At 64.4% G+C, this 56,750-nt stretch carries 48 protein-coding genes and 3 tRNA genes (2 of these 51 running past the window's edge); 15 read left to right on the forward strand and 36 right to left on the reverse strand.

The features are described from left to right. From IB229_RS15760 to IB229_RS15795, 8 genes are all read right to left on the reverse strand, one after another. Positions 1-153 carry the 5' portion of an HU family DNA-binding protein gene (locus tag IB229_RS15760; protein WP_192330637.1) on the reverse strand. Its footprint begins 120 nt before the window's first position, so 153 of the gene's 273 nt are visible here — the first part of the coding sequence; the start codon lies at positions 151-153; its stop codon lies beyond the left edge, outside the window. Between the two features lie 135 nt (positions 154-288). Then, entirely contained in the window at positions 289-2,685 is a 2,397-nt protein-coding gene (lon, locus tag IB229_RS15765) for an endopeptidase La (protein ID WP_192330639.1), read from the reverse strand. 145 nt (positions 2,686-2,830) lie between these two features. Next, the gene (clpX, locus tag IB229_RS15770; protein ID WP_192330641.1) at positions 2,831-4,111 is read right to left on the reverse strand and encodes an ATP-dependent Clp protease ATP-binding subunit ClpX; all 1,281 of its coding nucleotides are present in this window, start codon (positions 4,109-4,111) and stop codon (positions 2,831-2,833) included. A gap of 112 nt (positions 4,112-4,223) precedes the next feature. Continuing rightward, on the reverse strand, positions 4,224-4,862 hold the full coding sequence (clpP, locus tag IB229_RS15775; protein ID WP_192330642.1) for an ATP-dependent Clp endopeptidase proteolytic subunit ClpP: 639 nt from the start codon (positions 4,860-4,862) through the stop codon (positions 4,224-4,226). Positions 4,863-4,955: 93 nt separating this feature from the next. Further along, positions 4,956-6,266, reverse strand: a complete 1,311-nt coding sequence (tig, locus tag IB229_RS15780; RefSeq protein ID WP_192330644.1) for a trigger factor — start codon at positions 6,264-6,266, stop codon at positions 4,956-4,958. Between the two features lie 274 nt (positions 6,267-6,540). Then, positions 6,541-6,625: transfer RNA gene (locus IB229_RS15785), tRNA-Leu, on the reverse strand. Between the two features lie 57 nt (positions 6,626-6,682). Next, positions 6,683-6,758 (reverse strand) — tRNA-His (locus tag IB229_RS15790). 31 nt (positions 6,759-6,789) lie between these two features. Next, positions 6,790-6,866: transfer RNA gene (locus IB229_RS15795), tRNA-Arg, on the reverse strand. Positions 6,867-7,131: 265 nt separating this feature from the next. Here IB229_RS15795 and folD point away from each other — a divergent pair. Next, positions 7,132-7,986 carry a bifunctional methylenetetrahydrofolate dehydrogenase/methenyltetrahydrofolate cyclohydrolase FolD gene (gene folD, locus IB229_RS15800; RefSeq protein WP_192330646.1) on the forward strand — a complete coding sequence of 285 codons (855 nt, stop codon included), beginning with the start codon at positions 7,132-7,134 and terminating at the stop codon, positions 7,984-7,986. 59 nt (positions 7,987-8,045) lie between these two features. Here folD and IB229_RS15805 read toward each other — a convergent pair whose 3' ends face one another. Genes IB229_RS15805 through IB229_RS15830 form a run of 6 tightly spaced genes read right to left on the reverse strand, consistent with a single transcriptional unit; the run spans position 8,046 to position 13,990 of the window. Continuing rightward, positions 8,046-9,785 (reverse strand): extracellular solute-binding protein, encoded by a 1,740-nt coding sequence (locus IB229_RS15805; protein WP_192330648.1) that lies wholly within the window; start codon positions 9,783-9,785, stop codon positions 8,046-8,048. A gap of 57 nt (positions 9,786-9,842) precedes the next feature. Continuing rightward, positions 9,843-10,115 carry a DUF2160 domain-containing protein gene (locus tag IB229_RS15810; RefSeq protein ID WP_192330650.1) on the reverse strand — a complete coding sequence of 91 codons (273 nt, stop codon included), beginning with the start codon at positions 10,113-10,115 and terminating at the stop codon, positions 9,843-9,845. Positions 10,116-10,127: 12 nt separating this feature from the next. Further along, positions 10,128-10,928: a carbohydrate ABC transporter permease gene (locus tag IB229_RS15815; RefSeq protein ID WP_192330652.1), complete on the reverse strand. Its 801-nt coding sequence runs from the start codon at positions 10,926-10,928 to the stop codon at positions 10,128-10,130. Between the two features lie 8 nt (positions 10,929-10,936). After that, a complete protein-coding gene (locus IB229_RS15820) occupies positions 10,937-11,803 on the reverse strand; it encodes a carbohydrate ABC transporter permease (RefSeq protein ID WP_192330654.1) in 867 nt (288 codons plus the stop codon). Next, positions 11,800-12,897 (reverse strand): ABC transporter ATP-binding protein, encoded by a 1,098-nt coding sequence (locus IB229_RS15825; protein ID WP_192330656.1) that lies wholly within the window; start codon positions 12,895-12,897, stop codon positions 11,800-11,802. Before IB229_RS15825 ends, IB229_RS15820 begins: the two co-directional genes overlap by 4 nt. Before the next feature lie 10 nt (positions 12,898-12,907). After that, positions 12,908-13,990 carry an ABC transporter ATP-binding protein gene (locus IB229_RS15830; protein WP_192330658.1) on the reverse strand — a complete coding sequence of 361 codons (1,083 nt, stop codon included), beginning with the start codon at positions 13,988-13,990 and terminating at the stop codon, positions 12,908-12,910. A gap of 281 nt (positions 13,991-14,271) precedes the next feature. Between IB229_RS15830 and IB229_RS15835 the strand changes: the two genes are divergently transcribed. Continuing rightward, positions 14,272-16,134, forward strand: coding sequence for a sigma-54-dependent Fis family transcriptional regulator (locus IB229_RS15835; RefSeq protein WP_192330660.1), 1,863 nt, complete (start codon positions 14,272-14,274; stop codon positions 16,132-16,134). Here IB229_RS15835 and IB229_RS15840 read toward each other — a convergent pair. After that, complete coding sequence (locus IB229_RS15840; RefSeq protein WP_192330662.1) at positions 16,131-18,035, reverse strand: putative bifunctional diguanylate cyclase/phosphodiesterase; 1,905 nt, start codon at positions 18,033-18,035, stop codon at positions 16,131-16,133. The two genes, IB229_RS15835 and IB229_RS15840, sit on opposite strands and share 4 nt — an antisense overlap. Positions 18,036-18,293: 258 nt before the next feature. Beyond that, the gene (locus IB229_RS15845) at positions 18,294-19,199 is read right to left on the reverse strand and encodes a LysR family transcriptional regulator (RefSeq protein WP_192330664.1); all 906 of its coding nucleotides are present in this window, start codon (positions 19,197-19,199) and stop codon (positions 18,294-18,296) included. Positions 19,200-19,325: 126 nt separating this feature from the next. Between IB229_RS15845 and IB229_RS15850 the strand changes: the two genes are divergently transcribed. Both IB229_RS15850 and IB229_RS15855 read left to right on the forward strand, forming a co-directional pair. After that, positions 19,326-20,087 carry an SDR family oxidoreductase gene (locus IB229_RS15850; RefSeq protein ID WP_192330666.1) on the forward strand — a complete coding sequence of 254 codons (762 nt, stop codon included), beginning with the start codon at positions 19,326-19,328 and terminating at the stop codon, positions 20,085-20,087. Positions 20,088-20,115: 28 nt separating this feature from the next. Beyond that, positions 20,116-20,952, forward strand: a complete 837-nt coding sequence (locus tag IB229_RS15855; RefSeq protein WP_192330668.1) for an enoyl-CoA hydratase/isomerase family protein — start codon at positions 20,116-20,118, stop codon at positions 20,950-20,952. Between the two features lie 264 nt (positions 20,953-21,216). Here IB229_RS15855 and IB229_RS15860 read toward each other — a convergent pair whose 3' ends face one another. The 4 genes from IB229_RS15860 to IB229_RS15875 form a co-directional block, all read right to left on the reverse strand. Further along, positions 21,217-21,447 carry a DUF2798 domain-containing protein gene (locus tag IB229_RS15860; RefSeq protein WP_192330670.1) on the reverse strand — a complete coding sequence of 77 codons (231 nt, stop codon included), beginning with the start codon at positions 21,445-21,447 and terminating at the stop codon, positions 21,217-21,219. After that, positions 21,444-22,043 carry a flavodoxin family protein gene (locus tag IB229_RS15865; protein WP_192330672.1) on the reverse strand — a complete coding sequence of 200 codons (600 nt, stop codon included), beginning with the start codon at positions 22,041-22,043 and terminating at the stop codon, positions 21,444-21,446. The genes IB229_RS15860 and IB229_RS15865 overlap by 4 nt, the downstream gene beginning before the upstream one ends. A 300-nt stretch (positions 22,044-22,343) precedes the next feature. After that, positions 22,344-23,726 (reverse strand): cysteine--tRNA ligase, encoded by a 1,383-nt coding sequence (cysS, locus tag IB229_RS15870; RefSeq protein WP_192330674.1) that lies wholly within the window; start codon positions 23,724-23,726, stop codon positions 22,344-22,346. A gap of 99 nt (positions 23,727-23,825) precedes the next feature. Further along, entirely contained in the window at positions 23,826-25,508 is a 1,683-nt protein-coding gene (locus tag IB229_RS15875; protein WP_192330676.1) for a glutamine--tRNA ligase/YqeY domain fusion protein, read from the reverse strand. A 324-nt stretch (positions 25,509-25,832) separates the two neighbouring features. On the opposite strand from IB229_RS15875, the gene IB229_RS15880 reads away from it, so the two are divergent. From IB229_RS15880 to IB229_RS15895, 4 genes are all read left to right on the forward strand, one after another. Then, positions 25,833-26,324: a peptidylprolyl isomerase gene (locus tag IB229_RS15880; RefSeq protein WP_192330678.1), complete on the forward strand. Its 492-nt coding sequence runs from the start codon at positions 25,833-25,835 to the stop codon at positions 26,322-26,324. Between the two features lie 145 nt (positions 26,325-26,469). Then, positions 26,470-27,189, forward strand: a complete 720-nt coding sequence (gene lpxH / locus IB229_RS15885) for a UDP-2,3-diacylglucosamine diphosphatase (protein WP_192330680.1) — start codon at positions 26,470-26,472, stop codon at positions 27,187-27,189. A 96-nt stretch (positions 27,190-27,285) separates the two neighbouring features. Further along, a complete protein-coding gene (locus tag IB229_RS15890) occupies positions 27,286-28,059 on the forward strand; it encodes an MOSC domain-containing protein (protein WP_192330682.1) in 774 nt (257 codons plus the stop codon). A gap of 125 nt (positions 28,060-28,184) precedes the next feature. Continuing rightward, positions 28,185-29,522, forward strand: coding sequence for an SPFH domain-containing protein (locus tag IB229_RS15895; protein WP_192330684.1), 1,338 nt, complete (start codon positions 28,185-28,187; stop codon positions 29,520-29,522). Between the two features lie 314 nt (positions 29,523-29,836). Here the strand turns inward: IB229_RS15895 and IB229_RS15900 are convergent, their stop codons facing one another. From IB229_RS15900 to IB229_RS15945, 10 genes are all read right to left on the reverse strand, one after another. Continuing rightward, positions 29,837-30,304, reverse strand: coding sequence for a PA2169 family four-helix-bundle protein (locus IB229_RS15900; protein WP_192330686.1), 468 nt, complete (start codon positions 30,302-30,304; stop codon positions 29,837-29,839). A gap of 201 nt (positions 30,305-30,505) precedes the next feature. Further along, entirely contained in the window at positions 30,506-32,320 is a 1,815-nt protein-coding gene (locus IB229_RS15905) for a glycoside hydrolase family 15 protein (RefSeq protein ID WP_192330688.1), read from the reverse strand. After that, the gene (locus tag IB229_RS15910; RefSeq protein ID WP_192330690.1) at positions 32,313-33,113 is read right to left on the reverse strand and encodes a glucose 1-dehydrogenase; all 801 of its coding nucleotides are present in this window, start codon (positions 33,111-33,113) and stop codon (positions 32,313-32,315) included. The genes IB229_RS15905 and IB229_RS15910 overlap by 8 nt, the downstream gene beginning before the upstream one ends. Positions 33,114-33,457: 344 nt before the next feature. Beyond that, positions 33,458-34,948 carry a sodium/proline symporter PutP gene (gene putP, locus IB229_RS15915; RefSeq protein WP_192330692.1) on the reverse strand — a complete coding sequence of 497 codons (1,491 nt, stop codon included), beginning with the start codon at positions 34,946-34,948 and terminating at the stop codon, positions 33,458-33,460. A gap of 248 nt (positions 34,949-35,196) precedes the next feature. Beyond that, entirely contained in the window at positions 35,197-38,376 is a 3,180-nt protein-coding gene (gene putA / locus IB229_RS15920) for a bifunctional proline dehydrogenase/L-glutamate gamma-semialdehyde dehydrogenase PutA (protein WP_192330694.1), read from the reverse strand. A 415-nt stretch (positions 38,377-38,791) separates the two neighbouring features. Beyond that, positions 38,792-39,211: a group I truncated hemoglobin gene (locus IB229_RS15925; protein WP_192330696.1), complete on the reverse strand. Its 420-nt coding sequence runs from the start codon at positions 39,209-39,211 to the stop codon at positions 38,792-38,794. Between the two features lies 1 nt (position 39,212). Beyond that, positions 39,213-40,076, reverse strand: a complete 864-nt coding sequence (locus IB229_RS15930; RefSeq protein ID WP_192330698.1) for a DUF3034 family protein — start codon at positions 40,074-40,076, stop codon at positions 39,213-39,215. Between the two features lie 17 nt (positions 40,077-40,093). Beyond that, positions 40,094-42,439: a putative bifunctional diguanylate cyclase/phosphodiesterase gene (locus IB229_RS15935; RefSeq protein WP_192330700.1), complete on the reverse strand. Its 2,346-nt coding sequence runs from the start codon at positions 42,437-42,439 to the stop codon at positions 40,094-40,096. Continuing rightward, the gene (locus IB229_RS15940) at positions 42,423-43,103 is read right to left on the reverse strand and encodes a methylamine utilization protein (RefSeq protein ID WP_225579158.1); all 681 of its coding nucleotides are present in this window, start codon (positions 43,101-43,103) and stop codon (positions 42,423-42,425) included. The genes IB229_RS15935 and IB229_RS15940 overlap by 17 nt, the downstream gene beginning before the upstream one ends. A gap of 151 nt (positions 43,104-43,254) precedes the next feature. After that, positions 43,255-43,944 carry an NUDIX domain-containing protein gene (locus IB229_RS15945; protein WP_192330702.1) on the reverse strand — a complete coding sequence of 230 codons (690 nt, stop codon included), beginning with the start codon at positions 43,942-43,944 and terminating at the stop codon, positions 43,255-43,257. 142 nt (positions 43,945-44,086) lie between these two features. Here IB229_RS15945 and IB229_RS15950 point away from each other — a divergent pair, with 142 nt between their 5' ends. The 3 genes from IB229_RS15950 to nadE are packed head-to-tail and all read left to right on the forward strand — an operon-like array spanning position 44,087 to position 46,780. Further along, entirely contained in the window at positions 44,087-44,734 is a 648-nt protein-coding gene (locus tag IB229_RS15950) for a nicotinamidase (protein WP_192330703.1), read from the forward strand. 2 nt (positions 44,735-44,736) lie between these two features. Continuing rightward, on the forward strand, positions 44,737-45,942 hold the full coding sequence (gene pncB / locus IB229_RS15955; RefSeq protein WP_192330705.1) for a nicotinate phosphoribosyltransferase: 1,206 nt from the start codon (positions 44,737-44,739) through the stop codon (positions 45,940-45,942). 10 nt (positions 45,943-45,952) lie between these two features. Further along, a complete protein-coding gene (gene nadE / locus IB229_RS15960) occupies positions 45,953-46,780 on the forward strand; it encodes an ammonia-dependent NAD(+) synthetase (protein ID WP_192330713.1) in 828 nt (275 codons plus the stop codon). 155 nt (positions 46,781-46,935) lie between these two features. On the opposite strand, the gene IB229_RS15965 is transcribed toward nadE, so the two are convergent. From IB229_RS15965 to fabG, 5 genes are all read right to left on the reverse strand, one after another. Then, positions 46,936-47,133 (reverse strand): hypothetical protein, encoded by a 198-nt coding sequence (locus IB229_RS15965; RefSeq protein WP_192330715.1) that lies wholly within the window; start codon positions 47,131-47,133, stop codon positions 46,936-46,938. A 103-nt stretch (positions 47,134-47,236) separates the two neighbouring features. Continuing rightward, positions 47,237-47,791 carry a hypothetical protein gene (locus tag IB229_RS15970; protein ID WP_225579159.1) on the reverse strand — a complete coding sequence of 185 codons (555 nt, stop codon included), beginning with the start codon at positions 47,789-47,791 and terminating at the stop codon, positions 47,237-47,239. Between the two features lie 80 nt (positions 47,792-47,871). After that, entirely contained in the window at positions 47,872-48,438 is a 567-nt protein-coding gene (gene dcd, locus IB229_RS15975) for a dCTP deaminase (protein WP_192330717.1), read from the reverse strand. A 115-nt stretch (positions 48,439-48,553) separates the two neighbouring features. Beyond that, positions 48,554-49,867, reverse strand: coding sequence for an aspartate aminotransferase family protein (locus tag IB229_RS15980; protein ID WP_192330719.1), 1,314 nt, complete (start codon positions 49,865-49,867; stop codon positions 48,554-48,556). Next, on the reverse strand, positions 49,867-50,640 hold the full coding sequence (gene fabG, locus IB229_RS15985) for a 3-oxoacyl-ACP reductase FabG (protein WP_192330721.1): 774 nt from the start codon (positions 50,638-50,640) through the stop codon (positions 49,867-49,869). Before fabG ends, IB229_RS15980 begins: the two co-directional genes overlap by 1 nt. A 216-nt stretch (positions 50,641-50,856) precedes the next feature. Between fabG and IB229_RS15990 the strand changes: the two genes are divergently transcribed. Both IB229_RS15990 and IB229_RS15995 read left to right on the forward strand, forming a co-directional pair. Continuing rightward, complete coding sequence (locus tag IB229_RS15990; RefSeq protein WP_192330723.1) at positions 50,857-51,873, forward strand: phosphotransferase enzyme family protein; 1,017 nt, start codon at positions 50,857-50,859, stop codon at positions 51,871-51,873. 148 nt (positions 51,874-52,021) lie between these two features. Then, a complete protein-coding gene (locus IB229_RS15995) occupies positions 52,022-53,080 on the forward strand; it encodes an AraC family transcriptional regulator (protein ID WP_318652117.1) in 1,059 nt (352 codons plus the stop codon). On the opposite strand, the gene apbC is transcribed toward IB229_RS15995, so the two are convergent. Beyond that, the gene (apbC, locus tag IB229_RS16000; protein ID WP_192330725.1) at positions 53,067-54,161 is read right to left on the reverse strand and encodes an iron-sulfur cluster carrier protein ApbC; all 1,095 of its coding nucleotides are present in this window, start codon (positions 54,159-54,161) and stop codon (positions 53,067-53,069) included. The two genes, IB229_RS15995 and apbC, sit on opposite strands and share 14 nt — an antisense overlap. Positions 54,162-54,449: 288 nt before the next feature. Here apbC and metG point away from each other — a divergent pair, with 288 nt between their 5' ends. Both metG and IB229_RS16010 read left to right on the forward strand, forming a co-directional pair. After that, on the forward strand, positions 54,450-56,501 hold the full coding sequence (gene metG / locus IB229_RS16005; protein WP_192330734.1) for a methionine--tRNA ligase: 2,052 nt from the start codon (positions 54,450-54,452) through the stop codon (positions 56,499-56,501). Between the two features lie 48 nt (positions 56,502-56,549). After that, positions 56,550-56,750, forward strand: the start of a protein-coding gene (locus IB229_RS16010; protein WP_192330736.1) for an Rnf-Nqr domain containing protein. Its footprint extends 339 nt past the window's final position; the window shows 201 of its 540 coding nt (coding positions 1-201); it begins with the start codon at positions 56,550-56,552; its stop codon lies off the right edge, out of view.

Consider the following 56,750-nt stretch of genomic DNA (forward strand, 5'->3'; position numbering starts at 1 on the left):
AGCAAAAGTGCCAAAACCAACCAGCACCACGGAATCACCAGCCTTCAGAGCGCCAGTGACGGATTCAATCACTGCATCCAGCGCGCGGCCGGCAACAGCTTTCGGGATATCAGCAGATGCGGCGATGGCATCGATCAGTTCCGACTTGTTCACTCTAAGTCCCCTTATTTCTGTTGAGTTGTTTCTTAATTGTTTGGTGTAAGCAAAAGCAGGTGCTGAAGGGTCTGCCAACACATAAGAGCCGCTTTATAACAAGGGCTCGAAAAATGTGTCAAGGAACCCCTTCGGCTAATGCGTGCTGATTCGCTCCTTGGAATCAGGCTCGCGCTTGTCATCCTTTGCAACCATCTCGGGAGCCGCATCGGGCAAGGGCTCCGGGGCGTATTGCAGCGCAATTTGCAGGACCTCGTCAATCCATTTAACCGGCTTAATGGTCAGGTCCTGCTTAATATTTTCCGGAATTTCCTTCAGATCGCGCACATTTTCTTCCGGAATGATCACGGTCTTAATTCCACCACGATGGGCCGCCAGCAATTTCTCTTTCAGCCCACCGATGGCCAGCACTTGACCACGCAGGGTGATCTCGCCGGTCATGGCGACATCGGCCCGCACCGGAATCTGCGTCAGGGCCGATACCAGTGCCGTGCACAGACCGATGCCCGCACTCGGACCATCCTTGGGTGTGGCGCCTTCCGGCATATGGATGTGTACGTCGCGTTTTTCGTGGAAATCCGGGGCAATACCCAGGCTTTTCGCCCGACTGCGCACAACGGTCAGTGCAGCCGTCATGGACTCGGCCATGACATCGCCCAGCGAGCCCGTCTTGATCAGCTGCCCTTTGCCAGGCACGACAGCGGTCTCGATGGTAAGCAACTCACCACCCACCTGCGTCCACGCCAGGCCGGTAACCTGGCCGATCTGGTCCTGCTGCTCGGCGAGGCCGTAGCGGTAACGACGCACACCCAGGAAGTGCTCCAGCGAGTCGGCTGTGACCAACACTTTGAAACGCTTTTCCTTGGCATGCTCCTTCACTGCCTTGCGACAAACCTTGGCGATCTGCCGCTCCAGGCTGCGCACACCCGCTTCACGGGTATAGAAACGGATGATGTCACGAATGGCATCCGCCTCGAATTCCAGCTCGCCCTTCTTCAAGCCATTGGCCTGCACCTGCTTGGGCGTGAGGTACTTGATGGCGATGTTGACCTTCTCGTCCTCGGTATAACCGGGCAGGCGAATGACCTCCATGCGGTCAAGCAACGGACCGGGGATATTCATCGAGTTGGCGGTGCAGATGAACATCACATCGGACAGATCGTAATCGACCTCCAGATAGTGATCATTGAAATTGTGGTTTTGCTCGGGATCGAGCACTTCGAGCAGCGCGGATGCCGGGTCGCCACGCATGTCGCTGCCCATCTTGTCGATTTCATCGAGCAGGAACAGCGGGTTGCGCACGCCAACCTTGGTCATTTTCTGAATCAGACGACCGGGCATCGAACCGATGTAGGTACGGCGGTGACCGCGAATCTCGGCCTCGTCCCGCACGCCGCCGAGGGCCATGCGAATGAACTTGCGATTGGTCGCACGGGCGATGGACTCGGCCAGCGACGTCTTGCCCACACCAGGCGGACCGACCAGGCAGAGCACAGGCCCCTTGAGCTTCTTCACGCGCTTCTGCACCGCGAGGTACTCGAGGATGCGCTCCTTGACCTCCTCCAGCCCGTAATGGTCGGCATCGAGGATGTCTTCGGCGCGGGTCAGGTCCAGGCGCACCTTGCTCTCGGCCTTCCACGGCACGTTCACCAGCCAGTCGATATAGGAGCGCACGACCGTCGCCTCGGCCGACATCGGCGACATCTGCTTGAGCTTGTTCAGCTCGGCATTGGCCTTGGTCAGCGCTTCCTTGGGCAGCCCCGCGTTATCAATGCGCTTTTTCAGCTCGTCGATTTCGTTGTGGCCTTCATCGATGTCGCCCAGCTCCTTCTGAATGGCTTTCATCTGCTCATTCAGGTAGTACTCGCGCTGACTGCGCTCCATCTGCTTCTTCACGCGGCCACGGATGCGCTTCTCGACCTGCAGCAGATCGATCTCGGCATCGAGCAACGCCAGCACATGCTCGACACGTGCCGACAGCTCGGTGATTTCAAGAATTTCCTGTTTCTGCTCGATCTTCAGCACCATGTGCGCCGCCATGGTGTCAACCAGACGGCTTGGCTCATCGATGCTGTTGAGCGAAGACAGCACCTCGGCAGGCACCTTCTTGCCGAGCTGGACATACTGCTCGAACTGACTCAGCAGGCTGCGCGAAAAGACTTCCGACTCGCGCTCGGCAACCTCGGCCTCGTCGATCAGCTGCACTTCGGCGCGGCAATGATTCTCGACTTCGATGAAGCGCTCGATGGCGCCACGCTGCTCGCCCTCCACCAGCACCTTGACGGTACCATCTGGCAGCTTCAGCAGCTGCAATACGGTGGCGACGGTGCCCACGCGGTAGAGCGCATCCTCACCCGGGTCGTCATCGGCAGGATTGCGCTGTGCCAGCAGCAGGATCTGTTTGTCGCCTGTCATCGCAGCCTCAAGGGCCTCGATGGACTTCTCACGCCCCACGAACAGCGGGATAACCATATGTGGGTAGACCACGACATCGCGCAGCGGCAGGAGAGGCAATTCGATGGTTGTCTTCATGATTTCAGCTCTACGGCGGCCATCTGGCCGTAATCGGACGGGGTACCCTTGAAACTAAGATGGGGCCACCCCCCAGAAAAAACAAGCGAGCCTCGCAGGAAAAACAAAGGGCCCCGCAGGGCCCTTGTTCAAACGGCGTGACGCATCAAGCGTCAGGTGCTGCCTTGGCAGGCGGCTCGCTGTTTTCGTAGATCAGCAACGGTTTGGAAGTCCCTTCGATCACGCTTTCGTCGATAACCACCTTGCTCACTTCGCTCTGCGAAGGGATCTCGTACATGGTATCGAGCAGCACGCCCTCGAGGATCGAACGCAGACCACGCGCACCGGTCTTGCGCTCCAGCGCACGGTGAGCAACAGCCTTGAGTGCGTCCGGACGGAACTCCAGGTCCACACCCTCCATCTCGAACAGCTTGCCGTACTGCTTGGTCAAGGCATTCTTCGGTTCGGTGAGGATCTGCATCAACGCGGCCTCGTCCAGCTCGTCGAGCGTAGCGATGACCGGCAGACGCCCGACGAACTCGGGGATCAGGCCGAACTTGACCAGATCGTCCGGCTCAACCCCACGCAGGGCCTCGCCCACTTTCTTGCCGAGTTCCTGACTGCGAACTTCAGCCGTGAAGCCGATGCCACCCTTGGTCGAACGACCATGGATGACTTTTTCCAAGCCAGAGAATGCACCACCACAGATGAACAGGATGTTGCGCGTGTCCACCTGCAGGAACTCCTGCTGCGGATGCTTGCGGCCACCCTGCGGCGGAACGGAGGCGACAGTGCCCTCGATCAGCTTCAGCAGTGCCTGCTGTACGCCCTCGCCCGATACATCACGGGTAATGGACGGGTTGTCGGACTTGCGCGAGATCTTGTCGATTTCGTCGATGTAGACAATACCCATCTGGGCCTTCTCGACATCGTAATCGCACTTCTGCAGCAGTTTCTGAATGATGTTCTCGACGTCCTCCCCCACATAACCGGCTTCGGTCAGGGTGGTGGCATCGGCGATGGTGAAGGGTACATTGAGCAGGCGAGCCAGAGTCTCGGCCAGCAGCGTCTTGCCGGAACCGGTCGGACCGATCAGCAGGATGTTGCTCTTGCCCAGCTCGACATCATCTTTCTTGTCGCGCTGGTTGAGACGCTTGTAATGGTTGTACACGGCAACGGAAAGAACCTTCTTGGCTCGCTCCTGACCGATGACGTACTGATCCAGAATGCCGCTGATTTCTTTCGGGGCAGGCAACTTGTGAGCGCTGCTCTCGGCCTGGGCTTCCTGCACCTCCTCGCGGATGATGTCGTTGCACAGGTCGACGCACTCGTCGCAGATAAAGACCGAGGGACCGGCAATCAGTTTGCGTACTTCATGCTGGCTTTTGCCGCAGAAGGAGCAATAAAGCAGCTTGCCGTTGTCCTCGCCATTGCGGGTGTCAGTCATTCGATCGATCCAATCCGGTAGGCATGAAACACAAGATGAAGGCAATTGCAGGCATTTTCAACCCTGCAGGACAGCCGGACGCATGCGCCCGGCCGTTTTATAGGACTACAGGTTAGCCAGCCAGCGGACGCTTGCTGAGCACCTGGTCGATCAGGCCGTATTTGACCGCATCGTCACCGCTCATGAAGTTGTCACGGTCGGTGTCGCGAGCGATCACGTCGATCGGCTGACCGGTATGGTCGGCGAGGATCTTGTTCAGGCGCTCGCGGATGGTGAGGATTTCACGGGCGTGAATCTCGATATCCGAAGCCTGGCCCTGGAAGCCACCCAGCGGCTGGTGAATCATCATGCGCGAGTGAGGCAGGCACGAACGCTTGCCGGCCGCACCGCCCGCCAGCAGCAGCGCACCCATGCTGCAGGCCTGGCCAATGCAGTAGGTGGCCACGTCAGGCTTGATGAACTGCATGGTGTCGTAGATCGACATGCCGGCAGTCACCGAGCCACCCGGCGAGTTGATGTACAGGTGAATGTCCTTGTCCGGGTTTTCTGCTTCGAGGAACAGCAGCTGGGCCACGACCAGGTTGGCCATATAGTCTTCGACTTGGCCGACCAGGAAGATCACCCGCTCTTTCAGCAGGCGGGAATAGATGTCATAGGCACGCTCGCCGCGAGCAGATTGCTCGATAACCATTGGCACCAGGCCGCCGGCAGCTTGAATGTCAGGCATTTGCATAAATGGATTACGCGACATGTCCAGCGATCACTCCCTAATAAATCATGTCTCAAAAGACGCATAAGCCAGCACGAAGGCTGGCTTATGGTGTGCTCGAACGAGGCGAGGAGATCAGGCTGCTTGCGGGGCTTCCGCAGGCTTGACCGCTTCTTCGTAGGAGACCGCTTTATCGGTCACTTTGGCCTTCTGCAGAACAGTATCTACAACTTGTTCTTCCAGTACAACCGAACGCACTTCGTTGAGCTGCTGGTCGTTCTTGTAGTACCAGGCCACGACTTGCTCAGGCTCTTGGTAAGCCGAAGCCATTTCCTCGATCACTTCGCGAACGCGAGCATCGTCAGGCTTGAGCTCGAACTGCTTGACCACCTCAGCAACGATCAGGCCCAGCACGACGCGGCGCTTGGCTTGCTCGGTGAACAGGTCGGCCGGCAGCTGGTCAGGCTTGATGTTGCCGCCAAACTGCTGCACGGCTTGAGTGCGCAGGCGATCAACTTCATTGCTGATCAGAGCCTTAGGCACTTCGACCGGGTTGGCAGCCAGCAGACCTTCCATTACCTGGTTCTTGACCTTGGACTTGATGGCCTGGCGCAGTTCGCGCTCCATGTTCTTGCGAACTTCGGCACGGAAACCTTCCAGACCACCTTCCTTCACGCCGAACTGGGCGAAGAATTCGTCATTCAGCTCCGGCAGTTGCGGGGCCTCGACGCTGTTGACGGTGATGGTGAACTCGGCGGTTTTTCCAGCCAGGTCCAGATTCTGGTAATCCTCCGGGAAGGTCGGATTGATCACGCGCTCTTCACCAGCCTTGACGCCGACCAGAGCCTCTTCGAAGCCCGGGATCATGCGGCCGGAACCCAGCACCAGCTGAGTACCCTTGGCAGAACCGCCAGCGAAGACTTCGCCGTCGATCTTGCCAACGAAATCGATATTCAGCTGGTCGCCGTTCTCGGCAGCGCGGTCGGCGGCAGCGAAACGGGTGTTCTGCTTGCGCAGGATTTCCAGCATGTTGTCGACATCGCTGTCGCCAACTTCAGCCTGCAGACGCTCGATGGCGATGCTGTCCAGGCCAGCCACTTCGAATTCCGGGAACACTTCGAAGGTAGCAACGTATTCCAGATCCTTGCCCTTCTCGAAGGACTTCGGCTCTACAGCCGGAGCGCCAGCGGGATTCAGCTTCTGCTCGACGATGGCTTCATAGAAGGAAGACTGAATCAGATCACCCAGGGCCTCTTGGCGAGCGGTGTCTTCGTAACGCTGACGGATCACGCTCATCGGCACCTTGCCTGGGCGGAAACCTGGGACCTTGGCACGACGGGCAGTCTGCTGCAGACGCTTGGTCACTTCGGTCTCGATGCGCTCGGCCGGGACACCGATGGTCATGCGGCGCTCAAGAGCGGAGGTGCTTTCAACAGAAACTTGCATGGATATTCCTCGTTGCACAGACGTAAGCCGGGCGTTCCGGCCCAGAATCAAGGGCATGCATTCTAGTGGGTGAAATAGCAGAAGTCACCCAGCAGAAACAGCCGGCAAATATACGCAGGGAAATGACCGCGGAGCACCGCGCGCAGCTGCGCAAATCCACACCCCGGAAACGACGAAAGGCAGTCCTTGCGGAACTGCCTTTCGTACTGCGCCGCCCGACTACCGTCAGAACCCCGGTTTAGGGACACTGAAACGGCCATCAGCGACAGAAACATGGTGCGGACGGAGAGACTCGAACTCTCACACCTTGCGGCGCCAGAACCTAAATCTGGTGTGTCTACCAATTTCACCACGTCCGCGTGGTTTGAAACCTGAAACAAAAACGCCAGGCACGTGGCCTGGCGTTTTCTCGAATATGGGGTGGACGATGGGAATCGAACCCACGACACCAGGAGCCACAATCCTGTGCTCTACCAACTGAGCTACGCCCACCATATTGCGATGCTTGTGCCTGGATGCCAGATGGCACGCCCGGCAGGACTCGAACCTGCGACCATCCGCTTAGAAGGCGGATGCTCTATCCAGCTGAGCTACGGGCGCCTTTCATCTGCAATCGCAGATTTAAAGCTCTGACTCGACAAGACTCAAGAGCCCTGCTTCGTCATCTTACCCAGCGACTGGCTGTGCTCGACAAGCGGGGCGAATCTTATAGACGCGCTTCGATAGCGTCAACAGCAAAAACCAAAAAAATTCAGCGAGATAAAGGAGTTACAGGAAATTCGCCGGGCGGCGCCTTTGCCCCACCGCCCCACCGTGCGAGAATGCGCACCCTTTTTCAATCCTTTCCGATGGTTAACCACGCGTCATGACCGCACAACTGATCGACGGCAAAGCCATAGCCGCCAGCCTGCGCCAGCAGATCGCCCAACGTGTCGCCGAGCGCCGCCAGCAAGGCCAGCGCGCCCCCGGCCTGGCGGTGATCCTGGTTGGCAGCGACCCGGCTTCCGAGGTTTATGTCTCGCACAAGCGCAAGGACTGCGAGGAAGTCGGCTTCGTTTCCGTGGCCCATGACCTGCCCGCAAGCACCACCCAGGGCGAGCTGCTGGGGCTGATCGACCAGCTCAACCGCGACAGTGCGATCGACGGCATCCTCGTACAGCTGCCCCTGCCCGCCCATCTGGACGCCTCGCAGTTGCTCGAACGCATCAGCCCGGACAAGGACGTGGACGGTTTCCACCCGTTCAACGTCGGCCGCCTGTCCCAGCGCATGCCGCTGCTGCGCTCCTGCACACCGAAAGGCATCATGACCCTGCTGGCGAGCACCGGCACCGACCTGCACGGCCAGCACGCGGTGATCGTCGGCGCCTCCAACATCGTCGGCCGCCCGATGGCCCTCGAGCTGCTGCTGGCCGGTTGCACCGTCACCGTCACCCACCGTTTCACCAAGGACCTGCAAGGCCACGTGGCCCAGGCCGACATCGTGGTCGCGGCCGCCGGCAAGCCGGGCCTGGTCAAGGGTGAGTGGATCAAGCCAGGCGCGATCGTCATCGACGTCGGCATCAACCGCCAGGCCGACGGCAAGCTGGTCGGCGACGTCGAGTTCGCTGTCGCCGCCGAGCGCGCCGGCTGGATCACCCCGGTTCCCGGTGGCGTCGGCCCGATGACCCGCGCCTGCTTGCTGGAGAACACGCTGTACGCCGCGGAACACCTGCACGCGTAAGCGGCTGCGGCAATGAAAAACGGCACCCTCGGGTGCCGTTTTCGTTTATAGCGCAGTGCTTACTGGTTTTTCTGCCAGGATTTCACCAGCTCGTCATAGCTCACGGTCTCGCCCTTGGGCTTCTCGTTGGCCAGTTTCGGCTTCGGCGCGCCGGGCTGGTCGAACCAGTACTGCGGGTCTTTCTCCTCGTTGAGTTTCGGCCCGCACTCACCCTGCACGCCGGAGCGTTCGATGCGCGCCATCATGGTGTCCTGCGCGGCGGCAAGGCCGTCCAGGGCTTCCTGCGGGGTCTTGTCACCACTGGCCGCTTCGGCGATGAACTGCCACCACAGCTGCGCCAGGCGCGGATAGTCCGGCACGTTGGTGCCGGTCGGCGACCACTGCAGGCGCGCGGGGCTGCGGTAGAACTCCACCAGGCCACCGAGTTTCGGCGCCAGCTCGGTCATCGCCTGCGAGTTGATGTCCGACTCGCGGATCGGCGTCAGGCCGACGATGGTTTTCTTCAGCGACACGGTTTTCGAGGTGACGAACTGCGCGTACAGCCAGGCGGCCAGGCGCTGTTTCTCCGGGGTCGACTTGAGGAAGGTCCAGGAACCGGTGTCCTGGTAGCCGAGCTTCATGCCCTCCTCCCAATACGGTCCTTTCGGTGACGGCGCCATGCGCCACTTCGGCGTGCCGTCCTCATTCATCACCGGCAGACCGGGCTTGGTCATGTCGGCGGTGAAGGCGGTGTACCAGAAGATCTGCTGGGCGATGTTGCCCTGCGCCGGCACCGGGCCGGCCTCGGAGAAGGTCATGCCCTGGGCCTCCGGCGGCGCGTAGTCACGCAGCCAGTCGACGTACTTCTGCGTGGCGTAGACCGCTGCCGGGCCGTTGGTGTCGCCGCCGCGGGCGACGCTGGAGCCCACCGGGCGGCAGCCTTCGACGCGAATGCCCCACTCGTCCACCGGCAGGCCGTTGGGCAGGCCCTTGTCGCCGCCGCCCGCCATGGAGAACCAGGCGTCAGTGAAGCGCCAGCCCAGCGACGGGTCCTTCTTGCCGTAGTCCATGTGGCCGTAGACGCGCTTGCCGTCGATTTCCTTGACGTCTTCGCTGAAGAACTTGGCGATGTCCTCGTAAGCCGACCAGTTCACCGGCACGCCCAGCTCGTAGCCGTACTTCTCCTTGAACTTGGCTTTCAGCTCCGGCTTCTCGAACCAGTCGGCGCGGAACCAGTAGAGGTTGGCGAACTGCTGGTCGGGCAACTGGTAGATCTTCTTGTCCGGCCCGGTGGTGAAGGAGATGCCGATGAAGTCTTCCAGGTCGAGGGTCGGCGAGGTCACCGCCTTGCCTTCGTTGGCCATCATGTCAGTGATCGACACGGCCTTGCCGTAGCGAAAGTGGGTGCCGATCAGGTCGGAGTCGTTGACCCAGCCGTCGTAGATGTTCTTGCCGGACTGCATCTGCGTCTGCAGTTTCTCGACCACGTCGCCTTCCTGCATCAGGTCGTGGGTCAGCTTGATCCCGGTGATCTCGCTGAAGGCCTTGGCCAGCACCTTGGCCTCGTACTCGTGGGTGGCGATGGTTTCCGAGGCGACGTTGATTTCCATGCCGCGGAACGGCTCGGCCGCCTTGATGAACCACTTCAATTCTTCGAGCTGCTGCTCGGGCGTGAGGGTGGACGGGCTGAACTCGGCGCCGATCCATTTCTTCGCCGCATCCTCATAAGCATCGGCCCAGGCCGCGCCACTCAGTCCGGACAACGTCAGCAAGGCCATCAACGCCATGCCATGTCGGGTCTTGTTGTTATTGTCGAACATAGACACCTCCTTTCGGGTTAAGAGAAACCAATCGGGTCACGACTCAAGGCAGGCCGATCAGCCCCAGCGCATCACCAGCAACAACCACACGACGGACAGCAGCGAGGCTATCCAGGTGTTCCAGTCGGTCACGCCGATCACCAGCAAATGCAGGTAGGCGCTACCGAGCAACGCGATGAACAACCGGTCGCCACGGGTGGTGGCGAGCGGCAAGAAGCCCTTGCGTGCAACGCAGGGCGAACGCAGTTCCCAGATGCTCATGGTCACCAGCAGCAAGGCGATGCCGCCGAAAAACGCCGCAGTGGGCAGGGTCCAGGCCATCCATTCCATCGTCGTGTCTCCTCAAACCCGGCCCAGGGCGAAGCCCTTGGCCACGTGGTTGCGCACGAACCAGATCACCAGCATGCCTGGCAGGATGGTCAGCACCCCCGCCGCCGCCAGCACGCCCCAGTCGATGCCCGAGGCCGACACGGTGCGGGTCATCACCGCGACGATCGGCTTGGCGTTCACCGAGGTCAGCGTGCGCGCCAGCAACAGTTCGACCCAGGAGAACATGAAGCAGAAGAACGCCGTGACCCCGATGCCGGGGCCGATCAGCGGGATGAAGATCTTGGCGAAGAACTTGGGAAAGCTGTACCCGTCGATGTAGGCGGTTTCGTCGATTTCCTTCGGCACACCGGACATGAAGCCCTCGAGGATCCACACCGCCAGCGGCACGTTGAACAGGCAGTGCGCCAGCGCCACGGCGATGTGCGTGTCGAACAGGCCGATGGAAGAATACAGCTGGAAGAACGGCAGGAGGAATACCGCCGGCGGCGCCATGCGGTTGGTCAGCAGCCAGAAGAACAGGTGCTTGTCACCGAGGAAGCGGTAGCGCGAAAACGCATAGGCCGCCGGCAGCGCCACCAGCAGCGAAATCACCGTGTTCAGGCACACGTAGTACAGCGAGTTGAGGTAGCCGTTGTACCAGCTGGGGTCGGTGAAGATCACCTGGTAGTTGTGCAGGGTGAAGGTCTGCGGCCAGAAGGTCAGGCCGCCGAGGATTTCCGTGTTGCTCTTGAACGACATGTTCAGCAGCCAGTAGATCGGCACCAGCAGGAACAGGATGTAGAGCGCCAGGACGATGGATTTGCGCAGGGTCATGGGCGGCCTCAGTTCTTCTCGTCGTTGTGGGTCATGGCGGTGTAGAACAGCCACGACACCAGCAGGATGATCAGGAAATACACCAGCGAAAATGCCGCCGCCGGGCCCAGGTCGAACTGGCCCACGGCCATCTTGGTCAGCGTCTGGCTGAGGAAGGTGGTGGCGTTGCCCGGCCCGCCACCGGTGAGCACGAACGGCTCGGTGTAGATCATGAAGCTGTCCATGAAGCGCAGCATCACGGCGATCAGCAACACGCTCTTCATCTTCGGCAGCTGGATGTGGCGGAACACTGCCCAGGCCGAAGCGCGGTCGATGCGTGCGGCCTGGTAGTACACGTCGGGGATGGCGCGCAGCCCCGAGTAACACAACAGCGCCACCAGCGAGGTCCAGTGCCAGACGTCCATCACCAGCACCGTGACCCAGGCGTCCATGGTGTTGGAGGCATAGTTGTAGCTGATGCCCAGCTTGCTCAGCGTCCAGCCAAGGAGGCCGATGTCGGCGCGGCCGAAGATCTGCCAGATGGTGCCGATCACGTTCCACGGAATCAGCAGCGGGATCGCCATGACGATCAGGCAGGCCGACGCCCAGCGCCCCCTGGTCGGCATGCACAGGGCGATGGCGATGCCCAGCGGGATCTCGATCAGCAGCACGCAGGCGGAGAAGACGAACTGGCGCAGCAGCGAGTCGTGCAGGCGCTCGTCCTGCAGCACCTGCTTGTACCACTCGAAGCCGACGAAGGTGCGCGTGCTGGCATCGAAGATGTCCTGCACCGAGTAGTTGACCACCGTCATCATCGGCAGGATGGCGCTGAAGGCCACCAGCAGGAACACCGGCAGCACCAGCCACCAGGCCTTGTTGTTGATCACCTTGTTCATGCCTGCACCTCCACCAGCACGTCGTTGGCGTAGAGCATCAGCCACTGCGACGGAAAGCCGATGTAGGCGACCTTCTGCGGCACGGTCTGGTCCTCGTGCAGGCGCGCTTTGAGCAGCTGGCCGTCGAGGCGCAGGGTGACGATCTTGTAGGTGCCCAGGTCCTCGACATGCACCACCTCGCCCTGCAGTGCATCGACGAAAGGCTCGTCGCTGACATGCACGAACTCGGGGCGAATGCCGACCTTGAGGCTCTGCCAGCCCTGCTCCGCCACGCGCTGGTTGAGCGCCGGCGACAGCGGCAGGCGCGTCTCGCCGAAACGCACGCCACCTGCGTATGGCGAAACCTCGATCAGGTTCATCCCCGGACTGCCGATGAAGAAGCCGACGAAGGTGTGTCTGGGTCGCTCGAACAGCTCGCGCGGGGTGCCGAACTGGACGATCTGGCCGCCGTACATCACCGCAATCTTGTCGGCGAAGGTCGAGGCCTCCAGCTGGTCGTGGGTGACGTAGATCATTGTGATGTTGAACTGCTCGTGGATCTGCTTGAGCTTGCGCCGCAGCTTCCACTTCAGGTGCGGGTCGATCACCGTCAGCGGCTCGTCGAAGAGAATCGCCGACACGTCGTCACGCACCAGGCCGCGGCCCATGGAGACCTTCTGCTTCTCGTCGGCGGTGAGGTTGCGCGCCTTGCGCTTGAGCAATGGGTGCAGGTCGAGCACCTCGGCGATCTCGTTGACCTTGCTCAGCACCCGCGCCTCGGGCAGGCCCTGGTTGCGCAGCGGGAAGGCCAGGTTGTCGAACACCGTCATGGTGTCGTAGACCACCGGAAACTGGAAAACCTGGGCGATGTTGCGCTCCTGCGGCGGCAGGTCGTTGACCTCACGCGCATCGAACAACACTTGCCCTTCGGACGGGCTGAGCAGCCCGGAAATGATGTTGAGCAAGGTCGACTTACCGCAGCCGGACGGACCAAGCAGCGCGTAGGCGCCGCCCTGCTCCCACACGTGGCTCATCTCCAGAATCGCGTAATCCTCCGGGCCGCCGGGCTGGCTGCTGTAGCTGTGGGCCAGGTTGTGCAAGCGTATCTCTGCCATCACGCGCTCCTCATGGCCGCCGGCTCGGCGCCAGAACCAGGCGGTCCCGGGTGTCGAACACGAACAGTTTGTGGGTCGGGATATAGATGCGGATCGGCGCATCCACGTCGTACTCGTGCACGCCCTGCAGGTGCAGGACCAGGGCGAAATGCTCGCTGCGCACATGCAGGAAGGTTTCCGAGCCGCTGATCTCGGCCAGCTCGACGCTCACCGACAACTCCAGGTCGTCGTCGTTGGACGGCACCAGGCCGATGTGCCCGGGGCGCACGCCGAAGCGGTAGTCGCCCTCGCCCAGACCGCGCAGCTCGGCGGTCAGCGGGAAGTGCACGAAATCCTCGAAGCTCACCTCGCCCACGCGGATGCGCCCATGCATCAGGTTGATCGGCGGCTCGGAGAACAGCTCGGCAGCCAGCACCTGCTGCGGCCGCTGGTAGACCTCGGTGGTCTTGCCGCTCTGGATCACTCGCCCCTGATGAAGGATGGTCGTGGTGCCGCCCAGCGCCAGCGCCTCGTTGGGCTCGGTGGTGGCATAGATGGCGATGGTGCGGCGGGTGCGGAACAGCTCGCGCATTTCCTGGCGCAGCTCCTCACGCAGCTTGTAGTCGAGGTTGACCAGCGGCTCGTCGAACAGCACCAGGTCGGCGTCCTTGACCAGCGCGCGGGCCATCGCCGTACGCTGCTGCTGGCCGCCGGACAGCTCCAGCGGGTGGCGCGTGAGGAATTTCTCGATGCGCAGCATCTGCGCCGTCTCGTTGACCCGGCGCTCGATCTCGGCCTTGGCCATGCCAGCCTGGCGCAGCGGCGAGGCGATGTTCTCGAACACCGTCAGGGTCGGGTAGTTGATGAACTGCTGGTAGACCATCGACACGTTGCGCTGACGCACCGGCACGCCGGTGACATCCGCGCCGTTCATCAGGATGCGCCCGCTGCTCGGCTTGTCGAGGCCGGCCATCAGGCGCATCAGCGAGGTCTTGCCGGCGAGCGTGCGCCCCACCAGTACGTTGAAAGAGCCCGGCTCGAAGCTCAGGCAGGCGTCGTCGATGTAGACCTGCTGGTCGACCACGCGGCAGACATGTTCCAGCGTTAACGACATGGCGCGTCCTTATGGTTGTTTTCGCCCGGCGCGGCGCTAGGCCGGCCATCCCCATAAGGCGATATGCGTGCCAGCCCACTGCACGAATTGCCAAGTCGTTGATTCACAAGGCTCTGCGTGCCCGATGCGGCACTTACACAATCGCTCGCTAAACACGTTTGAACAGCTGGAAGTGAACAGGTGAACAGTCCGACCGTTGACTTTGCACAGCCATGAACAACACTCAACTGGCTGCCAAAAGCGGCGAACGCAGATAAAAACAAGAAGATGACGGTACGCACATGGCCACCCCTGCCCCGGCGCCACACACGGCGCCCAGCCACGACACGATCGTGCGCGACTCCTGGACCCGCTGCCGCGAGTTCGGCCTTACCCACCAGAGCCAGCCCGAGTTCGGCCACGCCGCGCCGGGCGAGGTTTCGGCCCTGCTCGAAGGCCAGCACTTCCTGGTGCAGACCACCCATCGCGAGGTACTGCCCTACTACGAGAACATCCTCGCCAATTCCAACTGCCTGATCAATTTGGCCGACAATCAGGGCCAGCTGCTGCAGTCCTGGGGCGACCGCCGCTTCGTCGAACCGGCCCGGGCGCCGGGGTTCGTCGCCGGCGCGTTGTGGCAGGAACGCCACACCGGCACCAACGCCATCGGCACCGCGCTGGCCTGCGGGCAGGCGGTGCACATCCAGCGCGACGAACACTTCCTCAAGGCCAACCGCTACATGACCGGCTCGGCCTCGCCAATCTTCGATGCGAGCCGGCAGATGATCGGCGTGCTCGACGTCTCCAGTGACAGCTACCTGCCGCCCTCCCACACCCTGGGTATGGTCAAGATGATGAGCCAGTCGGTGGAAAACCGGCTGATCCTCAACCTGTTCAAAGACGACTACTTCCAGCTCAGTTTCAACACCAACCTCGACAACCTCGACAGCCAGTGGGCCGGCCTGCTGGTGTTCGACGAAAGCGGCCAGGTGGTCTCGGCCAACCGCCGCGCCGACACTCTGCTCGGCGTCGGCCTGTCGCGGGTCAACCTGGGCAGCCTGTTCGACATCCCGCTGCAGCAGCTGCTCGACCAGCCGGAGAACCTGCCCTTCGCCCTGCGCGCCGCCGGGCGCTACCGCTTCCACGGGCTGATCAAGCGCCCGCGCAAGCCGCGCGTCCAGCCGCGTGATTTCCGTCAGCAGGCGCCACAGGCCGATGCCGTTCCCGGCGACGTCACCCTGGCCGCCATCAGCCTCGGCGACCCGCGCGTGGAAAAGGCCGTGCGCCAGGCCGAACGCCTGGTGGAGAAGAACATCCCGATCCTCCTCCAGGGCGAGACCGGCGCCGGCAAGGAGGTGTTCGTCAAGGCGCTGCACAACGCCAGCTCGCGCGCCAGCCAGCCGCTGATCGCGGTGAACTGCGCGGCGATTCCCGCCGAGCTGGTGGAGTCGGAACTGTTCGGCTACGAGAAAGGCGCCTTCACCGGCGCCAGCCAGAAAGGCAGCGTCGGCCTGATCCGCAAGGCGCACCAGGGCACGCTGTTCCTCGACGAAATCGGCGACATGCCGCTCAACGTGCAGGCCCGCTTGCTGCGCGTGCTGCAGGAGCGCAGCGTGCAGCCGCTCGGTGGCGGCGAGCCGTACCCGGTGGACATCCGCCTGGTGTCGGCGACCAACCGCCCGCTGCGCCAGGACGTGGACGCCGGGCTGTTCCGCCAGGACCTCTACTACCGCATCAGCGGCCTCAACCTGGAGCTGCCGCCGCTGCGCGAACGCAGCGACAAGGCCGCGCTGTTCCAGCGCCTGTGGCAACACCACCGCGAACCCAGCCAGTGGGCCGGGCTGAGTGACGAGGTACTTGAGCTGTTCCAGCGCCACCCCTGGCCCGGCAACCTGCGCCAGCTGAGCAGCGTGATGCAGATTGCCCTGGCCATGGCCGAGGACCAGCCGATCCGCGCTGAACACCTGCCGGACGACTTCTTCGTCGACCTGCAGCAGGCGCCGCCCGTATCCACCAGGGAAGGCACACAGGACGCGGCGAGCGCGGACGACCTGGCCAGCCAGTATCACGCCTGCGGCGGTAACATCTCGCACCTGGCGCGCCACCTGGGCCTGAGCCGCAACACCCTGTACAAGCGCCTGCGCCAGCAGGGCCTGAAGGTCTAGCGCGGCCCCGCCACGCGCTGCACGAATGCCGGCAGCTCATCGCCCGGCATCGGACGGGCGAACAGGTAACCCTGGCCCTGGTCGCAACCCAACTCGGCCAGCAGTTGCCGGGTCGACTCATCCTCCACGCCCTCGGCGGTGGTCAGCAACTTGAAGCTGCGGGCCATCTGGATGATTGCGGTGACGATGGCCTGGTCCTGGGCGTTGCCCTGCAACTGGCGGACGAACGACTGATCGATCTTCAGCTTGTCGACCTGGAAACGCTGCAGGTACGACAGGTTGGAATAGCCGGTGCCGAAATCGTCGATGGACAGCCGCACGCCGAGGCTCTTCAGGCGCTGCAACAGGCCGATCAGGGCATCGCTGTCCTGCACCAGGATCGACTCGGTCAACTCCAGCTCCAGGCAACCGGGATGCAGGCCGAAACGCGCCAGCGTGGCCTCGACCAGTTGTTCCAGATTGCCGCGGCGAAACTGCACCGCCGAGAGGTTCACCGAGACCACGAAGCGCGGCAGCCCGGCCGCCTGCCAGACCATCATCTGCCGGCACGCTTCGCTCAGCACCCACTCGCCGATCTCGACGATCAGCCCGGACTGCTCGGCCGCATCGATGAACCGCCCCGGATAGATCATCCCTTCCTGCGGGTGCTGCCAGCGGATCAGCGCCTCCACCGCCAGCACCTGGCCACTGTGCAGGTCGACGATCGGCTGGTAGTGCAGCACGAACTCCTCGCGGTGCAGTGCCTCGCGCAGGCCCAACTCCAGGCTCAGGCGCTCGCGGGCATCGGCGTTGGTCTGTGCATCGAAGAAACAGAAGCCGTTACGCCCCGCCGCCTTGGCCTGGTACATGGCCATGTCGGCGTGGCTCAGCAGCGTGTCGAAGTCCTCGCCATCCTCGGGAAACAGAGCGATGCCGATGGAGATCGAGGTCACCAGCTGCATGCCGCGCAGGGTGATCGGCTGCGCCAGGCGCTGCTGGATATCCACCGCCACGGCGGACACCGCCGCCAGGTCGTCGACATCCGCCAGGGCCACGAGGAACTCGTCGCCACTCTGCCGGCTGATGGTGTCCTCGGCGCCGACCGCCAGCTGCAGGCGCACCGCGACCTCCTGCAGCAGCTCGTCGCCGGCGGCGTGGCCGAGGGAATCGTTGATGGTCTTGAAGTTGTCCAGGTCGAGCAGCAGCAGCGCCACGCGCTTCTGATAACGCCGCGCCTGGCCGATGGCCTGCTCGGTGCGATCGCCGATCAGCAGACGCTTGGGCAAGCCGGTCAGCGCATCGTGCTGGGTCAGATGATTGAGGCTCGCCTCGGAGCTTTCCGCGCGCTGAATCACCTGCTGCAAACGCAGCAGCGTGCGGCGCAGGTCATCCACCAGCAGCCACACCGCCACCGCGCACATCACCAGGATGCAGCCGAGGTTGAACATGCGCCCCAGGCCCAGCGGCGTCGGCTCGAAACTGTGCAAGCCGCTCATCGCCGCGTAAGTCAGAAAGCCCACCACCGCGAGCATCGACAGCAGCAACCCGATGAACAGACGCAACGACGCCGCCATGCTGGCGACGATGAGAATACCGGGGAACGCCACCACCGCCCCGCTGTACAGCCCCTGGCTGAACCACAGCGACACACAGACCAGCCCCATGATCGCGAGCAGCACCACCGCGACCGACAGCTCGACCTGCCCGCGCCGGTTGAGCGCCCGCCCGCCCAGGGTGAACACCAGCGCCGACAGCGTAAGGCCGGCATTCAGCCAGTCGCGGGACAGCACCATCTGCACACCGATACACACCAGCACCACACACAACACATTGGCGATCTGCAACAACCGCCGCGCCTGCAGACGCCGCCCTACCGGATCGTCTTGCTGGCCATCAATCCGAGCGAACTGCGCACGCGTCATACCGACACTTCCATGAGACGACTACTGTAAAAGCGGCCAAAACCTGACCAAGGGGTCGAAAGCTAACGAAAAGAGGGAGGTGGGGGCAAGGGGATGAAGGTAGGGGGTGGGGTTTGGGTGGTGAAAAAGGGCCGCTATCGGCCAAGAGCGGCCAGTCGTTGACAGGACTATCCGGCTCATCCTCGTAAGCTTTATGGAGGATAGGAGAGCTCTAGGAAACTTGGGGCGATTCACAGCCACCCAGAGCACACTTTGCCACTACTGCATGGCGTCGAGCAGAGTATTGCGCAACCAGGTATTGGCCGGATCCGCCTCGCGCTCTCGGTGCCAGAACAGGTGCAGCTCCACCCCCGGCACGCTCACCGGCAGCGGGTGGATATGGTTGCCCAGGTAGGCGTTGCTGGACATCGCCAGGCTGTGGGGCATGGTTAGCAGCAGGTCGCTGCCCGCCACCAAACGGCAGGCCGATTCGTAGTGCTGGCAGCGCGCGGCGATCTGCCGTTGGTAGCCTTGGCGGGCCAGTTCGAAATCCACCACCCCGTAACCCATGCGCCGCGACGACACGGTGATGTGCTGCGCGACGAAGTAGTGGTCGCGGTCGATTGCGGCGCTTGAGCGGCTGACCACGACAAACTCGTCACGGCTCAGAAAGCTATGCGACAGCTCGCCATCGGCGGCCTGGGCCACGTCGATGGCGCAGTCAATACGCCCGCTCGCCAGGTCGGCCTTGAGCGTTGAGCGTTTGATCCGCGCACTGGTCACGCAAATGCCCGGCACTGCGCTATGCAGCGCCTTGACCAGGGTCGGCAATACCGCAGGCTCTATCACCTCGAGCATGGCCAGGGTCACCGCGGTGATATCGCGGATGGGCTCGAAGCTGTGGCTGTGGGCTGCGGCCCGCTGTAGAAACCCCAGCCCCTCCTGCACGTCCGGCCAGATGCGCAGGGCCAGCGGCGTGGGCACCACCCCCTGCGCCTCACGAATAAACAACGGGTCGTCGAGTTGCTGCCGCATACGCGCCAGCGCATGGCTAACGGCCGACTGACTGACGCACAGCTGCTCGGCAGCGCGGGTCAGGTTGCGTTCGCGATAGATCACGGCGAAGACCCGAAACAGGTTCAGGTCCAGGCGTGCGATGGGGGCCGAGTAATTATCTTTGCTCATGTCTATAAATGAAAAACCATCATTTTTCTAATTATAGGCAGACACCTAGCATGGCGACATCCACGCCTCTGCTGGCCTGGCCAATAAGCCTGCGCCCAGAGGCGGTGCTGAATACGAGGAAGTGATATGAACGAGACAATCGCAGGACGAGTCGCGCTGGTAACTGGCGCGGCGAACGGCATCGGCCGCGCCACCGCGTTGGCCTTCGCCAGCAGTGGCTACAAGGTGGTGGTGTCCGATATCGACAGCCAAGCCGGACAAGCGACCGTGGCCTTGATCGAGGCGGCTGGCGGCGAGGCAGTGTTTATCCGCTGCGATGTGTCTTGCGATGCTGAGGTGCGCCGCTTGATTGAGCAAACCGTTGCGACCTACGGCCGGCTGGATTGCGCCTTCAACAATGCCGGAATCGAGATCGAGAAGTGCAAGCTCGCCGACGGCAACGAAGAAGTTTTCGACGCCATCATGGGCGTCAACGTCAAGGGCGTGTGGCTATGCATGAAGTACCAGATAGCCGTGATGCTCGCTCAAGGCGGCGGCTCCATCGTTAACACCGCCTCGGTCGCCGGTTTGATCGCCGCGCCCAAGCAAAGCATCTATTCGGCCTCCAAGCATGCGGTGATCGGCCTGACCAAGACTGCGGCGGTTGAATACGCACGCAAGAATATCCGGGTGAATGCCGTTTGCCCCGCGGTTATCGACACCGAAATGTATCGCCGCGCCAGCACCGACGACCCCAAGCATGTGGCCCTGGTCGTGGCCGCGCACCCCATAGGGCGAATCGGCACTGTCGAGGAAATTGCGGCAGCCGTGCTCTATCTATCCGGCGATGCGGCGGGTTTCACCACCGGCATAGCCCTACCCGTCGATGGCGGCCTTACGGCGCTGTGAGACACTCAGCCACTCCAGAGAGATAACCATGAGCGAATACCAGAGCTTTACCCGCGACGATCATGAAGGGGTCGCCGTGGTGCGCTTCAACCACCCGCCAATCAATCTGGTCGACCGCACTATGGTGATCGACCTGCTCCGTTTGGCGCAAAAGCTGGAGGGCGACACGCAGACCAAAGTCGTTATCTTTCGCAGCGACCATGCGGATTTCTTCCTCGCCCACTATGACCTGGGCAGCCAACTCGACGCACCGCCCGTCGCCCTGGCGCCCGGCACGCCAAGCCTGCTGAGTGCACTGTTCACCCGTTTCAGCCGCCTGTCCCAGGTCACCATTGGCGAGCTGAGCGGGCGCGCCCGCGGCGCAGGAAGCGAGTTTCTCCTAGCCTTGGACATGCGTTTTGCCTCCCGCGAAACCGCCGTGCTGTGCCAACCGGAAATTGGCGTGGGGCTGCTGCCGGGCGCAGGCGGCACTGTGCGCTTGACCCAACTGCTGGGCAGAGGCCGGGCCTTGGAGATATGCCTGGGCGGCGAGGATTTCGATGCCACTACTGCAGAGCTTTACGGCTGGATCAACCGCGCACTGCCAGGCGAGCAACTCAGCAGCTTCTGCGACGCCCTGGCCCGCCGTATCGCCGGCTTCCCGGCCGGCGGCATAGGCAATGTCAAAGCTGTGGTGGAGCGTGTCAGCACGCTCGATGAAGAGACCCTGGCGGACGAGTCGCAGCGCTTCGTGGCCGATATGCATGCGCCAGAAACCCTCGACCGGGTGGAGTGGATGCTCGCCCAGGGCGGACAACACCAGGGTGCCATGGAACTCGACCTGGGCGAGCTGCTGGCGCGGTATCCGCAGCCGATAACCCCATAGTCGCGAGGATGGCTGGCGCGGCTGGCCCTTTGCTTGGTGGTGGGCAATACAACGCAGCAGCGAACTCGCCCCAAACAATGCTTCGCGGCCAGGGGCCGCTCCTACGGAGTCAGTGAAAACTGTGGCGCTTTGTAGGCTGGACAAGAGGCAGCTTGTCAAAGGGAAAGGAGACGGATTATTTACAAGACGAACCGGCCGCTTCTGGCCGGTAGCAGCCACCCAAATTAGATGCAACAAGTCATAAGCAGGAACTAAATCTGCTGCCTATCTAGTCCCCACCAGAAACTTCTCCACCACCCTCCTCGCCACCGGCGCCACCACCAACACCGCGGGAAACGCAAACAGCCACGCCGTCAGCCAGGCACTCATCCACAGGCTGGCGAAGCCTGGCAGCGAGCCGGCGACGCGGTAGGTGGAGATGCCGGAAACCATCAGCGACATCAGCCCGGAGAGGATCAGGGCGAACAGCAGTGGCGCGTACTTTCTCGGGATCATCGGGCGGCCTCCGGGCTGTGCGCTCTGGCACCGCGGCTACCGAGGCGCTGCAGGGTTTCGGCGAAGTGACGGCCGAACAGGGTAGCCGTCCTGATATCGCCGGGCACGAAGAAGTCCGGCGTCGAGGCTTTCTCGGCCTGGGCCATCAGGCCCGACCAGGAGCCGAGGCGGTTGGCAGCTTCGTCGTACGGCACGCCCAGGTGCTGTTCCGGCAGGATCGGATTACCGATCCAGAGCATGCCGTGCTGCATGCAGAAGACGAACATCGATAGCAGCGTCGATTGCTTGTCACCGGCCGGCAAGGCGGACACGGTGAAACCGGCAGCCAGCCGGCCGCGCAACTGCTGGCTGCGCCACAACGGCCCGGTGGCATCCATGAAGGCCTTGACCGGGGCGGACACACCACCGAGGTAGGTCGGCGAGCCGAGGATATAACCGTCGAACGGCAGCAGGCGTTCCGGCGCCGTGGCCAGTTCTTCTGCCTGCAGCAGCTGTACGTCGGTATGGGCCACGCTGCGGGCGCTGGCGGCGATGGTACGGGCGATGTGTTCGGTGTGCCCGTGGGCACTGTGGTAGATGACGGCGATGTTCTGCATGGCTAGGCTCCGGGATCAGCGAAAGCACAGCGGCGACAGGTGCCGGTGTGCGGTGCCGAGCGACTCTACGAATTCAAGTCGACTTGAGGTCAAGAGCCGAACGCTCAGCTCTTTCAGTGATGATCGGAGGCCAATTGCGCATGAGCAGCCATCGGGTGCGCCGTGCCCACCAGAACACCCGCACCGGCATCGTTGCGCATGGCGCACCCTACGGGAAGCGGCGCCGATGCAACGGGGGAACAATTGAGAGCCCATAAAAAAGGCCGCTCGGTGAGCGGCCTTTTTCGTTGCAGCAACCGATTACTCGGCCAGGCGCCAGGTGGTGCCGCCCTTGCCGTCTTCCAGGACCACGCCCATGGCGGTGATCTGGTCGCGGATGCGGTCGGACTCGGCCCAGTTCTTCTCGGCACGCGCCTGCAGGCGCGCGGCGATCAGCGCTTCGACTTCGGCGGCGTCGACCTTGCCGGCGGCGCCGGCCTGCAGGAACGCATCCGGCTGCAGCTGCAGCACGCCGAGCACGCCGGCCAGTTGCTTGAGCTGCGCGGCCAGGCCGGCGGCGGCCTGTACGTCTGATTCACGCAGGCGGTTGACCTCGCGAATCATATCGAACAGCACAGCGCAGGCTTCCGGCGAGTTGAAGTCGTCGTCCATCGCCGCGCCAAAGCGCTCGACAAAAACCTCGCCACCCACAGGTGCCACTTCCGGCAGGCCTTTGAGGCCATTGTAGAAGCGCTCCAGGGCGCCCTTGGCTTCCTTGAGGCTGTCTTCGGAGTAGTTGATCGGGCTGCGGTAGTGGCTGGACACCAGCAGGTAGCGCACCACCTCCGGGTGGTACTTCTCCAGCACCTCGCGGATGGTGAAGAAGTTGCCCAGGGACTTGGACATTTTCTCGCCGTCCACGCGCACCGCGCCAGCGTGCATCCAGGCCTTGGCGTAGAGCTTGCCGGTGGCCGCCTCACTCTGCGCGATCTCGTTCTCGTGGTGGGGGAACACCAGGTCCGGGCCGCCGCCGTGGATGTCGAAGGTCTCGCCCAGGCAGCAGGTGGACATCACCGAGCACTCGATGTGCCAGCCCGGACGGCCCGCGCCCCAGGGCGACTGCCAGCTCGGCTCGCCCGGTTTCACGCCCTTCCACAGGACGAAGTCGAGCGGATCTTCCTTGATTTCGTCGACCTCGATGCGTGCACCGATCTTCAGGTCTTCGATCTTCTTGCGCGACAGCTTGCCGTAGCCGACGAACTTGCCGACGCGGTAGTACACGTCGCCATTGCCGGGGGCGTAGGCGTAACCCTTGTCGATCAGGGTCTGGATCATCTGGTACATGCCGTCGATGTGCTCGGTGGCACGCGGCTCGATATCCGGACGTAACACGCAGAGGCGCGCCTCGTCCTCGTGCATGGCAGCGATCATGCGCTCGACCAGTGCCTCGAACGGCTCACCGTTGTCGTTGGCGCGCTTGATGATCTTGTCGTCGATGTCGGTGATGTTGCGCACGTAGGTCACGTCATAGCCGCGATGACGCAGCCAGCGGGTGACCACGTCGAATGCCACCATCACGCGGGCGTGGCCGATGTGACAGAAGTCGTACACGGTCATGCCGCACACGTACATGCGCACCTGGTTGGCCACCAGCGGCGTGAACGGCTCTTTGACCTTGCTCAGGGTGTTGTAGATCGACAGCATTTCTAAATCCCTCAAGAACGGCTTTCAACGCAGCGCGCGACGATCAGGCGAAGCGGATCGCGCTTCAACGCCTGATCGAGCGCCGCCCTCTGACAGTCGTTATTGCCCCCAGGAGTCGCGCAGGGTGACGGTGCGGTTGAACACCGGCTTGCCTGGCTTGGAGTCCTTCAGGTCGGCGACGAAATAGCCTTCGCGCTCGAACTGGAAGCGTTCTTCCGGCGCGGCGTTAGCCAGCGATGGCTCGGCGCGACAGCCCTGCAGCACCACCAGCGACTGCGGGTTGATATTGTCGAGGAAGCTGCCGCCCTCTTCGTCCTTCTCCGGGTTGGCGGAGCGGAACAGGCGGTCGTACAGGCGCACTTCGCACTCCACGCTCTCGGCGGCCGGCACCCAGTGAATCACGCCCTTGACCTTGCGGCCTTCGGGGTTCTTGCCCAGGGTGTTCTCGTCATAGCTGCAGCGCAGTTCGACGATGTTGCCGGCAGCGTCCTTGATGGCTTCGTCGGCGCGGATCACGTAGCTGCCGCGCAGGCGCACTTCGCCACCGGGGATCAGGCGCTTGAAGCCGTCCGGCGGGGTTTCCTCGAAGTCGCTGGCGTCGATGAAGATCTCACGGCTGAACGGCAGCACGCGCACGCCGAGGTCCTGCTTGGGATGGCGCGGCAGTTCGAGGTGCTCGACCTTGCCTTCCGGGTAGTTGGTGATGACTACCTTCAGCGGCTTGAGCACGCACATGGCGCGCGAGGCGTTGGCGTCGAGGTCTTCACGGATGGCGAATTCGAGCATGCCGACATCGACCACGCCGCCGGCGCGGTTGACGCCGATCATGTCGCAGAAGGCGCGGATCGACGCCGGCGTATAGCCACGGCGGCGGAAGCCCGAGAGGGTCGACATGCGCGGGTCATCCCACCCGTTGACGTGGTTCTCGTCGACCAGTTGCTTGAGCTTGCGCTTGCTGGTGATGGTGTAGTTCAGGTTGAGGCGGGCGAACTCGTACTGGCGCGGTTTCGCCGGCACCGGCAGTTGCTCGAGGAACCACTCGTACAATGGGCGATGGTCTTCGAACTCCAGGGTGCAGATGGAGTGGGTCACGCCTTCGATGGCATCCGACTGACCGTGGGTGTAGTCGTAGCTCGGGTAGATGCACCACTTGTCGCCGGTCTGGTGGTGATGAGCGTGGCGGATGCGGTAGAGGATCGGGTCGCGCAGGTTCATGTTCGGCGAGGCCATGTCGATCTTCGCGCGCAGGGCACGGGCGCCGTCCGGGAACTCGCCGGCTTTCATGCGGGCGAACAGGTCGAGGTTCTCGTCCACCGGGCGATCACGGAACGGGCTGTTCTTGCCCGGCTCGGTGAGGCTGCCGCGGTATTCGCGGGCCTGCTCCGGCGAAAGGTCGTCGACGTAGGCCTTGCCGGCCTTGATCAGCTCGACGGCCCAGTCGTGCAGCTGGTCGAAATAGTTGGAGGCGTAGCGCTCCTCCCCTGCCCACTTGAAGCCCAGCCACTCGACATCGGCCTTGATCGCGTCGATGTATTCCTGGTCTTCCTTGGCGGGGTTGGTGTCGTCGAAACGCAGGTTGCAGGCGCCACCGAATTCCTCGGCCAGACCGAAGTTCAGGCAGATGGATTTGGCGTGGCCGATGTGCAGGTAGCCGTTGGGTTCCGGCGGGAAGCGCGTGATGATCGTGGCGTGCTTGCCGCTGTCCAGGTCGGCTTGGACGATCGGACGCAGGAAGTTGGCGGCTGCGGTGCTGGCTTTGGGATCGACGGTGGGCTTGCTCATGATGTCCTTAGGTACGAATACGCGGCGTAGAGCTGACTTCGGGTCTCGCGAGCTAGAGCCAGGCAAGGCGAAATCGGCTGAAGACGCGCAGTTTACGATGTGTAACTGAGCAGTCTGAGGCCGATTTCAACGCGGCATGGCCGATGCGCAGCAGACCCGAGAAGGGTAGGCCGGTCAAATCAAAGCCCGTATGATAGCGAACCCGTCAATCCCCTGACAGCCGCAAAGCGACCAGGCGTGACGATAAGGCACGAAAGCGCGGCCCCCGCCGCTGCCGTGCCGTTCCATGCCACCCGCCTTGCCCGAACCTCGAGAGTGAATCCCATGATCAAGCTGCACACCAACCACGGCGTCATCACCCTGGAACTGTTCGACGATAAGGCCCCGGAAACCGTGGCCAACTTCAAGGAATACGTGAAAAACGGTCATTACGACGGCACCGTGTTCCACCGCGTGATCAGCAACTTCATGATCCAGGGCGGCGGTTTCGAGCCGGGCATGAAGCAGAAGCCGACCCGCGCGCCGATCAAGAACGAAGCCAACAACGGCGTGGCCAACAAGGTCGGCACCGTGGCCATGGCCCGTACCATGGAGCCGCACTCGGCCTCCGCACAGTTCTTCATCAACGTCTCCGACAACAGCTTCCTCAACCACAGCGCGCCGACCGTGCAGGGCTGGGGCTACGCGGTGTTCGGTGAAGTGGTCGAAGGCATGGACGTGGTCAACAAGATCAAGGCTGTAGCCACCACCATGAAGTCGGGCCACCAGGACGTGCCGGTGGACGACGTGATCATCGAGAAGGCCGAGATCGTCTGACAGACCGACGAAAAAACTACTGCGCTAGGCTATGCAGCGTTGCGGCCGCTCTCGGAATGCTCATTTACCGCTCGTAAACTGCGCTTCCTCGAGCAGCCGCGCCTTGCCTAGCCGTCGCTCGCTACCTTTTTCATCGGTCTGCTGAATGATCCTGCTGATCTCAGATCTGCACCTGGAAGAACAACGCCCGGACATCAGCCGGGCGTTTGTGCATTTCCTCGCCGAACGGGCGCCCCAGGCGGAGGCCCTGTACATCCTCGGCGACTTTTTCGAAGTGTGGATCGGTGACGACGCGATGTCGCCGTTCCAGCACGACATCGCCCGCGCCCTGCGCCAGTTGAGCGACAGCGGCACGCGCGTGTACCTGATGCACGGCAACCGCGATTTCCTCATCGGCCAGGCGTTCTGCCGCGAAGCCGGGTGCACCCTGCTCAAGGACCCCAGCCTGATCCAGGTCGGCGGCGAGCCGGTGCTGCTGATGCACGGCGACAGCCTGTGCACCCTGGACGTCGGCTACATGAAGCTGCGCCGCGTGCTGCGCAACCCGCTGACGCTGTTCATTCTGCGCCACCTGCCGCTGGCCACGCGGCACAAGCTGGCGCGCAAGCTGCGCAACGAAAGCCGCGCGCAGACACGGATGAAGGCCAGCGAGATCGTCGACGTGACGCCCGAGGAAGTGCCGAAGGTGATGGCTGCCTTTGGCGTGCGCACGCTGATCCACGGCCATACCCACCGCCCGGCGACCCACACGCTGGACGTCGACGGCCAGCCGGCGCAGCGCATCGTCCTCGGCGACTGGGACAAGCAGGCCTGGGCTCTGCAGATCGACGACAACGGCTACCGGCAAGCGCCCTTCGCCCTTTGAGCGCCGCACTGTACGTACTCTGACGTAGTGCCTGCGCGGCCCACTCGGACCATGATGAGCGCGCATCCTTCCGGGCAGCACGGAGCCGAGCACGCCATGTACCCCATCGAAAGCCTGTATCGCTACCCCGTCAAAGGGCTCTCCGCTGAAGCACTGCAGGCGGTGACGCTGCAGGCCGGCCAGGCCTTCCCGCTGGACCGCCAGTTTGCCATCACCAACGGCGCCTGGGAGTTCCAGGCCGAGGGCTACAGCCCGCGACCGAAGACCGACTTCCTGGTGCTGGTGAATCTGGAACAGCTGGCCGAATACCACAGCGACTACGACGCCGCGCGCAACGTACTGACCCTGCGCAGCCCGGACGGCATCGAACACCCGTTCAACCTCGGCCTGGAAGCCGACCGGCAGGCACTGGCGGGCATCTTCCAGCGCCGCTTCAGTGAACGCCTCAAGGGCACCCCGCAGGTGGTCGAGGCCGAAGGCATCCGCTTCACCGATGTCAGCGTGATCTCGGAACCGATGATGAATGCCATCTCGCTGATCAACCTGGCCTCGGTCGAGGCCTTCGCCGCGGACATCGGCGCCGAGGTCGACCCGATGCGCTTTCGCGCCAACGTCTACTTCCGCACGCAAACGCCGTGGGAGGAGCTGGACTGGGTCGGCCGCGAGGTGCGCATCGGCGAGGCCGTGGGCACGGTGGTGCTGCGCACGCGGCGCTGCGTGGCGACCAACGTCAACCCGGGCACTGCGGTGCGCGACCTGAGCATTCCCAAGTCGCTGATGCAGCTCTACGGGCACCCGGACATGGGCGTGTACATCGAGCTGCAGCGTGGCGGCCAGGTGCGCGTCGGCGACCCGCTGCAGCTGCTCTGAATCCAGCCGGAACCCGCCGAACGCGGCGCCGCGAGAGGCGCTGCACACGGCGGCACAGTGCCACTTGACGGGCCTTGCGGCCATCCGCAGCATGCGCGCACCTTTTTTGCAGTCAAGGAGCGATCATGCCATTCACCAAGGAACAACTCTTCAAGTACCTGGGCGCGCCCGCCCTCCTCGCCGCCATCGGCTTCGTCCTGTTCAACGGCGTGTTCTTCTACAACGAAGCCGGTTTCGCCACTCACGTGCGGACCATCTTCGGCGAGGAAAAGGTGGTCGATGACGTCGGCTACGCGACCAAGTGGTTCGGCCGCGCAACCCCGTGGAAAAAAGCCCTGAGCGTGCAATCGGTGCTCACCGAGGCGCTAGCCATCGACGATACCAGCGACAACGACTCGCTCGGCGCCACCATCGAAGCCTTCCCCATCGTGTTTCTCGGCAACGTCGACGCCAAGGTCGAGTCCTCGGCGCGCTTCCGCCTGCCAGCCGGCGAGCAGTTCCTGAAGATCGCTCAGGAGTACCGCAACCCGGAAAACTTCATCAAGACCGCGCTGGTTCCGGCGATCAAGGAAACCCTGCAGGCCACCGCCTCGCTGATGAGCGCCGACGACTTCTACGCCGGTGCGCGTAGCGAGTTCGCCGCCGAGTTCGAGAACCAGCTCAATGACGGCCTGTACCTGATCAAGCGCCGCGAGATCCGCAGCGCCCGTGGCCACCAGCCGGCGCAGACGGCGATCCTCCAGGCGGGTAGCGAACAAGGCACCTTCGGCGACAACAACGTCAGCCAGTTCATCACCGAGAAGGTCCTCGACAGCAAGGGCCTGCCGGTGCGCAAGCAGCAGCAGTTCCGCAAGTACGGGGTGGAAGTGGTCGAGGCGCGCATCACCAACGTCGATCCCAACCCGCAGTACAAGCAGCGCATGGTCAAGGTCCAGCAGGCGCTGGCCGAGCTGGCCGTGGCGCGGCAGAACCGCCTGAAGGAAGAGGAAGAGAAGCTGCTGGTGACCGCCCGCGGCGAGAAGGAAGTGGAAGCGCGCCGCCAGGAAACCCTGCGCGACCAGATCGAGCGCACCACCCAGGCGGAAACCGAGAAGCAACTGGCGCGGATCAACGCCGAGCGCGAAAAGGGCCGTGCCGAGATCGAGAAACAGACCGCCGAACTGCTGCGCGACAAGGCCTCGATCACCAGCCAGGCGACCAAGATCACCGCCGACGCCGAAGCCTATGCACGCAAGGCCGTGATCGAGGCGGACGGCGCGCTGCAGCCCAAGCTTGATGCCCTGGTGGCGATCAACAAGGTCTGGGCCGAAGCCGCCGCGCAGGCGCCGGTACCCAGCGTGATGATGGCCGGTGGCGGCGACAAGAGCGCCACCAGCCGCCAGGACGAGATCGGCCAGTTGATGGGCGTGCTCGCCACCAAGGCCGCCCGTGACCTGTCGCTGGACCTGCAGGTCAAGCAATAAGCGCCTGACCTGAGACACGGCCGGAAGCACGACGCCCCGCCATCGCGGGGCGTTTTTGTTGCGGACGCCAAATTTTCGATCGTTCCTACGCTCCGCGTGGGAATGCATCCAAGGACGCTCCGCGTCCGCTCGACTCATAGTCTGGGCCCAACACCGTGTGGCGCAGAGCGCCACCAACGGCATTCCCACCCAGAGCGTGGGAACGAGCAACGCTCCCCGTGTGGGAACGATCGATCAACAACCATGAGCATCCGGTAGAAAGACGAACGCCCCGCAATGGCGGGGCGTTTCGTTGATGCGGGGGCGTCTAGCTATCAGCTACGCGCGCGTTCCGCATTCCGCAGGGCCTTGATCTGGTCATGGTTGCGCAGCACGCCGTCGTACTGGCGCTGCACCACGGCGCGGATTTCCGGCGACAGATGGGTTTCTTCCAGGGCTTCCTTGTAGTGCTTCTTGGCGACGTCTTCGCCACGCTCGCACTCGTTGAGGATGGCCTCTTCGTCCTTGCCGGTCACCAGCGACTTGAGGTCGACCCAGCGACGGTGCAGGTCACCGCCGACGCTGGTGCTGTCCTCCGGGTTGCCGCCCAGTTCCAGAACGATGCGCTGCAGTTCGGCAGCCGCTTGGCCACAACGTTGCGAGCGATCCAGGAACAAGGTTTTCAGGTCGGGACGCTTCACGTCCTCGGCGCAGACCTTGAAGCCGGCTTCGCCGTCCTTGCTGGTCTCGATGAGGTTGTTCAGGGTCTTGATGGTGTCTTTCACATTGTCCGGGGTAGTCACTTGTCGCTCTCCTATATCGACGCCACGGTCCTCGGATGAGGTACTGCGCGTCGAGCGCTAGATTGATAGTTCGGCGCCACTTCTTCCGTCTGGCGCTTATGAATTCCGACGTGGCGGCTGCGAACTTCGTTCAACCAATTCGCCGAGTGGCACGCTGGCGCAGCGAATGACGTAGCGAAACGCCGCATGCAACCGGCAGCCTCACGGCTGCCAGAGGGTCTTCTCGCCGCTGAGCTTGTGGTCGAGAAAACTCGCCGCGCTGATCAGCGCCAGGTGGCTGAGCGCCTGTGGCGTGTTGCCCAGGTGCCGGCCCTGGTGATCGACTTCCTCGGCGAACAGGCCCAGCGGGTTGGCGTAGCGCAGCATCCGCTCGAACGTGAGGTTGGCCTCGCGCACCCGTCCCGCACGCGCCAGGCATTCCACGTACCAGAACGAGCAGGCAACGAACGCGCCCTCTTCCCCCGGTAAACCATCGTCGTTGCTGTAGCGGAACACCCTGCTATCGCGCACCAGCTCGTGCTCGATGGCCTCCAGGGTGGAGAGCCAGCGCGGATCGGTGGCGCCGACGAAGCGCATCAGCGGCATCAGCAACATCGAGCCGTCGAGGTGGGTGGAGCCGCTGTGCTGTACGAAGTGGCCGCGCTCGGCGTCCCAGAAGTTGCTCCAGATGTCGTCGTGGATGGCCTGGCGCGTGGTGTCCCAGCGCTCGAACGGCGCCGGCAGGGAGCGCTTGAAGGCCAGGCGCAACGCACGGTCAAGCGCCACCCAGCACATCAGCCGCGAGTGCAGGAAGTGTTGCGGCTCGTCGCGGATTTCCCAGATGCCGACGTCCTTCTCCTGCCAGGTCGCACAGACCTCGTCGACTACCGCCGTGACATGCTGCCAGCCTTCGTAGGAAATCGCCTCGCCGTACTTGTTGGCCAGGTACACCGCATCGAGCAGCTCGCCGAAGATGTCCAGCTGCACCTGGGTGTGCGCCTCGTTACCGATGCGCACCGGCCGCGCGCCACCATAGCCGGCGAGGTGGTCGAGGTCCTCTTCCGGAAGCTCCACGCGGCCATCGAGGCCGTAGAGGATGTGCAGCTTGGTCGGGTGGTGGCAGCAGTCGTCGACGCGCCCGCGCACCCAGCGCATGAAGTGGTTGGCCTCGTCGACGAAGCCCAGGCGCATGAACGCGTAGACGGTGAAAGAGGCGTCGCGAATCCAGGTGTAGCGGTAGTCCCAGTTGCGCTCGCCGCCCGGGGTTTCCGGAAGGCCGAAGGTGGCGGCGGCGACGATCCCGCCCGCCTTGCGCGAGGTCAGCAGTTTCAGCGCCAGGGCCGAGCGGCTGACCATTTCCCGCCAGCGCCCGCGGTAGTTGGAAGCGCCGATCCAGTTGCGCCAGAACGCCAGTGTCTCGTCCAGGCACAGCACATCCTCGCTGGCATCGCCCAGGGGATCGTCCACCGCGCCAAGCACGCAGACCATCTGCTCGCCCTCGCCCAACTCGAACTCGGCCAGGGCGCCATGCTCCTGCACCTGCAACGCGCGGGTGCAGGACAGGCGCAGCGTCGGCTGCCCGTGTGCCTCGAACCACACATCGTCCTCATGCAGGCTGGCCTCGGTCTGCGCGCGGCCATAGTCGTGCCGTGGTCGGCAGTACAGGCGAATCCGCGCGCGACCGTGGGCCACGCGAATGATGCGGATCAGCCGTGGCATGGCCTCGGCGGTGGCGTTGATGGGCATGAAGTCGGTCAGCTCGACGATCGCCTCGCGGTCGATCCAGCTGGTGCGCAGCACGTTGCTATCAGGCAGGTAGAGCTGCTCGCGACGCGCCTCGGGCAGGTCCGGGGCGAGCTGGAAGATGCCGGCCTCGGGGGTGTCGAGCAAGGCTGTGAAGATCGATGGGCTGTCGAATTCCGGCCAGCAGCAGAAGTCGATACAGCCGGTGTCGGCGACCAGGGCGGCGCTGCGCATGTCGCCGATGATGCCGTGGGCCTCGATGGGGTTCTGCGCCGCCGCGCGCCAGTCAGCCATTGTCGCGAAACCCCGGATACAGGGTCATGCCGCCGTCGATGAACAGCGTCGCGCCGTGTACGTAGTCGGAGGCGTCGGAAGCCAGCCAGACCACCGCATTGGCCACATCCTCGACCTCGCCGATGCGGCCACAGGGAATCAACTCCAGCAGCTTCTTGCCGGCTCCGCCCTGGGTGGTGTCCGCGTTGATATCGGTGCGAATCGCCCCCGGCGCGATGCCGTTGACGCGGATGCGCTGGTGACCGACCTCCTGCGCCACGCTGCGCATGAGCAGGTCGACACCGCCCTTGGAGGCCGCGTAATTGACGTGCCCGGCCCAGGGAATGCGCTGGTGCACGGAACTCATCTGGATGATCTTGCCTAACGCGCGGGACACCGCCGGGCGCACCTGCTGGCGCTGGAACTGGCGCACCGCGGCGCGCACGCAGAGGAACTGGCCGGTGAGGTTGACGTCGATGACGGTGCGCCAGTCGTCCAGGCTCATTTCGGTAAGCGCGGCGTCCTGCTGCAGGCCGGAATTGGCCAGGAGGATGTCCAGGCGGCCAAAGGTCTCGATGGTCTTGGCGAACAGTCGTGCGACGTCGTCTTCGCGGGAAACGTCGGCGCCCACGGCGATGGCCTGGCCGCCGCCGTCTCGGATTTCAGCCGCCAGGCTCTGTGCGCTTTCGCCGTCTGAGTGGTAGTTGATCACCACGGCGGCACCGGCCTCGGCCAGGCCTCTTGCCGAACCGGCACCGAGACCCGAACTGCCGCCCGTGACCAAGGCGACCTGCTGCTTGAGAGAGATGTGCATGTGCGTGTTCCACTGCGTGCTGGGCTTGTAGAAGCTGACTGGCACGGGTGGTGAGAGTTCATGCGGGAGGCGGCAGCGAGATACCGCGAAATGTTGCGTGGATAGACACAGAACCGGGTGCACGCTGCCAACTACGTAGGGTGCGCCACGCACACCACAATCCACACGATCCGCCCGGTGCGCACCGCGCGCCCTAAGGCCGGCCCGCAAATACGCGAGGCAAAAAAAACCGGCCCATACCTGAGGTGTGGGCCGGCAAAGCACTATCGGGTCGTGCGTGGAGCCCTGCTAGCAGAGCGGCAAACGCGCCTGGACGACCGGCCAGGCGCGCCGTATGCGGTCAATCAGATGTGCGCGTCCTGGTATTCCTTCTCGGACTCGTCGAAACGCTTGGTCATGGCCGCGGATGGCGCATTGCCGATGCGGCTGAAGACCAGGATGCCGATGGTGGCGAAGATGAAGCCCGGGATGATTTCGTACAGGCCCAGACCAATCCAGTTCTTCCACACCACCACGGTCACGGCACCGATCAGCATGCCGGCCAGCGCGCCGTTGCGGGTCATGCCTTTCCACAGTACCGAGAGCAGCACCACCGGGCCGAACGCCGCGCCGAAGCCGGCCCAGGCGTAGGACACCAGGCCCAGCACCTTGCTTTCCGGGTTGGAGGCGATAGCGATGGCGATCAGGGCGATCAGCAGGACCATGCCACGGCCGACCCAGACCAGTTCGGTCTGGCTGGCGTTCTTGCGCAGGAAGGCCTTGTAGAAGTCTTCAGTCAGGGCGCTGGAGGAAACCAGCAGCTGGCAGCTCAGGGTGCTCATCACCGCAGCCAGAATCGCCGAGAGAATGAGACCGGCAACCCACGGGTTGAACAGGATCTTGGTCAGCTCGATGAACACGCGCTCACCGTTCTCGGTCACCGGGCCGGCCAGTGCCGGGTTGTTGGCAAAGTAGGCGATACCGAAGAACCCTACGGCCACGGCGCCGCCTAGGCAGAGGATCATCCAGGTCATGCCGATGCGGCGCGCAGTCGGAATCGACTTGACCGAGTCGGCCGCCATGAAGCGCACCAGGATGTGCGGCTGGCCGAAGTAGCCCAGGCCCCAGCCCATCAGCGAGATGATCGCGACGAAGGACAGGCCGCGGAACATGTCGAAGTTGGCCGGATTCACCTGTTCGATGGTCTGCATGGCCGCGCCGAAATCGCCCAGGGCGAGAATGACGAACACCGGCGTGATCAGCAGCGCAAAAATCATCAGCGTGGCCTGCACGGTGTCAGTCCAGCTCACGGCCAGGAAGCCACCGATGAACACGTAGACGATGGTGGCCGCGGCGCCGACCCACAGGGCGGTGTCATAGGACAGGCCGAAGGTGCTTTCGAACAGACGCGCACCAGCGACCACGCCCGAGGCGCAGTAGATGGTGAAGAACACCAGAATCACCAGCGCGGAGAGGATACGCAGCAGCTTGCTGGTGTCTTCGAAGCGGTGGGTGAAGTAATCCGGCAGGGTCAGCGCGTTGTTGTTGTGCTCGGTGTGCACACGCAGGCGACCGGCAACGAAAAGCCAGTTGAGCCAGGCACCGATGATCAGGCCGATGGCAATCCAGCTTTCCGAGATACCGGCGATGAAGATGGCGCCCGGCAGGCCCATCAGCAACCAGCCGCTCATGTCGGAGGCACCGGCGGACAGCGCAGTCACGAAGCTGCCCAGGCTGCGACCGCCCAGGATGTAGTCGGAGAAGTTCTTGGTCGCGCGATAGGCGATGAAGCCGATCAACACCATGGCGGCGATGTACACCACGAAGGTGATCAGCATCGGGTTACTTGCGGTCATTGGGGGATACCCTCTCGTTTGTTTTTATGGCTCGTATTGTTATCGCCGCGGTGGGTTATCCGCGGCACGGCTGGCAAATCCACCCGCTTGTGGCGGGATCGTCACGACGGGCCCCGCAAGAGGCGCCGCCATCAACAAGGTTGGCCGTTGTCCCTCGGCCGCGCCACTTTCATCCTGAAGGTGGTCGGGATGAGCTCCCCTCATCCCTGCCCTCGCCCTTGTGGAGCGAGGACACGTTGCATGGTGCTTTACTCGGCGTCGTTCAACGACAGCAGCGAAGCGTTGCCGCCCACCGCCGTGGTGTTGGTCGAGGTGGTGCGTTCGTTGGCGAAACGCAGCAGGTAGCTCGGGCCGCCGGCTTTCGGGCCGGTGCCGGACAGGCCGCAACCGCCGAAGGGCTGCACGCCGACCACCGCACCGATCTGGTTGCGGTTGACGTACAGGTTGCCGACACGGGCCCGGGCTTCGATGCGCTGTGCGGTTTCCTCGTTGCGGCTGTGCACGCCGAGGGTCAGGCCATAGCCGGTGGCATTGATCGCGGCGACGACCTTCTCCAGGTCCGCCGCCTGGAAGCGCACCACGTGCAGCACCGGGCCGAAGTTCTCTTTCTTCAGTTCGTGGATACCACCGATCTCGAACGCTACCGGGGCGATGAAGTGACCATTGAGGCCGGCCGGCAGGGTGGCTTCGGCGATCAGCTTGCCTTCACCCTTGAGCTGGGCGATGTGCGCCAGCAGGCCGGACTTGGCTTCCTCGTCGATTACCGGGCCGACGTCGCTGACGCGCTGGTGGGTCGGGCCGACGTTGAGTTCGGCCATCGCGCCCTTGAGCAGGTCGAGCACGCGCTCGGCGATGTCGTCCTGCACGTAGAGCACGCGCAGGGCCGAGCAACGCTGGCCGGCGCTGGTGAAGGCGGAGGCCACGGCATCCTTGACCACCTGCTCGGGCAGCGCGGTGGAGTCGACGATCATGGCGTTCTGGCCGCCAGTCTCGGCGATCAGTGCGGCAATCGGGCCCGGCTTGTCGGCCAGCTGACGATTGATGATGCGCGCGGTGTCGGTGGAACCGGTGAAGCACACGCCGGCGACGCGGGCATCGCGACAGAACACGCCGCCGAGGGTGGCACCGTCGCCCGGCAACAGGGCGAACACGTCTTTCGGCAGGCCGGCTTCGAACAGCAGGTCGGCAGCGCGGGCGGCGATCAGGCTGGTTTGCTCGGCCGGCTTGGCCAGCACGCAGTTACCGGCAACCAGTGCGGCGCTGATCTGGCCCAGGTAGATGGCCAGCGGGAAGTTCCACGGACTGACGCAGGCGAAAATGCCGCGGCCTTCGTGGAACAGCTCGTTGCGCTCGCCGGTCGGCCCCTGCAGTTCTTCACGGCCCAGACGCAGGCGCGCCTGTTGGGCGTAGTAGCGGCAGAAGTCGACGGCTTCGCGGACCTCGTCGATGCCGTCCTGCAGCGATTTGCCGGCTTCCAGGGTACACAGCGCCATCAGCTCGGCGCGGTGGGTTTCCATCAGGTCGGCAACGCGGTCGAGGATCGCCGCACGATCGTCGACCGGGGTGGCGTTCCAGCGCGGCCAGGCGGCGCTGAGCACGTCGAGGGCGGTGGCAGCCTGCTCGGCGCTGGCGAACTGCACGCTGCCGACGACCTTGGCGAGGTCATAGGGGCAGCGCACGTCCTGCGCGGCACCGGTGAGTTTCTGCCCGTTGATGACCGGGGCGGCCTGCCAGGTCTTGCCCAGGTTGGCGTTGAAGTCGGACTCGAGGTCGGCCCATTGGCTCTGGATGTTCATGTTGATGCCCTGCGAGTTTTTCCGCGCCGCGCCAAACAGCGCCAGCGGGTGGGGGATTCTGTCATTGCCGAGGGTTTTGAACTTGCGCAGCTGCGTCACCGGGTGATCAATCAGCGACTCGACCGGCACGCTCGGGTCGACCAGCTGGTGCACGAACGAGGAGTTGGCACCGTTCTCCAGCAGGCGACGCACCAGGTACGGCAGTAGGTCCTTGTGCGCGCCGACCGGGGCGTAGATGCGCACGTTGCGGCCATGCTTCTCGAGCACGGTGTCGTACAGCGCATCGCCCATGCCGTGCAGGCGCTGGAACTCGAAGTCACGCACTTCGCCGGATTCGGCCTTGGCCGCATCGGCCATGCTCAGGATGCAGGTGACGGTGTGTGCGTTGTGGCTGGCGAACTGCGGGTAGATCACGCCGCGGGTGTGCTCGGAGAGCAGGTAGCGGGCACAGGCGATGTACGAAGTGTCGGTGCCTTCCTTGCGGGTGAATACCGGGTAACCCAGCGCGCCCTGGACCTGGCACTGCTTGATCTCGCTGTCCCAGTAGGCGCCCTTGACCAGACGCAGCGGCATCTTGGCACCGAGTTCCTTGCCCAGCAGGGTCAGCCACACCAGCACCGGCAGGCAACGCTTGGAGTAGGCCTGGACCACCAGACCGAACTCGCCCCAGCCGGCGATGGCCGGGTCGCGCATGAGCTTTTCGTACAGCTCCAGGGACAGCTCGAGGCGGTCCGCTTCCTCGGCATCGACCGAGATGCCGACGTCCAGCGCGCGGGCACGGATGGCCAGCTCACGGACGTTGGCGAACAGCTCGGTTAGTACGCGCTCGCGCTGTGCCACTTCGTAGCGTGGGTGCAGGGCGGAGAGCTTGATCGAGATCGACGGGCGCGGGCCGGGACCGACCTGCGGCTCCTTGCCGACCGTGTCGATGGCCTTGCGATAGTCGCTCATGTACTTCTCGGCGTCGTCGGCGGTCAGCGCCGCTTCACCGAGCATGTCGAAGGAATAGGTGTAGCCCTGCTCGCGCTGCGGACGACCGTTCTTCAGCGCTTCGCTGATGGTGCGGCCGAGGACGAACTGCTTGCCCATGAGCTTCATGGCCTGGTTCATCGCGGCGCGGATCACCGGCTCGCCGGAACGCTTGATCAGGCGACCGAGGATGTTCTTCGGACGGCCATCGGCAGTTTCCGGGTCGACCACCTTGCCGGTCATCACCAGGCCCCAGGCGGCGAAATTGACCAGCACGTTGTCACTCTGGCCGAGGTGGCGTTCCCACTCGGCGGCATTGAGCTTGTCGCGAATCAACGCATCGGCCGTGGCGGCATCCGGCACGCGCAGCAGCGCTTCCGCCAGACACATCAGCATCAGCCCTTCGTGGGTGTCGAGGCTGTACTGGCGCAGCAGGGCGTCGAGGGTGTCCTCGGCGTTGTCGCGGCTGCGCACGTCTTCGATCAGGTGACGCGCCTTGGCGCTGATGGCGTCGATGCCACTGGCACCGGGGTCGGCGAGCTGCAGCAGCTCGGTGAGATAGGCGGCCTCGTCGACAGCGTAGTTGGCGCTGATGACGGGAAAGAACTCGGCGGCAGTCTTGTTGAGAAAGTCGCCCTGCAAGACGTGACTGGCTTTGAACATCACGCCCCTCCTCTTTTTGAGACTGTTGTTTTCGGTCTAGCCCATTACCAAGGCGCTGCAAGAACGAATGGTTCTATGCAGGCGGCGCGGCGGGATGCGGGACTCTAGTGACAGGGGGGTGACAGGTTCTTGCGGGAAACTCTGGAGTTTTTGCGAAAACCTCCGGGAGGCGGAACTTAATCAATACGCGCGTTTGAATTTACCACGCCGAAGAATACGCGCTGCGAGGCCCTGGCACGGGGGACCTGGCGCGGCGCAGGGGGCGTGGAGGATGACGGATCGGGGTGCACGGGGAGGCAGCAAAAAGTCCGCTGCGTTTGTCGATTTAGGCCGCTGATCGGCCTGAACGAACGTCCTGCGTGGCGCCGTCGGGCGCATCGCACGAGCGTTGCATTATGTGACCGAACGCACCCCGCTAGCGCTCGATCACCTGCCCGCGCATCGGTGCCAGACGGGCAATCAGGCGGTTCTGCGTCGGCACAGGGATGCCTTGCGCATCCATCGAGTCGATGAGGTTTTCCACCAGCGCATTGAAGTCGCTGCGGGTCAGGTTCAGGCCCTTGTGGCCCTCTTCCATGGTCTCACCCTTGTATACGCAGGGACCGCCGGCGATCACACAGAACTTCTCCACCAGGCGGTCACGCAGCAGGTCGATGTCGACGCGCTGGAAGTGCGCGACGATGCGTTCGTCGCGCGCCACGTTGAGCAGCATGCCTTCGACGATGCGGGTGATGCCCGGCTGCTCGCCGAGCGAGCGGTACAGGCTGTCGTCCGTGGCGCTGGGCGTGGCACAGGCCGTGAGCACGAGACACAGGGCAATCAGCAGGCCGCGCATGTCAGAAGCTCCCCTGGATGGACAGGTAGGCACCGTCCTGATTGTCCAGGCCGGCGATCTCGCCCAGCCGCGCGTAGGCCAGGACCACGGCCAGGTGTTTGTTGGGGAAGTAGCCGACGAACACGTCGGACCAGTCGCTCTCGCCGGCGAAGGACAGGTTGTCCGGCTTCTCACGGTACTCCACGCCCACCGCCCAGCGCGGGTTGAGCAGCACCGCCAGCGAGCCTTCCTTTAGCACCGAATGACGGTCGCGGCGGTCGCCGCCGAAACCAAGCAGGCCCTGCTCGTTGGCGCGGCTGTAGCGCAGGTTGCCGTTGACCAGCAGGTTGTAGCCGAAGGCGCCGCCGAGGAACAGGCGGCTGGCGGCCAGGTAGGCCTCGGTGTCTTCGTCACGTTGCGCACCGATCAGGTTGGGCACGAAGAAATCCTTCTGCCGCTTGTGTTCGATGCCCAGCGAAACCTGCGGCAACTGGTCGTAGATCAGGTCACCGAACAGGCGCACCTTGAGGCCGAGAATGTCCTGACTGAGCGTGTTCGGCAGGCTCAGGTCTCGCGCCAGGGTGCCGAGGTCGAAGCGCTGACGGGCATAGGACAGCTCGATGCGGTTGCCGTAGGACGCCGCCACGCCGCCGACATCCAGGCGGTAGTCACCGGTTTCCACACGGGTGACGAAGGCCGTCGCCCCCCACTCGCCCTGCTCGCCGTAACCGGCCAGCACCGCCCACGGCACGATGCCGCCGCCGGCCGCTCCGTCGATACTGGTCGCCCCGCCCGTGGCGAGCAGGCGCCCCTGGTCGGCCTGCACCCAGGCTGGCAACAGTGAACAGAGCAACAACAGGGAGGCAGGCAGTAACGCGCGGGGCATCGTCGAGTTCCTCAGGGTCAATGGGCCGTGGCCAGTGAGGTGACAAGGGGTTGCGCCATCCAGGCCTCGAAGGCCTGTGCCGGCAGCGGCCGGCTGATCAGGTAGCCCTGCGCGGTGTCGCAGTTCCAGCGTTTCAGCAGGTCGAGGTTGTGGGCGTATTCGACGCCTTCGGCGACCACACGCAGGCCGAGGCTGTGACTCATCTCGATGGTCGAGCGGACGATCACGGCGTCGTCGCTCTCGGCATCCAGCTCGCGGATGAACGACTGGTCGATCTTCAGCTCCTGTACCGGCATGCGCTTGAGCTGCGCCAGCGAGGAGTAGCCGGTGCCGAAGTCGTCCACCGACAGGTGAATACCGCAATCGCGCAGGCCATGCAGCACCTCCAGAGCACGGGTCGGGTCCTGCATCATCGCGCTCTCGGTGATCTCGAACACCAGTTGCCCGGCATCCACGGTGTGCTGCGCGAGCAGCGCGCTGACCCGCTCGACCAGGCCGAGGCTGACCAGATCGTCGGCGGAGATGTTCAGCGAGACCTGCATGTGCAGGCCGCGCGCGTTCCATTCCTCGAGCTGGCGCAGCACATCCTCGATAACCCAGTTGGTGAGGAGCTGGATACTGCCAGTACGCTCGGCCAGGGGGATGAACTCGCCCGGCGACACCATGCCGTACTGCGGATGATTCCAGCGCAGCAGCGCTTCGGCCTCGCGTACCTTGCCGGCGCGGATGTCGAGCTTCGGCTGGTAGTGCAGCAGCAGCTCACCGTGCAGCGCGGCGTAGCGTAGGTCGCGCACCAGATTGATCTGGCGCAGGTGAGCCGCGTCGCGGCCCTCCTGATAAAGCTGCAGGCGGCCGGGCAACTGGGTGGCGTCCTGCATGGCGATGGCCGCGCGGCGCAGCAGCTCGTCGGCGGTGGCACCGTCGGCGGGGAAGCTGGCGATACCGATGGCGCAGTCCAGGCTGATATCCAGGCTGCCGACCTTCATCGGCTTGAGCAGCAGTTGCTGCAGTTTGTCCGCCGCGGCGATGGCGCTGTCGCTGTCACAGTTCTCCAGCAGCATCAGCATCTCGTCGGCGACCAGGCGGGCCAGGGTGTCACCGGGGCGCAGCGTCGCCTGCAGGCGGCGGCTGATCTGCTGCAATGCCTGGTCGGCACCGTCGGTGCCACAGCTTTCTCGAATGTTGCGGAAATTGACCATGCCCAGGTGCAGCAACGCGGTCGGGCGCTCGGAGGTGATCGCGCTACCCAGGCGTTCCAGCGCCAGGGTGCGGTTGGGCAGGCCGGTGAGCGGGTCATGCAAGGCGTTGTGCGCCAGCTGCCGCTCCCGCTCGGCGATGCCGTCCTGCATGCTGTTGAAAGCCTTGGCCAGCGCGCCCAGTTCGTCGCCGCGCTGCAACGCGATGGGGGTACGGTAGTCACCCTGGCCAATCCGCCCGGCCGCACCGGCCAGCGCCACCACTGGCTGCGACAGGCTACGCGCGAGCATCAGCGCGCCGAGCAGCGAACCACAGAGCGCGGCGATGGCAATCAGCAGGATGTCATGGTCCAGCGGCGCAAACGCGGCCTCGGCCTGGTCCACCGACTTGTGCAGCAGCGCCAGCACCTGATAGCCGGGGCCGCTGCTCAGGGTCCGCCACTCGCCTAGGTAACGCTGGCCGTCCTGTTCCAGCAGGCGCGTGCCACTGCTCTGCTGCTGCTGGATCTCGTCGCGCAGGCGTTCGTGCAGCACCGCCGGCAAGGTGCTGACCCAGCCATGCGGCTTGCCATCCTCGATCGACACCAGGGTCAGCTCCAGGTGGGTCAGCTCGCGCAGTTCGGCGGCGAAGGCGCTGTCGACATGGAAGCCCATCACCACCCGGGCGATCGGCAGTGGCGCCTTGATGCTCGCCTCGACCAGCAGGTAGACCTCGCCATTGATCGGCAACAACGACACCGGCGCGCCGCTGCGGCCTTGCTCGGCCATCTGCTGGGCCAGGCGCGTGGCTTCGGCAGCATCCACCTGTTCGGCACTGCTGGCCAGCAGGCTGCCGTCGAGGCCAAGCAGCAGGGTCACGTCGGCATTGATCCGCGCACCGTGATTGGCCAGCGCCGAGCCGATGGTGTCGCGGTCACCGCTGGCCACCGCATCCTTGAAGCCGAAGTCGGCGGCGAGCACCTGCACCGCGTCGTGCAACTGCCGCCCGCGCACCTCCAGCAACTGCTCGAAAACCCGTCCGCCGGTACCCAGTTCCTCGCGCAACTGGTTGTGGACGGCCACGCCGGTGGCCGCCTTCACCGCAAAATACAGGGCACTGATCACCACCAGCAGGAGCAGGATCAGGACACTGGCGATACGCGTCTGGAAACTATTGCTGAACGTCACGCGTGGCCTTCTTGAACGCTTCGCCAAAGGCGCTGGGTTTCGGGGTGGACGGCAGCGCGGCAGCGGAGCCGCTCAGCTGTAGTGTAAAGCGCTGCTGCAGCCCCTTCTCGGGTACCACCAGTTGCCCGGCACTCACCGGCAGCATGTTCGCCAGCTGCGGGTGCCACAGCGTGGCCTGGTAGGTGCCGGCCGGCAGGTTGTCGATCTTCAGCTTGCCGCTGTCATCGCTCACCGCAAACCAGGGGTCGTCGGTGACGTAGATGTAGCCGAGCATCCAGTCGTGGATGTTGCAGCCGAGCACCACCAGGCCGGGCTTGTCGAACAGCACCGGCTCGCTCGGTGTGCCCTGGTAGAGGCGCAGCTCGAAGCGCTTGGTCGGCGAGAAGGAATAGACCTGATGACGAACGTTGTCGCTGTTGGGAAAGTGCACCGCAGTACCGCTACGCACGGCGAGCACGGTGGGCGCGAACTGCAGGCTGCGTTGATCCATGATCCCGCTGGCGGCGGCCGGGCCGCCGGCGCCGCCGAGGGTCAGCACGGCATTGCCCAGTGCCTGGCCAGTGGCGTCGACCAGTTCGGCGTCGAGGCTGGCGGCGCTCACGGACATCACGGGAATGGCCAGACAGAAGATGAAACTGAATGCGCGGGACGAAGGCTTGATCATGCGGCGTTCCATTACCCGAATTCGGTACGGGAGAGGTTAGTACACGCCTTCCTGGCAACCTGACTACGAGGTTTTTCAGCAGATTAGCCGAGCCCCCGATGAAGATCACGCAGAAAAAGCCGCCCGCTCAGCAGACGGGAAAAATGCCCGTTCAGGACAGTACATTGCGGTCGAACACATACAACATACTCGCCCCCGGATTGTGCTGCAGCAGGTTCTGCGGGCGCCCCATCTTCGGATAGTTCTTCTCGCCGGTGTCGACGATCCAGCCGCTCTGCTTCATCTTTTCCAGGCGCCCGCGCAGGGTGGTGTGCTGCACTGCCTGGCCCAGGCAAGCCTGGAACGCGGCCAGCGCCTCGGTGACACTGAAGCGCGGGGTCAGCAGGTACAGCGGCAGCGAGGTGTACACCGATTTGCCGGCCAGGCGCTCGGCGGCCTGGACCACCAGCTGCGCGTGGTCGAACGGCAGCGCGCAGCGGCCGGCGCGAACGTCCTCCAGCGCAACGAAACGCAGGTCTTCGCCCTGCCCCGCCGTGCCCGGCTGGAGCAACGCCAGGTAGAACGTGCTCAGCGACCAGCCACGCGGGTCGCGTACGGCGTTACCCACGGTGGCAACCTGCTCCAGGTAGCACGGGCGGATGCGCGCCTTCTCGGCCAGGGCGCGGGTGGCAGCGGCATCCAGATCGTTGTCGGCACAGCGACCGTTGACCAGCACACCGGGCAGCGCCCACTCGCCAGCGAACGGCGCCTGCTCACGGCGGATCAGCAGCAGCTCCAACTCGGCCTGTTCGTTCAGGCGCAGCGCGACGATGTCGACGCCGGCCAGCACTTGCGCACTCATGCCCTCTCCCTTCGTTTCGCAGACTTATTTCATCTTGACGAATAAATCGGTGCATTTCACGCCCTGCAGTGAAAAATGACTTGACGACATATTTCATCAGGTGAAATATGTAGCCATCAAAACGTGGAAAGAGGGAACCCGCATGAAAATCGCCAGCTTCGACGTCGATGCGCAAAAGGGCTTCACGCCGCTGTGCCCGGACGAGCTGCCGGTCGCCGGTGGCGAGCAGATCGCTCCAGCCCTCAACGCACTGGCCAGCCGCGCACACCTGCGCCTGGGCAGCAAGGATGCGCACAGCCCGCACGCTGCCTGGATCGCGCCGAGCCATGCAGAGATGCTCAAGCCGCTGCCGCTGGCCAACGCCGACATCTCCTGGGTCAGCCACTGCGTGCCGGGCACGCCGGGCTTCGAATTGCTCGACGAGCTGCCCGCCCCGCTCGACTACGACTACTTCGTGTGGAAAGGCGTGGAGCCCGACCTGCACCCCTACGGCGCCTGCTACCACGACCTGGCTGAGCGGCGCAGCACAGGCGCCATCGAGTTTCTCCGGCACAATGGCGTGGCACGCGTGCTGGTCGGTGGCCTGGCCCTCGACTACTGCGTGAAGACCACCGCCCTGCAATTGCGCCGGGCCGGCTTTGCGGTCGACGTCTACCTGCCGGCCTGCCGCGCCATCGCCGACGATACGGCCCAGGCGGCCTGCGCCGAGATGCGCGCTGCGGGCATTGCGCTGCACGCCAGCCTCGATGAGCTGGACGCGGCCCTCAACAGCAAGGAACTGGAGAACTGACCATGGGCGAAAGCGTATTTGCCGAGCGCATCGTGCAGAACCTGCTCGATACCGACTTCTACAAGCTGACCATGATGCAGGCGGTGCTGCACAACTACCCCAACGCCGAGGTGGAGTGGGAATTCCGCTGCCGCAACCAGGAAGACCTGACGCCGTACCTGGCCGAGATCCGCTACCAGATCGAGCGCCTGGCGGACATTTCCATTACCGTCGACCAGCTCGCCTTCCTGGAAAAGATCCCGTTCATCAAACCGGACTTCATCCGCTTCCTCAGCCTGTTCCGTTTCAACCTGCGCTATGTGCAGACCAGCGTCGAACAGGGCCAGCTGTGCATCCGCCTGCGCGGGCCGTGGCTGCACGTGATCCTCTACGAGATCCCGTTGCTGGCGATCATCAGCGAGGTGCGCAACCGCTACCGCTACCGCGAGGTGCTGCTGGAGCAGGCCAGCGAGCAGCTCTACCGCAAGCTCGACTGGCTCAAGGGCGAGGCCAGCGCCACGGAGCTGGAAGGCTTCCAGATCGCTGACTTCGGCACCCGCCGGCGCTTCTCCTACCGAGTGCAGGAAGAGATGGTGCACATCCTCAAGCGCGATTTCCCCGGGCGCTTTGTCGGCACCAGCAACGTGCATCTGGCCCGCGAGTTCGACCTCAGGCCAATCGGCACCATGGCGCATGAATGGCTGATGGCGCACCAGCAGCTCGGCCCGCGGCTGATCGACAGCCAGATCGCCGCGCTGGACTGCTGGGTCCGCGAGTACCGCGGCCTGCTCGGTATAGCCCTGACCGACTGCATCACCACCGATGCCTTTCTCAACGATTTCGATCTGTACTTCGCCAAGCTGTTCGACGGCTTGCGTCATGATTCCGGTGACCCGCTGGTGTGGGCCAACAAGGCCATCGCCCACTACGAGAAGCTCGGCATCGACCCCATGAGCAAGACCCTGGTGTTCTCCGACGGGTTGAACCTGGAGAAAGCGCTGAGGCTCTACCGTGCACTTCACGGGCGGATCAACGTAAGCTTCGGCATCGGCACCAACCTGACCTGCGACATTCCCGGCGTCGAGCCGATGAACATCGTGATCAAGATGACCGCCTGCAACGGCCAGCCTGTGGCGAAGATTTCCGACACCCCCGGCAAGACCCAGTGCCTGGACGAGAACTTCGTCAGCTACCTGAAACATGTCTTTCGCGTCCGCGACGCCCAGTGAGGATCCCGAGATGAGCAACCGCCAAGCCGAAATCGCCGCCGCCCTCGACGTGGTGCCCCCTTTCGCCGATGACGCCGCCCTGCAGGCGGAAATCGAACGGCGCAAGGGCTTCATCAAGCAGACCCTGCGCAACGCCGGCCTCAAGGTGCTGGTGCTGGGCATCAGCGGCGGCGTCGACTCGACCACCGCCGGACGCCTGGCGCAGCTGTCCGTCGAGGAGCTGCGCGCCGAAACCGGCGATGCCGACTACCGCTTCATCGCCGTGCGCCTGCCCTACAATACCCAGCACGACGAAGCGGACGCGCAAGCCTCGATGCAGTTCGTCAACGCGGATGAAGAGCAGACGGTGAACATTGCCGACAGCGTGATCGGCCTGCGCGAACACGTCAGCGGCCTCAAAGGGCTCAGTGACGCCCGCCGCGACTTCGTCGTCGGCAACGTCAAGGCGCGTATTCGCATGGTCGCCCAGTTCACCATCGCCAACGCCCACAACGGCCTGGTGATCGGCACCGACCACGCCGCCGAGGCCGTGATGGGCTTCTTCACCAAATTCGGTGACGGCGCCTGCGACCTGGCGCCCCTGAGCGGCCTGGTCAAGGGCCAGGTGCGCGCCATCGGCCGCGCCTTGGGTGCGCCGGACCAACTGGTGCACAAGGTGCCGACCGCCGACCTGGAAGAGCTGCGTCCGGGTAAGCCAGACGAGGACGCACACGGCGTGACCTACGCCGAGATCGACGCCTTCCTGCATGGCCAGCCGGTGAGCGACGAGGCCTACGCGATCATCGTGCGCACCTACGACAACACCCGGCACAAGCGCGAATTGCCACTGGTGCCGTAAGACCAGCGAAGCGCCCCCAGCAGGCTGCGCCGCGCGCACCGATCAGTCCCGCTTCATGGCACCAAGGTGCGCACGGCGCGCCCTACGGCTTCCGCAAAAAAGACCGCGCCCGCTGTGTACTAAGCGGGCGCGGTCTTTTTCATTGCAGCGGCGGGCTAGAAGCTGGCAACCGGCGCGGGCGGCGGCTGATCGGGAATGGTCGGCTCCCCAGGCTCAATCGGCTGGTCCGGCACACCGGGCTCGGCCGGCGAATCGGGATCCGGCTGACCGGGAATGCCGCCGGCCTGCCAGCTGGCACGCCAGTAGATGTCCGCCAGGGTGCTGGCGGCGGTGTCGCGAGATGATGTGGCCATGGGAGGTCTCCGTCGGCGAACGAGCGAGTCAGTCGGTAGAGTCCGCCGGCCGGCAAACAATTCCCCCTGTTTTCGTCCCGCCCGTCCCGCCGGGCGACGCCGCTCAGCGCGGCTGGTTGAACCGCACGCTGATCGATACCAGCACGCGCTGCTCGTCATCATTGCCCAGGCGATAGCTGCTGGGCGGCGCGTAGCCCAGCCACACCTGGCTGCCGTTCTTCAGCACCAGGTCCGAACGCTCGTCGCCACTGCCCTCCAGGCCCACCAGCAGCGGTGTCACCACTTCGCGGTTCTGCCCCAGCCAGAGCTGGTCATCGACGCCGAACTCCAGCGCCGGCCCCTGATACTCGACGGCCTGCAGCCAACCGAGGAACAGGTCTTCGGTGAAGGTCTCCAGCTTCCAGCAGCGCACCTCCTGCAGCACCGCGCCGGCGAACACCAACAGCATCGAATTGCCGTACAGCAGCCCTTCACGGCCATTGCGCAGGGGAATCCGCGCCGTCGGTGCACCCAGGCGCTTGATGAACGCCGCGGGCGTGGCCGTGGGGAACAGGCCGAACACCTCACGCCCGGTCTGCACCATCAGGCGTTCGTCGGCCCGGCTCAGCGGGGTGATGGCCAGGCACAGCAGGAGCAACAGCGCGCGCAACGGGGTCATGGCAATTCCTTTCGCATGGATGAAGAAAACCCGGGCAGAAAAAAGCCGGGATGACCCCGGCTTCGTTCGTGCGGCGCGGATCAGGTCTTCGGCAGGGTCACGCCGGTCTGGCCCTGGTACTTGCCACCGCGGTCGGCGTAGGACACTTCGCAGGCCTCGTCGGACTGCAGGAACAGCATCTGCGCCACGCCTTCGTTGGCGTAGATCTTCGCTGGCAGCGTGGTGGTGTTGGAGAACTCCAGGGTCACGTGGCCTTCCCACTCGGGTTCCAGCGGGGTGACGTTGACGATGATGCCGCAGCGCGCGTAGGTGCTCTTGCCCAGGCAGATGGTCAGCACGTCACGCGGGATGCGGAAGTATTCGACGGTACGCGCCAGGGCGAAGGAGTTCGGCGGAATGATGCACACCGGGCCTTTGACGTCGACGAAGCTGCGCTCATCGAAGTTCTTCGGGTCGACCGTGGCCGAGTGGATGTTGGTGAAGACCTTGAATTCGTCGGCGCAGCGCACGTCGTAGCCGTAGCTGGAGACCCCGTAGGAAATCAGGCGCTCGGCACCTTCGGTGCGCACCTGGCGCTCGACGAAGGGCTCGATCATGCCGTGTTCCTGGGCCATGCGGCGAATCCACTTGTCCGATTTGATGCTCATGGCGGGCGTCGTCCTGATGGCGGTTGAAGAAAAAGCGAGCGCGCATCTTACCGGGAGCCAGTGCCGGGTTCAAAGGCCGCATCCGTCGGCGGCTGGCGGCGTGACGGGCTGCACGTCAGGTCAACTCGGTCAGGGCCTGCTCCAGCGTCTCGAGGAACAGCTGCGCCGCCGTCTGGCTCAGGCACAGCGGCGGACGGATCTTCAACACGTTGGCGTGCAGCCCCGAGGCGCCGATAAGCACGCCACGCAGGCGCAGCGCGTTGACCAGCTGCCGTGCCCGCGCGCCATCGGCCTCGCCGCGCCCGTCGACGATGTCCACGCCGAGGAACAGGCCAACCCCACGCACCTCGCCAAGCACGGCAAAACGCTGTGCCAGGGCCTCCAGGCCCTCCTTGAGCATGCGCCCCACTTGTGCGGCGTTGCGCTGCAGGCATTCCGCCTCGATCACCTCCAGCACCGCCAGGCCCACCGCCGCCGAGACCGGGTTGCCGGCGAATGTATTGAAGTAGCAGGCCTCGCGACCGAAGCGTTCGAGAATATGCGGCTGCGCGGCCAGGCCCGCCAGCGGGTGGCCGTTGCCCATCGGCTTGCCCATGGTCACCAGGTCCGGCACCAGGGCGTGACGCTGGAAGCCCCACATATGGCTGCCGGTGCGGCCGAAGCCGGGCTGCACCTCGTCGGCGATGAACAGGCCGCCGGCCTCGCGCACCGCTGCCACCGCCTCGGCTAGAAAGCCCGGCGGGTCGGCGAACACACCGTCGCTGGTGAACAGGGTGTCGACCAGCAGCGCCGCCGGGCGAATGCCGCAGCGCTGCATGTCCGCCAGGGCAGCGCGTACCTCCGCGGCGAACTCGCGGCCAACCCGCGCCGGGTCGGCCACATCGTGCCGCGGCGGCGCTACCACCCGGACATCGCGGCCCAGCGCCACGTACTCGCCCATCGCCGGCGACAGCTCGGCAATCGACGCAGTGATGCCGTGGTAGGCATAGCGGGTGACGATCACCCCGCTGCCGCCGGTGAAGTCGCGGGCGATACGCAGCGCCAGGTCGTTGGCCTCGCTGCCGGTGCAGGTGAACATCACCTGGCCCAAGGCTGCCGGCATGGTCGCCAGCAGTTTCTCCGCGTAATCCAGCACGGTTTCATGCAGGTAGCGGGTGTGAATGTTGAGCTGCCCGGCCTGACGAGTCAGCGCCGCCAGCACGTGGGGGTGGCAGTGGCCGACCGAGGGCACGTTGTTGTACAGGTCGAGGTAGCGCTGGCCGCTGGCGTCGAACAGCCACACACCCTCGCCACGCACCAAGTGCAGTGGCTGGTCGTAGAACAGCTGGTAGGCCGGGCCGAGCAGGCGCTGACGCCGGGTAATCAGCGCCTGCTCGGCGGCCGGCAGCGCGGCAGCCTGGGCGGCCTCGAAGGCGTTGACCTTGAGCATCAGCCCAGCGCCGCCAGGGATTCCGGCAGCACCTGGCCGCCGTCGATGGACAGCGCCTGGCCGGTCACATAACCCGCCTCACGGGAGGCGAAGAACAGCGCGGCGTAGGCGATGTCTTCCACGGTGCCCAGGCATTTCAGCGGTACCGAGGCCGCCATGCTGTCGCAGTAGGCCTGGCCCATGCCGATCAGCCCCTCGGTGAGCACGTTGCCCGGCAGCACGGCGTTGATGGTGATGTTGTCGCGCGCCAGCTCGATCGCCGCGGTGCGCATGAAGCCCAGCTGCGCCGCCTTGCTCGCGCCATAGTGCGACCAGCCGGGGAAACCGGTGATCGGCCCGGTGATCGAGGACGTGAGGATCACCCGGCCATACTCGGCCTTGCGCAGGTAAGGCAGGCAGGCCTGCACGGCGAGGAAGCTGCCCTTGGCGTTGGTGTCGAGCACCAGATCCCAGTCCTCGGGTGTCAGCTCGTCGATCGAGCCGGAGGGAAAGATCCCGGCATTGGCGCACAGCACGTCGATACCGCCCTGCACCGCCGCCACCGCATCGACCAAGGTCCTGACCGCCGCGGCATCGGCCACGTCGGCCACGTAGCCGCGCACGTCGAGGCCTTCGTCGCGCAATGCCGCGGCCACCGCCTCGACCCGCTCGGCGTGGCGGGCGCTGATCGCCACCTTGGCGCCCTGCCGGGCGAAGACCCGGGCAATACCCAGGCCGATGCCGCTGCTGCCACCGGTTACCAGAACGCTTTTGCCCGCGAGCGAAGTGAGCATGCCGTTGCCTCCATCAATGGGTGATGCAGCGATGATGCGGCCGCCTAGCGCCCAGGCAGTTGACCGCAGACCACAACTTGCACGCCGAACGATCAAATTGCCGGCGCCACGGGCGCGACCTGTGCCCTGCGGTCAAATCATCGCGGTCGCCGGTCAAGCCCGGCGCGGTACGGGCCGCGCATCATCGGCGCATCGATCCCGGTCCGGTACACCGTCATGTTCAGCGAACACACCCTGCAGCAGGAGCTGGCACGCATCGAGCGCATCGCCCACCTGGCACTGGCCCGCTACCCGGCGTCGCACCAGGGCCAACTGACACTGCTCTGCCATTCGGAAAACGCCACCTTCGCCATCGCCACGCCCGCCGGCCAGCGCTACGTGCTGCGCGTGCACCGGCCCGACTACCACCAACGCCAGGCCATCGCCAGCGAACTGGCCTGGCTGGCCGCCCTGCAGCAGGCCGATGTCGACGTGCCCACGCCGATTGCCGGCCGCGACGGCGAGCTGATTCAGGCCGCCGGGGATGTACAGTCGGGCACGCGCTTCGTGGTCCTGTTCGACTGGATCGACGGCCGCGAGCCAGACCCGCAGCAGGCGCTCGGGCCGGCGTTTCAGCGCCTGGGTACGATCAACGCACGGCTGCACCGCCAGGCCCGCGACTGGCAACGCCCGACGGGCTTCCAGCGCATGACCTGGAACCACTCGAGCATGCTCGGCGAACGCGGCCACTGGGGCCGCTGGCAGGACGCGCCCTATCTGGACGCCACGGCGCTGGCGCTGGTCGACGAAACGGTGAGCCTGATCGGCCAGCGCATGGCCGGCTACGGCGAGGGGCAGGAACGCTTCGGCCTGATCCACGCCGACCTGCGCCTGGCCAACCTGCTCGAACATGACGGTGTGACCCGCGCCATCGACTTCGACGACTGCGGCTTCGGCTGGTACCTGCACGACCTCGCGGCAGCGCTGAGCTTCCACGAGCACCATGCGGACGTGCCCATGTGGCTGGACAACTGGCTGCAAGGCTACGAACGGGTCACGCAACTGCAACACGACGACCTGCTGATCCTGCCCACGCTGATCATGCAGCGGCGCCTGCAACTGCTGGCCTGGGTCGGCAGCCATCGCGGCACGCCCACCGCCGAGGGCCTGGGCCGTGAATGGGTCGAGCAGACCCTGCAGCTGTGCCGACGCTACCTGGGCGGCACTCCGGTCGGCGCGGTGCTGGCCGGCTGAACCAGATCGGGGCGCCCGGCCGGCCTGCGCACAGGTCTGCGGCACGCAACTGACCAGACGCCCCCGCGCGCGCCGCCCACGCCACGGCCAGTGCGCTGGTACAGGAGTTGCAGCCTGCCTGCGAGCACCTCGCCAACTGGAGGGAACCGTGGACAGCCTTGCCCGTAGCAGCGAACGCCCGGCCGGCGTGCTGGCTAGCGCCGCCAGCGGTCTGATCGAGTTCATCGCCGACGAAGGTGGCGATGCCGAGCGCATCCTCGGCCACAGCGGCATCGACCCCGAGCGCCTGCACAACCCGACCCTGCAGCTCGACCTGGGCCAGTACTGCCGGGTCTTCGAGGTTGCCGCGCAGCAGACCGGCAACGCCAACTTCGGCCTGCGCTTCGGCAGCCAGTTCAGGCCCGAATCGCTGGGCCTGCTCGGCTATGTCGGGCTGTGTTCCGAAACCCTCGGCCAGGCCTTGCGCAACGTGGTGCGCATGTTCCCCTGCCACCAGCAGGGCAGCACGCTGCAGCTGGTCGACCTCGGCGAATACAGCCGCCTGGATTACCAGGTGCTGCACGGCGCCATCGCGCACAAGCGCCAGGACGCCGAGCTGTCGCTGGGCATGTTCGCCAATCTGATGCGCCAGGCCCTCGGCCAGCACTGGGCGCCGGAGACCGTGCATTTCGAGCATGCACAGCCGGAAGCCTGGCACGAGCACTGCAAATCCTTCGACGCACCGGTGCTGTTCAACCAGCCAAGCAATTCCCTGATCTTCCGCAGCCAGCTGCTCGCCCGGCCGATGCCCGGTCGCGATCCCCGGCTGCTGACCCTGATGCTGGAAAGCATGCACAAGCTGGCAAGCCCGGCGGCGGCACCACCGGCACTGGTGGACGAGGTGAAGGTACGGGTGCGGCGCCAACTAGGTGACGGCGACCCGAGCCTGGAGTGCATCGCCGAACAGTTGCGCCTGCCGGTGTGGACTCTGCAAAGACGCCTCGGCGATCAGGGCCTGAGCTTCACCACCCTGGTCGATCAGGTCCGCCGCGAGCTGGCCACCCACTACCTGCAGCAGGCCAACTTGCCGATTTCCGAGCTGGCCCTGCTGCTTGGCTACTCGGAAATCAGCGCCTTCTCACGGGCCTTTCGCCGCTGGTTCGCCGTCAGCCCGCGGCAATGGCGGCAGGCGTACAGCAACGCAGGCGCGTCACTCAGTCGTCGCTGACTTCGATATTGGGCATGGCGCTGGCACCCAACCCGCTCTGGGCGATGCGGGCGCCGACGCTGCGGGCCATTTCCTGGTAGATCATGGCAATCTGGCTTTCCGGGTCGGCCACGGTGGTCGGCTTGCCGCCGTCCGACTGCAGGCGGATGGCCATCGACAGCGGCAGCGAGGCCAGCAGGTCGACGCCGTACTGGCTGGCCAGCTTCTCGCCGCCGCCTTCGCCGAACAGGTGCTCGGCATGGCCGCAGTTGGAGCAGATGTGCACGGCCATGTTCTCCACCACGCCAAGCACCGGGATGTTGACCTTGCGGAACATCTCCACGCCCTTGCGGGCATCGAGCAGGGCCAGGTCCTGCGGGGTGGTGACGATCACCGCGCCGGCCACCGGCACCTTCTGCGCCAGGGTCAGCTGGATGTCGCCGGTACCCGGCGGCATGTCCACCACCAAGTAATCGAGGTTGTCCCAGGCGGTCTGGGTGATCAGCTGCAGCAGCGCGCCGGAAACCATCGGCCCGCGCCAGACCACCGGGGTGCTGTCGTCGGTGAGGAAGGCCATCGACATGACCTGCACGCCATGGGCTTCCAGCGGTACGAAGAACTTCTCGTCACGGATTTTCGGCCGCGTACCTTCGGCGATGCCGAACATGATGCCCTGGCTCGGGCCATAGATATCCGCATCGAGAATGCCGACCCGCGCGCCTTCGCGGGCCAGGGCCAGGGCCAGGTTGGCCGCGGTGGTCGACTTGCCGACGCCGCCCTTGCCGGACGCCACGGCGATGATGTTCTTCACGTTGGCCAGCGCCGGCACCTGGGCCTGCGCCTTGTGCGGCTCGATCACGCAGGTGACCTCGACCTTGGCGCTGTCGACGCCATCCATGCCTTCCACGGCCATCTGCAGCATCTGCGCCCAGCCGCTCTTGAACAGCCCGGCGGCGTAGCCCAGCTCCAGGCGCACCTGGACCTTGCCGCCCTGGATGTCGATTTCACGCAGGCAGCCGGCGCTGACCGGGTCTTGATTGAGGTTGGGGTCGGTGAACTGGCGCAGGGTCGCTTCGACCCCTTCGCGGGTGACGGCGCTCATGAGGCAACTCCGAAAGGCTGAGCAAAACAGGCGGGCATCTTACCGCAGCCGCTTGTGCCATTGGGTGGTCGATACCGCGTGTCGCGGCATCTACCTTGCGACCAATCGACACGGCAGCCCCGCAGGGTGGATCGAGGCGCGCAGCTGACGCCCTTTTCATCCACCAGGGCGCCACTCGGTGGATCGATGAAGCGCGGTCCACCCTACCAGGCCCGCTGCGGATGAAAAAAACTGCCCGCGGCTATATAGTTGCCGACTCCCCTCGAAATACCAGTGCAGCCGATCACCATGTCCGAAGCCCGCAAGATTCTCGTCACCAGTGCCCTCCCTTACGCCAACGGTTCGATCCACCTCGGCCATATGCTCGAGTACATCCAGACCGACATGTGGGTGCGCTTCCAGAAGCTGCGCGGCAACCAGTGCATCTACGTCTGCGCCGACGACGCCCACGGCTCGGCGATCATGCTGCGCGCGGAAAAGGAAGGCATCACCCCGGAACAGCTGATCGCCAACGTACAGGCCGAGCACAGTGCCGACTTCGCCGACTTCCTGGTCGACTTCGACAATTTCCACTCGACCCACGCCGAGGAAAACCGCGAGCTGGCCACCAGCATCTACCTCAAGCTGCGTGACGCCGCGCACATCGCCACCCGTTCGGTGACCCAGTACTTCGACCCCGAGAAAGGCATGTTCCTCGCCGACCGCTTCATCAAGGGCACCTGCCCGAAATGCGCGGCCGAGGACCAGTACGGCGACAACTGCGAGAAATGCGGCGCCACCTACGAACCGACCGAGCTGAAGAACCCACGCTCGGCGATTTCCGGCGCCGTGCCGGTGCTCAAGGACTCCAAGCACTTCTTCTTCAAGCTGCCCGACTTCGAGGCCATGCTGAAGACCTGGACCCGCAGCGGCACCCTGCAGGACGCCGTGGCCAACAAGATCGCCGAATGGCTGGATGGCGGCCTGCAGGAGTGGGACATCTCCCGCGACGCGCCCTACTTCGGCTTCGAGATTCCCGACGAGCCGGGCAAGTACTTCTACGTCTGGCTGGACGCGCCGATCGGCTACATGGCCAGCTTCAAGAACCTCTGCAACAAGCGCCCGGAGCTGGACTTCGACGCCTTCTGGAACAAGGATTCGACCGCCGAGCTGTACCACTTCATCGGCAAGGACATCGTCAACTTCCATGCCCTGTTCTGGCCGGCCATGCTCGAAGGCGCCGGCTACCGCAAGCCGACCGGGGTCAACGTGCACGGCTACCTGACGGTGAACGGGCAGAAGATGTCCAAGTCGCGCGGCACCTTCATCAAGGCGCGTACTTACCTGGATCACCTGAACCCGGAATACCTGCGCTACTACTACGCCAGCAAGCTGGGCCGCGGCGTCGACGACCTCGACCTGAACCTCGAGGATTTCGTGCAGAAGGTCAACTCGGACCTGGTCGGCAAGGTGGTCAACATCGCCAGCCGCTGCGCCGGCTTCATCCACAAGGGCAACGCCGGCGTGCTGGTCGACGCCAACCCCGAGCCAGAACTGTGGGCTGCCTTCCAGGCCGCCGCGCCGAGCATCGCCGACGCCTATGAAGCCCGCGACTTCTCCCGCGCCATGCGCGAGATCATGGCCCTGGCCGACCGCGCCAACGCCTGGATCGCCGACAAGGCGCCGTGGGCGCTGAACAAGGTCGAGGGCAAGCAGGCCGAAGTGCAGGAAATCTGCGCCCTGGGCGTCAACCTATTCCGCCAGTTGGTGATCCTGCTCAAACCCGTGCTGCCGAACCTGGCACGCGACGCCGAGGCCTTCCTCAACGTCGCCCCGCTGAGCTGGACCGACCTGAGCACGCCGCTGGCCAATCACCAGCTGAACCCGTTCAACCCGCTGCTGACCCGCATCGAACCAGCGAAAATCGAAGCCATGACCGCCGCCTCCAAGGAAGACCTCGCCGCCACCGACGCGCCTGCCGCTCCGGCCGTACCCGCTGGCAATGGCGAACTGACGAAAGACCCGCTGGCCGCCGAGATTGCCTTCGACGCCTTCGCCGCCGTCGACCTGCGCATCGCCCTGATCGAGAAGTGCGAGTTCGTCGAGGGCGCCGACAAGCTGCTGCGCCTGACCCTGGATATCGGCGACGAGAAGCGCAACGTGTTCAGCGGCATCAAGTCCGCCTACCCGGACCCGAGCAAGCTCGAAGGCCGCCTGACCCTGTACGTGGCCAACCTGGCCGCGCGCAAGATGAAGTTCGGCGTCTCCGAGGGCATGGTCCTCGCGGCCGGCCCTGGCGGCGAAGAGATCTACCTGCTCAGCCCGGACAGCGGCGCCAAGCCGGGTCAGCGGGTGAAGTGAGCTTTCCTCCGGGTGCGTCGTCACGGCGCGCCCGGCCTGGATGAATCGATGAACGAGCTGATTCTGATCCTGCCCGTCGCCTCGCTGCTCAGCCTGTGGCTGCTGCAGGGCGAACGCCCACGCCTGCGCGCACTGGCCGCGGCGACCGCGCTGTTGCTGAGCGTCGCCACGCCGTTGGCCTGGCTGCTGCAGCACGTCCTGCTGACACCACTGGGGCTGTCCTCCCTGCTGCTGTTCGGCCTGCTGCCA

The organism is Pseudomonas sp. PDM14 (assembly GCF_014851905.1).
In the GTDB taxonomy this organism is placed as follows: domain Bacteria; phylum Pseudomonadota; class Gammaproteobacteria; order Pseudomonadales; family Pseudomonadaceae; genus Aquipseudomonas.

What these genes read in the sequence shown, in the direction of transcription:
- lon (WP_192330639.1), bottom strand. Translation starts at nt 2,685, where the DNA reads ATGAAGACAACCATCGAATTGCCTCTCCTGCCGCTGCGCGATGTCGTG.
- clpX (WP_192330641.1), bottom strand. Translation starts at nt 4,111, where the DNA reads ATGACTGACACCCGCAATGGCGAGGACAACGGCAAGCTGCTTTATTGC.
- clpP (WP_192330642.1), bottom strand. Translation starts at nt 4,862, where the DNA reads ATGTCGCGTAATCCATTTATGCAAATGCCTGACATTCAAGCTGCCGGC.
- tig (WP_192330644.1), bottom strand. Translation starts at nt 6,266, where the DNA reads ATGCAAGTTTCTGTTGAAAGCACCTCCGCTCTTGAGCGCCGCATGACC.
- folD (WP_192330646.1), top strand. Translation starts at nt 7,132, where the DNA reads ATGACCGCACAACTGATCGACGGCAAAGCCATAGCCGCCAGCCTGCGC.
- IB229_RS15805 (WP_192330648.1), bottom strand. Translation starts at nt 9,785, where the DNA reads ATGTTCGACAATAACAACAAGACCCGACATGGCATGGCGTTGATGGCC.
- IB229_RS15810 (WP_192330650.1), bottom strand. Translation starts at nt 10,115, where the DNA reads ATGGAATGGATGGCCTGGACCCTGCCCACTGCGGCGTTTTTCGGCGGC.
- IB229_RS15815 (WP_192330652.1), bottom strand. Translation starts at nt 10,928, where the DNA reads ATGACCCTGCGCAAATCCATCGTCCTGGCGCTCTACATCCTGTTCCTG.
- IB229_RS15820 (WP_192330654.1), bottom strand. Translation starts at nt 11,803, where the DNA reads ATGAACAAGGTGATCAACAACAAGGCCTGGTGGCTGGTGCTGCCGGTG.
- IB229_RS15825 (WP_192330656.1), bottom strand. Translation starts at nt 12,897, where the DNA reads ATGGCAGAGATACGCTTGCACAACCTGGCCCACAGCTACAGCAGCCAG.
- IB229_RS15830 (WP_192330658.1), bottom strand. Translation starts at nt 13,990, where the DNA reads ATGTCGTTAACGCTGGAACATGTCTGCCGCGTGGTCGACCAGCAGGTC.
- IB229_RS15835 (WP_192330660.1), top strand. Translation starts at nt 14,272, where the DNA reads ATGGCCACCCCTGCCCCGGCGCCACACACGGCGCCCAGCCACGACACG.
- IB229_RS15840 (WP_192330662.1), bottom strand. Translation starts at nt 18,035, where the DNA reads ATGACGCGTGCGCAGTTCGCTCGGATTGATGGCCAGCAAGACGATCCG.
- IB229_RS15845 (WP_192330664.1), bottom strand. Translation starts at nt 19,199, where the DNA reads ATGAGCAAAGATAATTACTCGGCCCCCATCGCACGCCTGGACCTGAAC.
- IB229_RS15850 (WP_192330666.1), top strand. Translation starts at nt 19,326, where the DNA reads ATGAACGAGACAATCGCAGGACGAGTCGCGCTGGTAACTGGCGCGGCG.
- IB229_RS15855 (WP_192330668.1), top strand. Translation starts at nt 20,116, where the DNA reads ATGAGCGAATACCAGAGCTTTACCCGCGACGATCATGAAGGGGTCGCC.
- IB229_RS15860 (WP_192330670.1), bottom strand. Translation starts at nt 21,447, where the DNA reads ATGATCCCGAGAAAGTACGCGCCACTGCTGTTCGCCCTGATCCTCTCC.
- IB229_RS15865 (WP_192330672.1), bottom strand. Translation starts at nt 22,043, where the DNA reads ATGCAGAACATCGCCGTCATCTACCACAGTGCCCACGGGCACACCGAA.
- cysS (WP_192330674.1), bottom strand. Translation starts at nt 23,726, where the DNA reads ATGCTGTCGATCTACAACACCCTGAGCAAGGTCAAAGAGCCGTTCACG.
- IB229_RS15875 (WP_192330676.1), bottom strand. Translation starts at nt 25,508, where the DNA reads ATGAGCAAGCCCACCGTCGATCCCAAAGCCAGCACCGCAGCCGCCAAC.
- IB229_RS15880 (WP_192330678.1), top strand. Translation starts at nt 25,833, where the DNA reads ATGATCAAGCTGCACACCAACCACGGCGTCATCACCCTGGAACTGTTC.
- lpxH (WP_192330680.1), top strand. Translation starts at nt 26,470, where the DNA reads ATGATCCTGCTGATCTCAGATCTGCACCTGGAAGAACAACGCCCGGAC.
- IB229_RS15890 (WP_192330682.1), top strand. Translation starts at nt 27,286, where the DNA reads ATGTACCCCATCGAAAGCCTGTATCGCTACCCCGTCAAAGGGCTCTCC.
- IB229_RS15895 (WP_192330684.1), top strand. Translation starts at nt 28,185, where the DNA reads ATGCCATTCACCAAGGAACAACTCTTCAAGTACCTGGGCGCGCCCGCC.
- IB229_RS15905 (WP_192330688.1), bottom strand. Translation starts at nt 32,320, where the DNA reads ATGGCTGACTGGCGCGCGGCGGCGCAGAACCCCATCGAGGCCCACGGC.
- IB229_RS15910 (WP_192330690.1), bottom strand. Translation starts at nt 33,113, where the DNA reads ATGCACATCTCTCTCAAGCAGCAGGTCGCCTTGGTCACGGGCGGCAGT.
- putP (WP_192330692.1), bottom strand. Translation starts at nt 34,948, where the DNA reads ATGACCGCAAGTAACCCGATGCTGATCACCTTCGTGGTGTACATCGCC.
- putA (WP_192330694.1), bottom strand. Translation starts at nt 38,376, where the DNA reads ATGTTCAAAGCCAGTCACGTCTTGCAGGGCGACTTTCTCAACAAGACT.
- IB229_RS15925 (WP_192330696.1), bottom strand. Translation starts at nt 39,211, where the DNA reads ATGCGCGGCCTGCTGATTGCCCTGTGTCTCGTGCTCACGGCCTGTGCC.
- IB229_RS15930 (WP_192330698.1), bottom strand. Translation starts at nt 40,076, where the DNA reads ATGCCCCGCGCGTTACTGCCTGCCTCCCTGTTGTTGCTCTGTTCACTG.
- IB229_RS15940 (WP_225579158.1), bottom strand. Translation starts at nt 43,103, where the DNA reads ATGATCAAGCCTTCGTCCCGCGCATTCAGTTTCATCTTCTGTCTGGCC.
- IB229_RS15945 (WP_192330702.1), bottom strand. Translation starts at nt 43,944, where the DNA reads ATGAGTGCGCAAGTGCTGGCCGGCGTCGACATCGTCGCGCTGCGCCTG.
- IB229_RS15950 (WP_192330703.1), top strand. Translation starts at nt 44,087, where the DNA reads ATGAAAATCGCCAGCTTCGACGTCGATGCGCAAAAGGGCTTCACGCCG.
- pncB (WP_192330705.1), top strand. Translation starts at nt 44,737, where the DNA reads ATGGGCGAAAGCGTATTTGCCGAGCGCATCGTGCAGAACCTGCTCGAT.
- nadE (WP_192330713.1), top strand. Translation starts at nt 45,953, where the DNA reads ATGAGCAACCGCCAAGCCGAAATCGCCGCCGCCCTCGACGTGGTGCCC.
- IB229_RS15965 (WP_192330715.1), bottom strand. Translation starts at nt 47,133, where the DNA reads ATGGCCACATCATCTCGCGACACCGCCGCCAGCACCCTGGCGGACATC.
- IB229_RS15970 (WP_225579159.1), bottom strand. Translation starts at nt 47,791, where the DNA reads ATGACCCCGTTGCGCGCGCTGTTGCTCCTGCTGTGCCTGGCCATCACC.
- dcd (WP_192330717.1), bottom strand. Translation starts at nt 48,438, where the DNA reads ATGAGCATCAAATCGGACAAGTGGATTCGCCGCATGGCCCAGGAACAC.
- IB229_RS15980 (WP_192330719.1), bottom strand. Translation starts at nt 49,867, where the DNA reads ATGCTCAAGGTCAACGCCTTCGAGGCCGCCCAGGCTGCCGCGCTGCCG.
- fabG (WP_192330721.1), bottom strand. Translation starts at nt 50,640, where the DNA reads ATGCTCACTTCGCTCGCGGGCAAAAGCGTTCTGGTAACCGGTGGCAGC.
- IB229_RS15990 (WP_192330723.1), top strand. Translation starts at nt 50,857, where the DNA reads ATGTTCAGCGAACACACCCTGCAGCAGGAGCTGGCACGCATCGAGCGC.
- apbC (WP_192330725.1), bottom strand. Translation starts at nt 54,161, where the DNA reads ATGAGCGCCGTCACCCGCGAAGGGGTCGAAGCGACCCTGCGCCAGTTC.
- metG (WP_192330734.1), top strand. Translation starts at nt 54,450, where the DNA reads ATGTCCGAAGCCCGCAAGATTCTCGTCACCAGTGCCCTCCCTTACGCC.